52 protein-coding genes (2 of these 52 cut by a window edge) are annotated in these 56377 nt (G+C 70.1%); 25 read left to right on the forward strand and 27 right to left on the reverse strand.

Annotated elements, in window-relative coordinates; genetic code table 11:
- Positions 1 to 272, reverse strand: the 5' portion of a protein-coding gene (locus tag C6C15_RS17270) for a hypothetical protein (protein ID WP_234024185.1). 175 nt of this gene lie to the left of the window's left edge; the window shows 272 of its 447 coding nt (coding positions 1-272); it begins with the start codon at positions 270 to 272; its stop codon lies beyond the left edge, outside the window.
- A gap of 120 nt (positions 273 to 392) precedes the next feature.
- Here C6C15_RS17270 and C6C15_RS00280 point away from each other — a divergent pair, with 120 nt between their 5' ends.
- The 7 genes from C6C15_RS00280 to C6C15_RS00310 all read left to right on the forward strand — a co-directional run bounded on the left by C6C15_RS00280 (position 393) and on the right by C6C15_RS00310 (position 7916).
- On the forward strand, positions 393 to 3365 hold the full coding sequence (locus C6C15_RS00280) for a Na+/H+ antiporter subunit A (protein ID WP_105948975.1): 2973 nt from the start codon (positions 393 to 395) through the stop codon (positions 3363 to 3365).
- Positions 3365 to 3943, forward strand: coding sequence for a Na(+)/H(+) antiporter subunit C (locus tag C6C15_RS00285; RefSeq protein WP_060922026.1), 579 nt, complete (start codon positions 3365 to 3367; stop codon positions 3941 to 3943). Before C6C15_RS00280 ends, C6C15_RS00285 begins: the two co-directional genes overlap by 1 nt.
- A complete protein-coding gene (locus C6C15_RS00290; protein ID WP_060922025.1) occupies positions 3940 to 5493 on the forward strand; it encodes a Na+/H+ antiporter subunit D in 1554 nt (517 codons plus the stop codon). The genes C6C15_RS00285 and C6C15_RS00290 overlap by 4 nt, the downstream gene beginning before the upstream one ends.
- Positions 5490 to 6083 carry a Na+/H+ antiporter subunit E gene (locus tag C6C15_RS00295; RefSeq protein WP_060922024.1) on the forward strand — a complete coding sequence of 198 codons (594 nt, stop codon included), beginning with the start codon at positions 5490 to 5492 and terminating at the stop codon, positions 6081 to 6083. The genes C6C15_RS00290 and C6C15_RS00295 overlap by 4 nt, the downstream gene beginning before the upstream one ends.
- Positions 6080 to 6349 carry a monovalent cation/H+ antiporter complex subunit F gene (locus C6C15_RS00300; RefSeq protein WP_025105196.1) on the forward strand — a complete coding sequence of 90 codons (270 nt, stop codon included), beginning with the start codon at positions 6080 to 6082 and terminating at the stop codon, positions 6347 to 6349. The genes C6C15_RS00295 and C6C15_RS00300 overlap by 4 nt, the downstream gene beginning before the upstream one ends.
- Complete coding sequence (gene mnhG / locus C6C15_RS00305) at positions 6346 to 6735, forward strand: monovalent cation/H(+) antiporter subunit G (RefSeq protein WP_025105197.1); 390 nt, start codon at positions 6346 to 6348, stop codon at positions 6733 to 6735. The genes C6C15_RS00300 and mnhG overlap by 4 nt, the downstream gene beginning before the upstream one ends.
- Positions 6736 to 7391: 656 nt before the next feature.
- Positions 7392 to 7916, forward strand: a complete 525-nt coding sequence (locus C6C15_RS00310) for an endonuclease domain-containing protein (RefSeq protein WP_158698485.1) — start codon at positions 7392 to 7394, stop codon at positions 7914 to 7916.
- Between the two features lie 42 nt (positions 7917 to 7958).
- Here the strand turns inward: C6C15_RS00310 and C6C15_RS00315 are convergent, their stop codons facing one another.
- The 5 genes from C6C15_RS00315 to C6C15_RS00335 all read right to left on the reverse strand — a co-directional run bounded on the left by C6C15_RS00315 (position 7959) and on the right by C6C15_RS00335 (position 14766).
- A complete protein-coding gene (locus C6C15_RS00315; RefSeq protein ID WP_105948977.1) occupies positions 7959 to 8720 on the reverse strand; it encodes an alpha/beta fold hydrolase in 762 nt (253 codons plus the stop codon).
- Positions 8721 to 8755: 35 nt separating this feature from the next.
- On the reverse strand, positions 8756 to 11398 hold the full coding sequence (locus C6C15_RS00320) for a penicillin acylase family protein (RefSeq protein ID WP_105948978.1): 2643 nt from the start codon (positions 11396 to 11398) through the stop codon (positions 8756 to 8758).
- A gap of 133 nt (positions 11399 to 11531) precedes the next feature.
- Positions 11532 to 13367, reverse strand: coding sequence for a YhgE/Pip family protein (locus C6C15_RS00325; RefSeq protein WP_105948979.1), 1836 nt, complete (start codon positions 13365 to 13367; stop codon positions 11532 to 11534).
- Positions 13364 to 14143, reverse strand: a complete 780-nt coding sequence (locus C6C15_RS00330; RefSeq protein WP_186326351.1) for a hypothetical protein — start codon at positions 14141 to 14143, stop codon at positions 13364 to 13366. Before C6C15_RS00330 ends, C6C15_RS00325 begins: the two co-directional genes overlap by 4 nt.
- Positions 14140 to 14766 (reverse strand): TetR/AcrR family transcriptional regulator, encoded by a 627-nt coding sequence (locus tag C6C15_RS00335; protein WP_060922021.1) that lies wholly within the window; start codon positions 14764 to 14766, stop codon positions 14140 to 14142. The genes C6C15_RS00330 and C6C15_RS00335 overlap by 4 nt, the downstream gene beginning before the upstream one ends.
- Before the next feature lie 201 nt (positions 14767 to 14967).
- Between C6C15_RS00335 and C6C15_RS00340 the strand changes: the two genes are divergently transcribed.
- Positions 14968 to 15672, forward strand: a complete 705-nt coding sequence (locus C6C15_RS00340) for a GntR family transcriptional regulator (protein WP_158698486.1) — start codon at positions 14968 to 14970, stop codon at positions 15670 to 15672.
- 52 nt (positions 15673 to 15724) lie between these two features.
- On the opposite strand, the gene argG is transcribed toward C6C15_RS00340, so the two are convergent.
- Positions 15725 to 17170: an argininosuccinate synthase gene (gene argG, locus C6C15_RS00345; protein ID WP_105948981.1), complete on the reverse strand. Its 1446-nt coding sequence runs from the start codon at positions 17168 to 17170 to the stop codon at positions 15725 to 15727.
- Positions 17171 to 17285: 115 nt separating this feature from the next.
- Here argG and C6C15_RS00350 point away from each other — a divergent pair, with 115 nt between their 5' ends.
- Positions 17286 to 17993 (forward strand): ZIP family metal transporter, encoded by a 708-nt coding sequence (locus C6C15_RS00350; RefSeq protein ID WP_105948982.1) that lies wholly within the window; start codon positions 17286 to 17288, stop codon positions 17991 to 17993.
- A 22-nt stretch (positions 17994 to 18015) separates the two neighbouring features.
- Here C6C15_RS00350 and C6C15_RS00355 read toward each other — a convergent pair whose 3' ends face one another.
- The 10 genes from C6C15_RS00355 to C6C15_RS00400 form a co-directional block, all read right to left on the reverse strand.
- Positions 18016 to 18423, reverse strand: coding sequence for a pyridoxamine 5'-phosphate oxidase family protein (locus C6C15_RS00355; RefSeq protein ID WP_105948983.1), 408 nt, complete (start codon positions 18421 to 18423; stop codon positions 18016 to 18018).
- Positions 18424 to 18510: 87 nt separating this feature from the next.
- Positions 18511 to 19209, reverse strand: coding sequence for a phosphotransferase family protein (locus C6C15_RS00360; protein WP_060922017.1), 699 nt, complete (start codon positions 19207 to 19209; stop codon positions 18511 to 18513).
- Positions 19210 to 19236: 27 nt separating this feature from the next.
- Complete coding sequence (locus C6C15_RS00365) at positions 19237 to 20337, reverse strand: DUF4064 domain-containing protein (RefSeq protein ID WP_234024186.1); 1101 nt, start codon at positions 20335 to 20337, stop codon at positions 19237 to 19239.
- The gene (locus tag C6C15_RS16940) at positions 20334 to 21092 is read right to left on the reverse strand and encodes a hypothetical protein (protein WP_158698487.1); all 759 of its coding nucleotides are present in this window, start codon (positions 21090 to 21092) and stop codon (positions 20334 to 20336) included. The genes C6C15_RS00365 and C6C15_RS16940 overlap by 4 nt, the downstream gene beginning before the upstream one ends.
- A 126-nt stretch (positions 21093 to 21218) precedes the next feature.
- Positions 21219 to 24722: a PKD domain-containing protein gene (locus C6C15_RS00375; protein ID WP_234024187.1), complete on the reverse strand. Its 3504-nt coding sequence runs from the start codon at positions 24720 to 24722 to the stop codon at positions 21219 to 21221.
- A gap of 214 nt (positions 24723 to 24936) precedes the next feature.
- Positions 24937 to 25989: a vWA domain-containing protein gene (locus C6C15_RS00380; protein WP_105948985.1), complete on the reverse strand. Its 1053-nt coding sequence runs from the start codon at positions 25987 to 25989 to the stop codon at positions 24937 to 24939.
- The gene (locus C6C15_RS00385; protein WP_231919548.1) at positions 25986 to 26972 is read right to left on the reverse strand and encodes a VWA domain-containing protein; all 987 of its coding nucleotides are present in this window, start codon (positions 26970 to 26972) and stop codon (positions 25986 to 25988) included. The genes C6C15_RS00380 and C6C15_RS00385 overlap by 4 nt, the downstream gene beginning before the upstream one ends.
- Positions 26963 to 27451, reverse strand: coding sequence for a hypothetical protein (locus C6C15_RS00390; protein ID WP_083370963.1), 489 nt, complete (start codon positions 27449 to 27451; stop codon positions 26963 to 26965). The genes C6C15_RS00385 and C6C15_RS00390 overlap by 10 nt, the downstream gene beginning before the upstream one ends.
- Positions 27438 to 28325, reverse strand: coding sequence for a DUF58 domain-containing protein (locus C6C15_RS00395; RefSeq protein WP_105948986.1), 888 nt, complete (start codon positions 28323 to 28325; stop codon positions 27438 to 27440). The genes C6C15_RS00390 and C6C15_RS00395 overlap by 14 nt, the downstream gene beginning before the upstream one ends.
- Before the next feature lie 31 nt (positions 28326 to 28356).
- Positions 28357 to 29436 carry an AAA family ATPase gene (locus C6C15_RS00400; RefSeq protein WP_199787676.1) on the reverse strand — a complete coding sequence of 360 codons (1080 nt, stop codon included), beginning with the start codon at positions 29434 to 29436 and terminating at the stop codon, positions 28357 to 28359.
- Between the two features lie 319 nt (positions 29437 to 29755).
- On the opposite strand from C6C15_RS00400, the gene C6C15_RS00405 reads away from it, so the two are divergent.
- On the forward strand, positions 29756 to 30874 hold the full coding sequence (locus C6C15_RS00405; RefSeq protein WP_158698488.1) for a HesA/MoeB/ThiF family protein: 1119 nt from the start codon (positions 29756 to 29758) through the stop codon (positions 30872 to 30874).
- Positions 30871 to 32136, forward strand: a complete 1266-nt coding sequence (locus C6C15_RS00410) for an MFS transporter (protein WP_105948988.1) — start codon at positions 30871 to 30873, stop codon at positions 32134 to 32136. Before C6C15_RS00405 ends, C6C15_RS00410 begins: the two co-directional genes overlap by 4 nt.
- Here the strand turns inward: C6C15_RS00410 and C6C15_RS00415 are convergent.
- A complete protein-coding gene (locus C6C15_RS00415; protein ID WP_234024188.1) occupies positions 32063 to 33037 on the reverse strand; it encodes a DMT family transporter in 975 nt (324 codons plus the stop codon). The genes C6C15_RS00410 and C6C15_RS00415 overlap by 74 nt on opposite strands.
- 214 nt (positions 33038 to 33251) lie before the next feature.
- On the opposite strand from C6C15_RS00415, the gene C6C15_RS00420 reads away from it, so the two are divergent.
- On the forward strand, positions 33252 to 34613 hold the full coding sequence (locus C6C15_RS00420) for an NAD(P)-binding domain-containing protein (protein ID WP_105948990.1): 1362 nt from the start codon (positions 33252 to 33254) through the stop codon (positions 34611 to 34613).
- A 79-nt stretch (positions 34614 to 34692) separates the two neighbouring features.
- On the opposite strand, the gene C6C15_RS00425 is transcribed toward C6C15_RS00420, so the two are convergent.
- Positions 34693 to 35376 carry a Pr6Pr family membrane protein gene (locus C6C15_RS00425; RefSeq protein WP_105950721.1) on the reverse strand — a complete coding sequence of 228 codons (684 nt, stop codon included), beginning with the start codon at positions 35374 to 35376 and terminating at the stop codon, positions 34693 to 34695.
- A 188-nt stretch (positions 35377 to 35564) separates the two neighbouring features.
- Between C6C15_RS00425 and C6C15_RS00430 the strand changes: the two genes are divergently transcribed.
- From C6C15_RS00430 to C6C15_RS00480, 11 genes are all read left to right on the forward strand, one after another.
- Entirely contained in the window at positions 35565 to 36704 is a 1140-nt protein-coding gene (locus tag C6C15_RS00430) for a hypothetical protein (protein WP_105948991.1), read from the forward strand.
- Between the two features lie 481 nt (positions 36705 to 37185).
- Complete coding sequence (locus C6C15_RS00435; RefSeq protein WP_060922320.1) at positions 37186 to 38472, forward strand: adenylosuccinate synthase; 1287 nt, start codon at positions 37186 to 37188, stop codon at positions 38470 to 38472.
- 5 nt (positions 38473 to 38477) lie between these two features.
- Positions 38478 to 39581, forward strand: coding sequence for a lactonase family protein (locus C6C15_RS00440; RefSeq protein WP_105948992.1), 1104 nt, complete (start codon positions 38478 to 38480; stop codon positions 39579 to 39581).
- 69 nt (positions 39582 to 39650) lie between these two features.
- Complete coding sequence (locus C6C15_RS00445; RefSeq protein ID WP_105948993.1) at positions 39651 to 41039, forward strand: MFS transporter; 1389 nt, start codon at positions 39651 to 39653, stop codon at positions 41037 to 41039.
- A gap of 75 nt (positions 41040 to 41114) precedes the next feature.
- The gene (locus C6C15_RS00450; RefSeq protein WP_105948994.1) at positions 41115 to 41693 is read left to right on the forward strand and encodes a biotin transporter BioY; all 579 of its coding nucleotides are present in this window, start codon (positions 41115 to 41117) and stop codon (positions 41691 to 41693) included.
- Positions 41694 to 41872: 179 nt separating this feature from the next.
- Positions 41873 to 43309 carry a dihydrolipoyl dehydrogenase family protein gene (locus C6C15_RS00455; RefSeq protein WP_105948995.1) on the forward strand — a complete coding sequence of 479 codons (1437 nt, stop codon included), beginning with the start codon at positions 41873 to 41875 and terminating at the stop codon, positions 43307 to 43309.
- A 135-nt stretch (positions 43310 to 43444) separates the two neighbouring features.
- Positions 43445 to 43747: a DUF427 domain-containing protein gene (locus C6C15_RS00460; protein ID WP_060922325.1), complete on the forward strand. Its 303-nt coding sequence runs from the start codon at positions 43445 to 43447 to the stop codon at positions 43745 to 43747.
- Between the two features lie 52 nt (positions 43748 to 43799).
- Positions 43800 to 44660, forward strand: coding sequence for an ABC transporter ATP-binding protein (locus tag C6C15_RS00465; protein ID WP_105948996.1), 861 nt, complete (start codon positions 43800 to 43802; stop codon positions 44658 to 44660).
- The gene (locus C6C15_RS00470) at positions 44657 to 45340 is read left to right on the forward strand and encodes an ABC transporter permease (protein WP_025104210.1); all 684 of its coding nucleotides are present in this window, start codon (positions 44657 to 44659) and stop codon (positions 45338 to 45340) included. The genes C6C15_RS00465 and C6C15_RS00470 overlap by 4 nt, the downstream gene beginning before the upstream one ends.
- Positions 45337 to 46056, forward strand: a complete 720-nt coding sequence (locus C6C15_RS00475) for an ABC transporter permease (RefSeq protein WP_060922327.1) — start codon at positions 45337 to 45339, stop codon at positions 46054 to 46056. Before C6C15_RS00470 ends, C6C15_RS00475 begins: the two co-directional genes overlap by 4 nt.
- A gap of 34 nt (positions 46057 to 46090) precedes the next feature.
- Positions 46091 to 47011, forward strand: coding sequence for an ABC transporter substrate-binding protein (locus C6C15_RS00480; RefSeq protein WP_060922328.1), 921 nt, complete (start codon positions 46091 to 46093; stop codon positions 47009 to 47011).
- 165 nt (positions 47012 to 47176) lie between these two features.
- Here C6C15_RS00480 and C6C15_RS00485 read toward each other — a convergent pair whose 3' ends face one another.
- Positions 47177 to 48403 (reverse strand): AI-2E family transporter, encoded by a 1227-nt coding sequence (locus tag C6C15_RS00485; protein ID WP_105948997.1) that lies wholly within the window; start codon positions 48401 to 48403, stop codon positions 47177 to 47179.
- 62 nt (positions 48404 to 48465) lie between these two features.
- Here C6C15_RS00485 and C6C15_RS00490 point away from each other — a divergent pair, with 62 nt between their 5' ends.
- A complete protein-coding gene (locus C6C15_RS00490; RefSeq protein WP_025104206.1) occupies positions 48466 to 48765 on the forward strand; it encodes a chorismate mutase in 300 nt (99 codons plus the stop codon).
- 9 nt (positions 48766 to 48774) lie between these two features.
- Here C6C15_RS00490 and C6C15_RS00495 read toward each other — a convergent pair whose 3' ends face one another.
- The 4 genes from C6C15_RS00495 to C6C15_RS00510 form a co-directional block, all read right to left on the reverse strand.
- A complete protein-coding gene (locus C6C15_RS00495) occupies positions 48775 to 50481 on the reverse strand; it encodes a long-chain-fatty-acid--CoA ligase (RefSeq protein ID WP_060922332.1) in 1707 nt (568 codons plus the stop codon).
- Between the two features lie 67 nt (positions 50482 to 50548).
- Complete coding sequence (locus tag C6C15_RS00500; RefSeq protein ID WP_105948998.1) at positions 50549 to 51091, reverse strand: GNAT family N-acetyltransferase; 543 nt, start codon at positions 51089 to 51091, stop codon at positions 50549 to 50551.
- Positions 51091 to 51684 (reverse strand): short chain dehydrogenase, encoded by a 594-nt coding sequence (locus C6C15_RS00505; protein ID WP_083370964.1) that lies wholly within the window; start codon positions 51682 to 51684, stop codon positions 51091 to 51093. Before C6C15_RS00505 ends, C6C15_RS00500 begins: the two co-directional genes overlap by 1 nt.
- Before the next feature lie 104 nt (positions 51685 to 51788).
- Positions 51789 to 52886 (reverse strand): ROK family transcriptional regulator, encoded by a 1098-nt coding sequence (locus C6C15_RS00510; RefSeq protein WP_083370965.1) that lies wholly within the window; start codon positions 52884 to 52886, stop codon positions 51789 to 51791.
- A gap of 122 nt (positions 52887 to 53008) precedes the next feature.
- Here C6C15_RS00510 and C6C15_RS00515 point away from each other — a divergent pair, with 122 nt between their 5' ends.
- Positions 53009 to 54172: an ROK family protein gene (locus tag C6C15_RS00515; protein ID WP_060923386.1), complete on the forward strand. Its 1164-nt coding sequence runs from the start codon at positions 53009 to 53011 to the stop codon at positions 54170 to 54172.
- A 116-nt stretch (positions 54173 to 54288) separates the two neighbouring features.
- Here the strand turns inward: C6C15_RS00515 and C6C15_RS00520 are convergent, their stop codons facing one another.
- The 3 genes in view from C6C15_RS00520 to C6C15_RS00530 are tightly spaced (at most 31 nt apart) and all read right to left on the reverse strand, a layout consistent with a single transcriptional unit that may run on beyond the window.
- On the reverse strand, positions 54289 to 55215 hold the full coding sequence (locus tag C6C15_RS00520) for a carbohydrate ABC transporter permease (protein ID WP_082750161.1): 927 nt from the start codon (positions 55213 to 55215) through the stop codon (positions 54289 to 54291).
- 2 nt (positions 55216 to 55217) lie between these two features.
- Positions 55218 to 56189 carry a carbohydrate ABC transporter permease gene (locus tag C6C15_RS00525; protein ID WP_060923387.1) on the reverse strand — a complete coding sequence of 324 codons (972 nt, stop codon included), beginning with the start codon at positions 56187 to 56189 and terminating at the stop codon, positions 55218 to 55220.
- Positions 56190 to 56220: 31 nt separating this feature from the next.
- Positions 56221 to 56377: the 3' portion of an extracellular solute-binding protein gene (locus tag C6C15_RS00530; protein ID WP_234024189.1), read on the reverse strand. Its footprint extends 1094 nt past the window's final position; 157 of the gene's 1251 nt are visible here — the last part of the coding sequence; its start codon lies beyond the right edge, outside the window; the stop codon is at positions 56221 to 56223.

Raw genomic sequence — 56377 nt, forward strand, 5'->3', positions numbered from 1 at the left:
ATGGCCGCGAGCACGCCGTTCACGTCGAACGGCAGCACGGCGTCGAGGGCCGTGAACACCGCGATCTCGGGGAGGAAGAGCACGCTGGACAGCGCCCAGTCGCCCCCGCCCCCATCCAGGACCGATCGGCCGACGAGGGCCACGATCAGCGAGTCTCCGTCGTCGAACATCAGGACCGAGCGCGGCGAGGAGGCGAGGTGTCCGACGGCGACGAGCGCCAGCGCCAGCGCGGCCGCCCACCCCGCCAGTTCGCGTCCCCAGACCCGCCGCATGCGACCACTCTGACATGCGATCTCGGAGCTCGCGGGGCCGACAGGCGTCTCGGCCCGGTAAACTGGACCGACACCGCCCGCCTGAGCCGCACGGCCGACGAGCCCCGAGGAGCCGCGTATATGCTGATGCTCCTCGCAGTGTTCCTTCTCGGGTCGCTCTTGATGCCCGTTCTGGTGCGCTGGCTGGGAGCTCAGGCTTTCGCCGTCGCCGCCCTCGTCCCGGCTGCCGCATTCGTGCACGCGCTCGTGCTCACGCCGCAGGTGCTCGACGGCCCCGTGCCGTTCGTCTCGGTGCCGTGGATCCCGCAGCTCGGACTGAACCTGTCCATGAACATGGACGTCCTCGGGTGGGTTCTCACGCTCATCGTCACGGGCGTCGGCGCGCTCGTGCTCCTCTACTGCCGCTGGTACTTCCACGACGAGGCCGCCGGCATCGGGCAGTTCGCGGGCGTCCTCCTCGCGTTCGCGGGGGCGATGTACGGCCTCGTCCTCACCGACGACCTCGTGATGCTCGTGATGTTCTGGGAGGCCACGAGCATCCTCTCCTACCTCCTCATCGGTCACTACCGTCGCCGCGCCGCCAGCCGCCGTGCCGCGCTGCAGGCCCTCCTCGTGACCACCCTGGGCGGACTGGTGATGTTCGTCGGCGTCGTGCTGCTCGTCGTCGACTCCGGGACGTCGAGCATCCGGGAGATCCTCGCCATCGCGCCGACCGGCCCGATCGTCGATGCGGCGATCGTCATGCTCCTGATCGGCGCCATCAGCAAGTCGGCGCTGTTCCCCTTCCACTTCTGGCTTCCCGGCGCCATGGCGGCCCCGACCCCGGTCAGCGCCTACCTGCACGCCGCGGCCATGGTGAAGGCCGGCATCTACCTCATCGCCCGCTTCGCGCCCATCTTCGCCTTCAGCCCGACGTGGCGGCCGATCGTGCTCACGCTCGGCATCCTCACCATGCTGCTCGGTGGCATCCAGGCGCTGCGGGAGACCGACCTCAAGCGCGTGCTCGCGTTCGGCACCGTGAGCCAGCTCGGCTTCTTCGCGGTGGTCGTCGGCTACGGCACGCAGGCGGCGGCGCTCGCCGGCCTCGCGCTGGTGATCGGGCACGCGCTGTTCAAGTCGGCGCTCTTCCTCATCGTCGGCGTGATCGATCGGCAGCTCTCCACGCGTGACGTGACCGAGCTCTCCGGCGTCGGCCGCCAGGCACCGGTCATGGCCACGGCCGCGTTCATCGCCGTGGCGTCGATGGCCGGAGTGGCTCCGACCATCGGATTCGTGGCGAAGGAGTCGACGCTCACGGCGCTGCTGGACGATGCGCTGGGCGGGTCGGCGTGGGGCCTCGTCGCCCTGATCGGCGTCGCTCTCGGATCCATGCTCACTGCGGCATACGGCGTCCGCTTCCTCTGGGGGGCGTTCTGGACCAAGCGCGATGCCGAAGGAGGGCGGCAGCCGGGCACGGTCTGGCCCGACCCCCCGGTGGGTTTCCTCTCCGCGCCGATCATCCTCGCCGGAGTGACGCTCGCCGCCGGTATCGGCGCCCCCGCGCTCGACGTCGCCCTCCAGCCGTATGCGCTGACCGCGACGCCGGGACTCGACCACGAGGGGGCAGCCGTCGAGGGACCGGGGCACCTCGCGCTCTGGCACGGCCTCGAGCCCGCCCTCGGCATCTCGATCCTCTCAATCCTGCTCGGCATCGGGCTCTTCCTCCTCACGAGGCGGACCGGGTGGGACCGGCGCCCGCGACTGTTGCCGTTCACGGCGGCCGACGCCTACTACGTGGTGATGCGCGGCATCGACCGGCTGTCGGTGCTGAGCACGACGCTCACCCAGCGCGGTTCGCTGCCCGTGTACGTGGGGACGATCTTCGTCGTCTTCGTCGCCGCCGAGGTCACCGCGCTCGTGGCGAGCGACATCGACCGCTATCAGCTCTCGCTGTGGCACACGCCGGCCCAGCTCGCCGTCGCCCCGATCATGGCCGTGGCCGGCGTCGTGGCGGTGCGCGCCCGCAAGCGCTACACCGGCGTCGTGCTCGCCTCGGTCACCGGTCTCGGCATGGTGGTCCTCTTCGCCACCAGCGGCGCACCGGATCTCGCGCTCACCCAGATCCTCGTCGAGACGGTGACGATGGTGACCTTCGCGCTCGTCCTGCGCCGACTGCCGGCGCGCATGGGCGAGCACAACGCCTCCGTGAGCCGCATCCCGCGCGCTCTCCTCGGCATCGGCGTCGGCCTCACCATGGCGTTCGTGGCCGTCGTCGCGACCCAGTCCCGCGTGGCCGACCCGATCTCGGCGATCTTCCCGGAGATCGCGTACGAGATCGGCCACGGCAAGAACGTCGTGAACGTGGCACTCGTCGACCTCCGCGGCTGGGACACGATGGGCGAGCTCTCCGTGCTCGTGCTCGCCGCGACCGGTGTCGCCTCACTCGTGTTCGTCACGCACCGCGCCGATCTCCTCGCCGCCACGAAGACGCTGCCACGCTCGGTGCGGAAGTCCGCGCGCAGTCGGCCACTCGTGGAGACCACGGACGGCGTGCGCTTCCAGACCGCGGAGAACCGATCGGCGCCGCGCGCCTGGCTCGTCGGCGGCCAGAAGATGAAGCCGGAGAACCGGTCGATCCTGCTCGAGGTCATCGTCCGCATCCTGTTCCACACGATCATCGTCGTGTCGATCTTCCTGCTCTTCGCCGGGCACAACCTCCCCGGCGGCGGCTTCGCGGGCGGGCTCGTCGCCGGCATGGCGCTCGTCATGCGCTACATCGCGGGAGGGCGCTGGGAGCTGGGCGCCGCGGCGCCGACCGATGCCGGTCGCCTCCTCGGCACGGGCCTGATCCTCGCCGTGGGCACCGCGGTCGTGCCGCTGTTCTTCGGCCTCGCGCCGCTCACCAGCACCTTCTGGGAGTGGGAGATCCCCGGCATCGGGCACATGGAGTTCGTCACCTCGACGATCTTCGACATCGGCGTCTACCTCGTCGTGATCGGGCTCGTGCTCGACGTGCTGCGCAGCCTCGGTGCGGAGGTCGACCGGCAGGCGGCGCTCCGCCCCGGCGAGAGCACCGCCGTCGACTTCTCCTCGCGGACCGGGGGGAACGGCTGATGGACGTCTCGCTCGCCCTCATCGCGATCATGGCCGTGCTCTTCGCCTGCGGCGTGTACGCGATGCTGGAGCGCAGCCTCACCCGCGTCCTCATCGGCTTCCTCCTGCTCGGCAACGCCACGAACCTGCTGCTCCTGATCGTGATGGGCGTGCCGGGCAACGCGCCGTTCTTCGGTACCGAGGGCGATCTGAGCGACCCGCTGCCGCAGGCCCTGACGCTCACCGCCATCGTCATCACGTTCGCGGTCTCCGCGTTCCTGCTCGCGCTGATCTACCGGTCGTGGCAGCTCGGCCAGGCGGACACGGTCGAGGACGACGAGGCCGACATCGCGCTGCGCGCGCGCACCGACGAAGACGAAGACCTCATGGACGACGAGTCCGAGACGGACGACGACGACGCCACGACCGACTTCGTGGGCGTGCAGACCGCGCCGATCACCGTCCTGCACATGCGCGACAACCCGGCCATCCACGATGACGCGCCGTATGACGCGCCCTACGTGCCCGAGCCGGAGCCCGAACCCGACGGCGCTGCAGACCGGGACGACGACACGACAGACGGGGAGGGCAGGCCATGACCACGCTCGTCCCGCTCCTCGTCGCCCTGCCGCTCCTCGGTGCGGCGATCACCCTCGTCTTCGGTCGCAACGCGCGCCTGCAGGTGTTCGTCACCGTCGCCACGCTCGCGGTCGTGTCCGTCATCGCGGCCGTGCTGCTCGTCGTCGTCGACGCGGGCTCCCCTCTGGCGGTCTCCGTGGGCGGATGGCCGGTGCCGTTCGGCATCGTCCTCTACGTCGACCGTCTCGCCGCGCTCCTGGTGCTCGTCTCCAGCGTGGTGCTGCTCGCGGTCCTCCTCTTCTCGATCGGTCAGGGTGTGGCCGACGGGGCGGATGAGACCCCGATCTCGATCTTCAACCCCTCGTACCTGATCCTCGCCGCCGGCATCTTCAACGCGTTCATCGCCGGCGACCTGTTCAACCTGTACGTCGGGTTCGAGATCCTCCTCGTGGCCTCCTACGTGCTCATCACCCTGGGCAGCACCGAGTCCCGCATCCGCACCGGTGCCGTCTACATCGTCGTCTCGCTCGTGTCGTCGATCCTGTTCCTCGCGTCGATCGCGATGATCTACGGCGCCCTCGGCACGGTCAACATGGCCCAGATCGCCGAGCGGATGTCGGAGCTCCCGCAGGACACGCAGCTCGTCCTGCACCTCATGCTCGTGGTCGCCTTCGGGATCAAGGCCGCGATCTTCCCCGTGTCGTTCTGGCTGCCCGACTCCTATCCGACGGCCCCCGCGCCGGTCACCGCCGTGTTCGCCGGCCTGCTGACCAAGGTCGGCGTGTACGCGCTGATCCGGACGGAGACCCAGCTCTTCGCCTCGAACAGCATCGACACGCTGCTGCTCATCATCGCGCTGGCGACGATGATCGTCGGTGTCCTCGGCGCCGTCGCGCAGGCCGAGCTCAAGCGGATCCTGTCGTTCACGCTCGTCAGCCACGTCGGCTACATGATCTTCGGTCTCGCGATCGCGACCCCGGCGGCGATCGGCGCGACCGTGTACTACATCGTCCACCACATCGTCGTGCAGACCACCCTGTTCCTCGCGGTGGGGCTCATCGAACGCCGGGCCGGCAGCACCTCCATCCTCCGGGTCAAGGGCCTGCTGAAGATCGCCCCCGTCATCGCCCTGCTGTACTTCATCCCCGCGATCAACCTCGGTGGTCTGCCTCCGTTCTCCGGGTTCATCGGCAAGTTCGCCCTGTTCGAGGCCGCGGCCTCCGTGGGCACTCCGCTCATGATCGTGCTCATCTTCGGCGGCATCATCACGTCGCTGCTCACCCTCTACGCGCTCATGAGGGCCTGGAACCTCGCGTTCTGGCGTGAGGAGGAGGACTCGACCGAGACCGAGGGGCGCATCTCGTACCTCACCGGAGCCCCCGCTGCGGATGAGCAGCAGGAGCGCCGGCACATCCCGAGGATCATGACCGTGGCCACCGCCGGGATGGTCACCGTGACGGTGGCCCTGACGATCTTCGCCGGACCGCTGTACGCTCTGTGCGACCGTATCGGGGCGGGCCTGCTGCAGCCGGTCAACCTCGTCCAGCTGGAAGACGAGGTGGAGGGATGAGCCCCGAGACCAAGAGCGTCTGGCGGGACATCGGCATGCAGCTGCCGTTCCTCGCCTGGCTGATCGTGCTGTGGATGCTGCTGTGGGCCCAGTTCACCGTGCTCTCCTTCCTCACGGGGCTCGTGGTGGCGATCTTCGTGACGCGGGTGTTCCGCCTGCCCACGGTCGAGCTCTCCGGGCGCATCAACCTCTGGTACGGCGCGCTGTTCGTCGTGCAGTTCCTCTTCGCGATCCTCCGTGGCGCGCTCTCGGTGACCGTGCAGGTGTTCGACTTCCGCCGGCAGCCCGGCACCGCCATCATCGCGGTGCCGCTTCGCTATGCCGACGACCTCGTCATGACGCACGTCGCCGTGGTGTCGTCGCTCATCCCGGGCTCCCTGGTGGTCGAGGCCGATCGCGACCGCGGGATCCTCTACCTGCACGTGATCGGCGTGCGCAACCGGGAGGATGTCGAGAAGCAGCGGCAGGGCGTGCTCGGCTGGGAGAAGCGCATCGTCCGGGCGCTTGGCAATCCGACCCAGTACCGGGCGCTCAAGGCCGACGAGCGTGCCGGCCGCATCGACCCCGCGACGATCGGCGGTGCCCGATGAACACCCTGCTCCTCATCATCCTCGCCGTGTTCGGTGTGGCCGCGATCCTCGCCGTCATCCGCATCGTCCGCGGTCCGTCGATCCTCGACCGTGCCGTCGCCGCCGACGTGCTGCTGACCGAGGTCATGTGCGTGCTCGGCGCCGAGATGGCCATCAACGGCCACACCCGCAACATCCCCGTGCTCCTCATCATCGCGGCGGTCGGTGTGTTCGGATCGATCGCGGTCGCCCGGTTCGTCGCGAGAAGGGACAACACGACACCATGAACGTGTTCGGTCTGATGATCCCTGACGCCGTCGTCGACGTGGCGGTGCTCGTGCTCATCCTGCTCGGGGCGATCCTCTGCCTCTCCGCCTCCGTGGGGCTCCTGCATTTCCGCGACGTGCCCACGCGACTGCACGCCGCGACGAAGCCGCAGGTGCTCGGGCTGCTGCTGATCTGTGTCGCGATCGCCCTGTCGCAGCGGTCCGTCGGCGGTGTGCTGTTCGGCCTCGTGCTCGTCGCCCCCGTGGTGCTCATGCAGTTCGCGACCGCGCCTCTGTCCGCGCACATGGTCGGTCGCCAGGCCTACCGAAACGGCACGATCGAGCAGCGGGGTCTCGTCGTCGACGAGCTCGCCGAGTCGAAGCAGACCCCTCCCGCCGCCGGCTGACCGCCTCGCCGCCGACGTAGCCGGTTCCGCTCGCTGTCGGTTCACAACTCAGGAGATCTGCGGCGTCATCGGGCCGCGCGTTCGCTCAGGTCGGATGGGGGATGGATACTCCTGAATTGTGAACGCCGTGCGCGGCCCCCACTTCTCCTCCACCGCCTCGCGATCCGGAGCGGACACTCCACATCCGGCCTCACTCCCCGTCCCGCCGTGTCGCGCCGGGCATCCTCCGGGATGTGATCGCCCACTCCGGACCCGAGCGCGCAACAGAGGTCTTCGACTCCACGGTCTTCACTCGAGCGGATCTTCGCTCCGCGGGGCTGAGGGGGCGTGAGCTGACCGCCCTGGTGCGGAGCGGGCGGCTTCTGCGACTGCGTCGGGACCGATACGCCCGCCCGGATGTGGATCCTGTCGTCGCGGAGGCCGTGCGCATCGGAGGTCGCGTCACCTGCGTCTCCCTTCTTCAGCTGCTCGGGGTGTTCGTGCTCGCGGCCCACGGGGTGCACGTGCAGGTCGATCCCCATAGCTCGCGGTTGGGGCGTCGAGACGCGGACGCTCACAGGGTGCACTGGGCAGAGGACGGCGCAGCGAGTGCGCTGCACGTCACGTCCCTGGATACGGCCGTACGCCATGCCGTCCGATGCCAGTCGCCTCGGGCGTTGGTGGCCACCCTGGACAGCCTCCTCCATCAGCGCCTCATCACGATGGACGAACTGCGCGCGATCTTCGCTCGGCTGCCGCAGCGGTTCGGCGCAGTGCTCGCCCTGGCCGACGCGTCATCCGAGTCGGGGCCGGAGACGTTCGTGCGGCTCCTCCTCCGGTCGCTCGGTGCCTCATTCGAGACACAGGTCCACATCCCCGGCGTGGGGCGAGTCGACTTCGTCGTCGATGGATGGCTGATCGTCGAGTGCGACAGCCGCGCCTTTCACGAGGGATGGGCGAAGCAGCAGCGGGATCGTGCGCGGGACATGGCGGCCGCTCGTCTCGGCTATGTCACGATCCGGCCGCTCGCCGCTGACATCCTCTCCGACCCCGCAGGCACGCGAGAGGCGCTGCGGGAGGTTCTGGACGCGCTCGGCCCCCGGCTCGTCGGCGCTCGCCGTTCACAACTCAGGAGAAAGGGCAGCCGCAGCCTGCCTCAGCCGCCGAACCGCCCCAACGCGCCGCGATCTCCTGAGTTATGAACGGCCGACGGACCCGAGGGGCGCGGGCAGCGATTCGGAGGGTCAGGTGCGGGCGGCGAAGGCCTCGATGAGGCGGGCGGCGGGCTCGGAGTCGCTGATGAGGGTGCCGTGGCCGTGGTCGGGGATGACGGCCAGCTCCGCGCCGGGGATCGCATCCAGGATCACCTGGCACCAGCTCATCGGGGCCAGCGGGTCGTCCTCGCCGCGCAGCACCAGGACCGGGCAGGCGATGCGGACGAAGGCCTTCTCCGGCTTGTGGACGATGGTCGCCCGCATCTTGCGGATCAGGTGCGGGCCGCCGCGGAGGTACTCGCGGGCGCCGCGCCAGATCACGAGCGGCCGTTCGCCCACGAGGTCCTGGAGCAGGTATCGGGCCTGCGCGCCGACGTTCCTGGCCGCCTTGTCGACGGTGGGTCCCGCCAGCACGACGCCGGCGACGAGCTCGGGATGCCGGGCGGCGAGCTCCGCGGCGATCTGACTCCCCATCGAGTGCCCGATCACCACGACCGGATCCGCGTCGACGTGACGGAGGTACGCGGCCACGAGGTCGGCGTGCCGCTGCATGGTCAGCGTGCGCGTCGGCTCGGGGGCCTCACCGAAGCCCGGGAGGTCGAGCGCGATCACCCGCCCCTGCAGCCGCTGGGTGAGGTCGAGGTAGACGCTGCGGCCCATGCCGATGCCGTGCAACAGGAGGTAGGTGGGCGGTCCGTCGCCGAAGGTCTCGGCGATCAGGGTCGCTCCTGCGTGCTCGAACTCGAGGAGGGTGGCCGGCGTCCCCTTCGGGGCGAGGTAGCTGGTGGGCACCTGTCCACGCTAGCCGAGCACCCTCCACGCGCCTCTCAGCCGGCGGGGGTGAGCGTCAGGGTGTCGACCGTGGCCGCCTTCACGGCCTTCGGAGTGAACGCCCACGGCCGCTGCACTCCCGTGGACCAGTCCTTCGTCTGATCGACGTAGTGCTCGTGGAACGCGTGGCCGGAGGCACCCGTGAGGTGGATCCAGGTCGAGTCGTCGAAGTCCGCGAGGTCGACGACCATCCGCATGGACGGGACGGTGGTGGTGGCGTACGAGACGCCGAGCTGCCACCCGGTCGCATCGACCACGGAAGCCCCGCCCCCGACCGGATACGGGCCACGGTTGAACAGGGCCTCGATCGGCGCGATGCCGGACGACCCGAAGGTGTCGCTGGTGAGTGTCAGGGCGTGCAGGTCGCCCCAGTTCCATCGGGCGACATCCGTGCCCTGGATCCCGGACAGCTCGTCGTACGCCTCTTCAGCCGACAGCGCGAGCATCGCGTCTCGCCCCTCGACGTCGAGACGCGGGTTGCTCCACAGCGGGTCCTCGGGGTCATCGAGCATCGCTCCGACGACGGTGAACAGGCGGCCCTGGCCGTCGATGGGCAGGGGCTGCTCGCGCTCCGCGAAGATGTTCTGCACCAGGTTCGACCACAGCACGTTCGCGTACGCGGCTCCGGCCGAGGAGGCGCTGTTCTGCGCATCCCAGCCGCGGAGCAGCTCGACGGCCTGCTGCGGTCCCTCGCCCTCGACCTCGATGTCCCCCATCGCGGCGGCGAGCTGCTTGCCGATCCACATCTCGCCGTCCATCTGGATGTCGCGCATGTCCTGCGCAGTCAGCGGGCCGGCGGCGGCGCGTCGTTCGATGAGGTGGGCGATGCGGGCGGCGCGGTAGCCCTGGTCCCAGTCCCGGGAGAGGAAGTGCTCGTAGTCGTCGGTGACGATGGCGTTGTTGGCGGTGACGATGTACCCCGAGCTCGGGTTGTACGACACGGGCAGCTCCTCGAACGGGATGTAGCCGGTCCAGTCGTAGCTGCTGTCCCAGCCGGGCTGCGGCATCCAGCCGTCGCCGGCTCCGCGGATCGGGAGGCGGCCGGGGGTCTGGTAGCCGATGTTGCCGTCGACGTCGGCGTAGATGAGGTTCTGCGCCGGCACGTCGAACAGGGAGGCCGCGCGGCGGAAGTCCTCGAAGTCCTGGGCGGTCGACAGCGCGAAGATCGCCGTCGCGGTCGTGCCCGGGTCGAGCGCCGTCCACCGCAGGCTCACGGCGTACTCGGCGGCATCGGAGCCCGGGACGGCGGGGACGCTGCCCCCGGCGGTGAGCCCAGGCGTCGGATCGTCCGCGATCGCCGTGAAGTCGCCCGTGAGGCCGGAGATGATCGGTCCGTGCACGGTGGAGCGGATGGTGAGCTCGATGTCGTCCCCGCCGGCGACCTCGATGGTCTCGGTGCTCTCCTCCAGCGGCACGAGCTCGCCGTCCCGCCAGTAGGAGTCGCCCTCGATGCGCTCGACATACAGGTCGGTGACATCGGTGGTGAGGTTGGTGAAGCCCCACGCCACGCGCTGGTTGTGGCCGATGACGATGCCGGGCAGGCCGGAGAACGAGAAACCGCCCACGTCGAACGGGCAGTCCTCGTCCACCGTCGAGCACTTGAGCTGCACCTGGTACCAGACCGACGGGAGCGAGGCGCCGAGGTGCGGGTCGTTGGCGAGCAGCGGCATGCCGGATTCGGTGAGGTCGCCGGAGACCACCCAGGAGTTGGAGCCGATGCCCTCGCCGACATCGCCCACGAGCACGCTCGCCGCTTCGATGACGGAGGAGGTCTCCTTCCACTCCACCGTGGTGAGCGCCTGCTGCGCCTCGCCGTCGCCCTCGGACACCGTGAACGCCGCGGGCTCGGCGCCGGTCTCCAGCGGCGGGACGGTGGAGATGGTGGGCACGATCACCGGGTTCCGGTCGAAGGGGTAGTCCGGGTAAAGCGTGCCGAGGAGTCCGTCCACGTCGGCGTCCGGGTCGTCGGCAAGCTGACCCGCGAGCAGTGCGCGCTCGGTCTCGTCCTCGACGTTGGTGCGGAGATCCCAGGCCATCGCCTTCAGCCACGCCACCGAGTCCGCCGGCTCCCACGGCTCCGGCTCGTAGTCGGGGTTCTGCAGCCCGAGGACGGCGTACTCGAGCGACAGCTCCGCGCCCGAACGGGAGGACAGGTAGGCGTTGACGCCGTCCGCGTAGGCCTCGTAGTAGCCGCGGGTGACGTCGTCCATCGCCTCCACCTCGGCCTCGGCGGTGGTGCGCCAGCCCAGCGTGCGCAGGAATGCGTCGGTACCGGCCTGGGAGGCGCCGAACAGCTCGGCGACCCGGCCGGAGGTGACGTGTCGGCGGAAGTCCATCTCGAAGAACCGGTCCTGCGCGTGCACGAAACCTTCGGCGAAGAAGAGGTCGTCCGAGGAGTCGGCGGTGATCGTGGGCACGCCGCTGGCGTCGCGCTGCACGGTGACGTCCGCCTTCAGCCCTGCGAGCGCGGTCGACCCGGAGGTCTGCGGGAAGGAGCGCTGGATGGTCCAGGTCACGAAGAACGCGCCTGCGACGGCCACCACCACCAGCGCGGCGATCACGACGAACGCGATGCGTCCGATGCGGGCGGCCAGAGAAGGACGCGGGGAAACAGCGGACGCCGTCGAATCGGTCATCATCGTCGAGAACTCTTTCGGGTAGCCAGGTGGGACTCAGTCCCACCGAGCCCCAGTACGCGTTTCACGGGTACGCGCTCTCGCATCATAGCCGCCCCGCGCTCGCCGCGGGACGGTCCGCGGCGAGCGGGAGGGCTCAGCCGATGAGGCTGGGCTGCAGATCGCGGAGCGTCCGGCGATGCGTCATGCGGGTCACCCCGATCATCGCCAGCAGCAGCGCCCCGACGAGCCAGGCGCCGAGCACCGCCAGGTCCCAGCCCGCGCGGGCGTAGTCGCCGCCGTACATGAGTTGTCGCATGGCGTCGACGACGTAGCCGAGGGGCAGCACATGGTGCAGCGCGGCCAGTGGGGCGGGCAGCGTCTGCCAGGGGAACGTGCCGCCGGCTGTGACGAGCTGCAGCACCATGAGCACGAGGCCGAGGAACTGCCCCACGGAGCCGAGCCAGACGTTGAGGGCGAGGATGATCGCGGCGAACGTGGCCGAGGCGAACATCATCACTCCGAGCGTGCCGAGCGGATGGTCGAACGTGAAACCGAGCGTCAGCGCCAGGATGCCCATCAACCCGAGCATCTGCACGGCACCGAGCATCGCCGGGGTCAGCCAGCCCGCCAGCGTGATCCGGATCGGGGAGTGCAGCGCCGTGACGGCGCGACGGGAGATCGGCTTCACGATGAGGAACAGCGCGTAGATGCCGATCCACGCGGAGAGGGCGGCGAAGAAGGGGGCGAGGCCCGCGCCGTAGTCCTCGGCGGAGGCGACTTTGTCGCTGGACACCTTCACCGGGTCCGCGATCGTGTCGGCTTGCAGGGAGCGCAGGTCGGGGGTGGAGGCGGGGATCGCCTGCACGCCGTCGGCGAGCCCGTCCCGCAGCTCCGCGGTCCCGGAGGACAGCGTCTGCAGGCCGTCGCGCAGTTGGGCCGCGCCCGAGTTCGCCGCGGCCGCTCCCGTCGCGAGGGTGCCGGCGCCGCCGGCGAGCTCGCTCGCCCCCGATGCCACGGACGCAGACCCGGCGGCGAGCTGGTCGACCTTCCCGACGGCGTCCTGCACCTGGGCGTTGCCCTCCTCGATCCGGGCGCCGAGAGGGTCCAGGCGGGCGAGCACCGCATCGATCTCCTCGGGCGCGAGTCCCTGCTCGGTGAGGACGTCGGTGATGTCCGCGCGCACCTGCGGCAGCGCATTCGTCGCCTCCTGCACCGCGGCTCCGGCCCGATCGGCGACGTCGGCGAGTTGGCGGTTGCCCGCGCTCACCTGCTGGGCACCGTCGGCGAGCGTCTTGGCCCCGGAGGCGAGTTGTGCCGAGCCGTCGGCGAGCTTCGCGGTGCCCTCGGCGAGCGTCGTGCTCCCGGAGGCGGCGCTGCGTGCGCCGTCGACGAGCTGTGTGGCGCCGTCGGTCGCGGAGATCAGGTTGTCGCGCACGTCGCTGAGGCCCGTCAGCAGTCGCTCCGCGGCCTCGCTGCCGACCATCTCGGCGACGGAGCTGCGGATCTTCTCGACGGCCTGCGATCCCATCGACGAGGCGAGGTAGTTGTTCGCGTCGTTGGTCTCCAGCTCGATTCGGGCTTGATGCGGATCGTCGCCTGAGGCGGAGGTGAGGGCGGCGGAGAAGTCCGAGGGGATCGTCACGGTGAAATCGACCTCGCCGTGGCGCAGCGCATCGGCGGCCTCGTCCTCGGTCATGCGCTGCCAGTCGAAGGCGTTCCCCTCGATGAGGTTCTCCGCCACGTCCTCGCCGTAGTTGACGTTCTCATCGGTCGCCGGTTCCGTGCCGGTCGTCGGGGCGGGAGCGCCCTCGTCGTCGACCACCAGGGCCACGGGGACCTCGGAGAATTTCGCGTACGGATCCTGGTTCGCCCAGAGGTAGAGGCCGCCGTAGAGGATCGGCACGCAGATGAGGGCCACGAGGGCGAGGATGCCCATCCGGCTCGCGGTCAGGCGGCGGAGCTCGGCGGCGATCATGGCGGGAACCTTCATCGCGCTTCTCCTTCCTCGTCGGTCGTGGGTTCGTCGTCGGTCGTGGGGTCGTCGGTGGGGGATTCCTCGTCGGCCGTGGGGTCGGTCGGCGCGGGTTCGCTCTCCTCCGGCGCGTCCGCCGCGGGTTCCGGACGCTCGAGCACCAGAGGCTCGATCGGTCCGGACGCGTTGATCGCATCGAACTCGTGCATGCGCTCGAGGGCGACGGCGGCGGAACCGCCGACGATCACGAGCATCGCGTACCCGCGGTCCGCGAACTCGGCCGCGATGCGCCACCATCCGTCCGGGCTGCCGCCGTGACGATCCGGGGCGACGAGCACGATGCCCTCGACGCCCTCGCGGAGCACGGCGAGCTCGCACAGGATGCGCACGCGGGCGGCCGGGTCGACCGAGCCGATGGGGACGGAGGCGAGCTCCTGGTATCCGACCCGCCCGAGCCAGCGGCGAGCGTGGAGCGGGGTCGCGCCACGTCCGGCGAACATCAGCTCCTCGCCGACCACCCCGGCGAGGGTGATGTCCGGGTGCGGATCGCTGACGTCCGGCGCGTCCACGAGGGCGACGCGGCGGCGCAGCTCCTTCGGACTCGCCGCCGCATCGATCGTGACGCGGCCCGTGTCCGGACGCATCCGCCCGCTCGCGATGAGGCCGAGCACGGTCGGCCGCTGCTCGGTCTCCGCGAGCGCGTAGCGGACGGCGCCGGAGTGGAACTCGAGACTCATGGACGGAAGCGCCTGGCCGGCGCGGCCCTTGCTGACGCCGTTCAGCGTGATCCTCATGCGCGGACCTCCTCGTGGTCGGCGGCGATGTCCGGATGGGCGCTCAGCAGTTCGTCCGCCTCGCGCCAGGAGAGTCCGGCGATGCTGAGCACGGCCCGGACCGCGAGGTCCTCGGCGCCGCTGCTCTGCACGTCGGTGCGGGAGACGACGGTGCGCGCCATCTCCTCGATCAGCCGGGCGAGCGTGGGACCGGCGAGGTCCGTCCGGAAGCTGCCGTCCTGCTGCCCCCTTCGCACGAGGGCGGCGACACTCCGGCGCAGCGGCGCCAGGGCGGCGGCGGTGTGCTCCACGTGCGCCTCGTCGAGGGCGAGCGCGGCGGCGACCTGGATGTGCGCCGCCTCCTCCCAGAGCCGGGCGGCCAGCCGGGCCAGGGCGAGGCGGGCGTCCGGCTCGTCGATGGAGGCCGCGATGGCGTTGAAGCGCTGGGCGCCGGTGGAGACGAGTTCCCGGATCAGGGCGTCCCGATCCTCGAAGTGCCCGTAGAGGGTGCGGCGGGACAGGCCCGCGGCCCTGGCTATCGCGTCGAGGGAGGCGTGCGGGTCGGTGGCGAGGGCGCTGCGGGCCGCGGAGAGGATGCCGGCGCGGTTCTCCGCGGCGTCGCGACGAAGGGCGCGAGTGGTCATCCGTCCATGGTAATAACATGCACAGAGCTGTGCAAGATAATTCAGCAACCTCGCAGTGTGCTGCTCCCGCGGTCGGCCGTCGAGTCTCCTCCGGGGTGCACCGTGGTATGTTACGCGTCGCGCTTCGGCGCATTCTCAGAGGAGAGACCGGTCCGGACCGGGACTCCGGCGGGATCGGTCCTGGAACGGCGGGGGGACGCCATGATCGAGAAGAAGAACGACGTGGATGCCGGGAGCGGGGCACCGGCGGGGGATCGGCACGGTGGTCTGCAGGGCAGGCTGACCGATGGGATCGTCTCGGGCGCGCTCGCTCCGGGGACACGGGTGGACGAGCGCGGGCTCGCGGCCGCCTTCGGTGCCGGGCCGGCAGAGGTCCTCCGGGCCCTGGACGGCCTCGCCGCCGCCGGCCTCATCGCGGTGCGCCGCGACGGCACACGGTGGGTGACCGCGCTCGATGGCGACCGGGCGCGCGATGTGGTGGCTCTGTTCGGCGACGTCTGGATCGGCTCGGTCCGGCGCACGATGGCGCTGCTCCGCACCGACGACCTCGCGTATCTCGACGAGCTCGTCGACGATGTGGCGCTGGCGGTGCGGTGGCGGGACGGCTCGGCCTTCGGCGGCGGCCTGCGCGCTCTCGCCGTCGCTTTCGCCCGGATCGAGGGCAACACGGAGCGGGCTGAGCTCGTCGGGAGTCTCGGGACGCTTCTCGAGTGCGTCGCCCGTCGTGCCGGGAGCGTCTTCGACTGGTCGGATGTGCGTACGTCGGTCGCCCGGATCGCCGTGGTGCTCGCCGAACGCGACGCCACGGCGATGCGCACCGCCCTCATGGACCTGTTCGACGATGTGCTGCCGGGAAACGTGGACCGTGCGGCGACGCCGGCGCTTCCGCTCGCCGCGGCGTCCTGATCGCCGGACGCGGGCCGGGCGCCCCGGTGACCGCGGCGCCCGTCCCGTGTGCTCAGTCGGTGCCGGAGTCGAAGGCCGCGCGCTCGGAAGCGGTGTCGACGGCGTCCGCGAGGTTCTCGTCGGCCTCCGAGATCGAGCCGTGCACGGACTCGGTGATCTCGGCGGACTCGCCGGCGGTGACCCGGCCGACGAGCTCGCCCGTCGCGCCGCCGACGAGGCCGAGGCCCGCGTACTGCTCCAGGCGCGCACGGGAGTCGGCGATGTCGAGGTTGCGCATCGTGAGCTGGCCGATCCGGTCCACGGGGCCGAAGGCGGCGTCGCCGACGCGCTCCATCGACAGCTTCTCCGGCCCGTAGGACAGGTTCGGGGAGACCGTGTCGAGGATCGTCCAGTCGTCGCCGCGGCGCAGGCGGATCGTCACGGTGCCCGAGATCGTCGAGCCGACCCAGCGCTGGATGGACTCGCGGAGCATGAGCGACTGCGGCTCGAGCCAGCGGCCCTCGTACATAAGGCGGCCGAGGCGGCGACCCTGCTCGTGGTACGTCGCGAGGGTGTCCTCGTTGAGGATGCCGTTGACGAGGCGCTCGTACGCGATGAAGAGCAGCGCCATGGCCGGGGCCTCGTAGATACCGCGCGACTTCGCCTCGATGATGCGGTTCTCGATCTGGTCGCTCATGCCGAGGCCGTGGCGCCCGCCGATCGCGTTCGCCTCCTGCACCAGGGCCACCGGGTCGCTGAACTCGACGCCGTTGATCGCGACCGGACGGCCGCCCTCGAACGTCACCGAGACGTCCTCGGTCTCGATGGCGACGGACGGATCCCAGAACTTCACGCCCATGATCGGGTCGACGGTCTCCAGCGAGACGTCGAGGTGCTCGAGCGTCTTCGCCTCGTGGGTCGCGCCCCAGATGTTCGCGTCCGTCGAGTAGGCCTTCTCGGCCGAGTCGCGGTAGGGGAAGCCGTGTGCGACGAGCCACTCGCTCATCTCCTGCCGACCGCCGAGCTCGGTGACGAAGTCCGCGTCGAGCCAGGGCTTGTAGATGCGCAGGCGGGGGTTGGCGAGCAGACCGTAGCGGTAGAACCGCTCGATGTCGTTGCCCTTGTAGGTCGAGCCGTCGCCCCAGATGTCGACGCCGTCCTCGCGCATCGCGCGCACGAGCAGCGTGCCGGTGACCGCGCGGCCCAGGGGCGTGGTGTTGAAGTAGGTCTTGCCGCCGGAGCGGATGTGGAAGGCGCCGCAGGAGAGTGCGACGAAGCCCTCCTCGACCAGCGCCGTCTTGCAGTCGATGAGGCGCGAGGCCTCGGCGCCGTACGCCAGCGCGCGCCCGGGGATCGAGGCGATGTCGTCCTCGTCGTACTGCCCCAGGTCGCCGGTGTAGGTGAAGGGCACAGCGCCCTTGTCGCGCATCCAGGCGACGGCGACGGAGGTGTCGAGTCCTCCGGAGAAGGCGATGCCGACGCGCTCGCCGACGGGCAGGGACTGGAGGACCTTGGACATGGCTCCCAGTCTATCGGCGCGCGACCCACCCCCTTTCGTGTGTTCCGGCCCTTTTCGCACGCACGCAGGGGGGTGGCTCGCGCGAAAAGGGGTGGGTCGACGGGAAGATGGGCGCATGGGTGGAGCGATTCTGTGGGGAGCCGTCGCGGCGGCGCCGCTGTTCGTCGGTGCGGTGCTCGCGATGATGCGCACCTGGCCGCCGCGGTGGCTGGGCATCGTCCTGGGCTTCGGCGCCGGAGCCCTGATGGCCTCGATCGCCTTCGAGCTCTGGGAGGAGGGGCTCGACCGCGGCGGTCCCATCCCCCTCGTCACCGGCGTCGCCCTCGGAGCCCTCAGCTACTACATCGCCGCCCGCATCCTCGACGCCAGGGCCGCCAGGAAGAAGGGCGAAGCTGGGGGAGGTCAGCTCGCGGTGGGGGCCCTCCTCGACGGGATCCCGGAGCAGCTCGTCCTCGGCATCGGTCTCGCCTCGGGGGAGCCGGTGAGCATCGCGCTCGTCGTCGCCATCCTCGTCTCGAACCTCCCGGAGTCCATCGGCTCCGCCGCCGACCTGCTCGACGGCGGCATGCGACGGAGCAGGGTCCTGCTCCTGTGGGCCGGGGTCGCCGTGGTGTGCGCGCTCGCCACCGTCGCCGGATTCGCACTGGCCAGCGTGACCGGCGAGGTCTTCCGCTCCGGGGCGAGCGGTTTCGCCGCGGGTGCCCTGCTCGTCATGCTGGTGGACTCGATGGTCCCGGAAGCGCAGTCGAAGGCGAAGGAATCCACGGGGCTGGCGACCGTCCTCGGATTCGCGCTCGCCGCGGGTCTCGCCTTCGCGTCCTGAGCGGAACGCCCGGACGGGCGGCTCAGACGCCGCCGGTGCGGGCGTCGCGACGGACGCTGCGGCCGGTGATGCGCTCGATACGGAACGACAGCGGGAGGTCCCGGTCGTCGCCGGCCCAGGGGTGCACCCGCGCAGCCGCCCCGGCAGCGTCCTCCTCGGGCACCCGCGACAGGACACCCTGCATCAGCACGCTCCACCCCAGGCCGCCGATCGGATCGTGGTAGTCGACCTCGAACGAGACCTCGGCCGACTCGCGGGAGAGCGTCGCCAGGTGGCCGTGCGGTGACGTGCGCAGGAGCAGCTCGTGCCCCGAGACGACGAAGTTCACCGGATGGATCTGCACCAGGCCCTCGTCGACGAATCCGATGCGGCCCACCGTGGTGGTCGCCAGCAACTCGTAGGACTGCTGCTCGTCGAGTTCGTGGATCATGCGGACACTCCCTCCCCCTGTGCCGCCAGTGTAGCCACGGCGCCGCAGATCATCGAGGGCGCCCGACCGGAATCACCCGGTGAGGTGTCAGGACGACCATGCCTCCAGCTCGGCGGTGAGCGCAGCGAGGTACGCGGGAGGGCCGGCTTCCGCGAACCACAGCCACAGCTCCGCAGCGATCACCGGGTACCACGCGCGGACACGGTCGGGATCGGCGCCGTAGCCATCGATGAGCGCCCGCTCGGACCGCGGGTCCTTCCTGGCGGCTCCCCACGCGGCTCGGGCGAGCTCCCGCAGCGGGTCGCCGCAGTGCGCCGCCTCCCAGTCGACGACCCCGGAGACACGTCCGTGCTGCGCGAGCAGGTTGCCGTCGGTCCAGTCGCCGTGGCAGAAGACGACCCCGGACGACGGCGGGATGCGCAGCGGGAGGCGAGGCCCGCCGGCGGCGCGGTACCGCTCGATGATCGTCGCATCGTCGGGTGCGGGAAGGAGGTCGTCCGGAGCGGCGAGCCGATGCAGGGCACGGAGCAGGGGCGCTGATGCCCCGAGGCCCGCGAGCCGGGCCTCGGCGTCGGCGTCGTCGAGGCGGGCGCCGGGGAGCTCCGTCATGAGGATCGCGCCCGGCCGCTCCTCGACCACCTCGGGTACCGGGAGTCCGGAGCCGACGAGACCGCGGAGGGCCCGAAGCTCGTTCTGGTGCCGTGCCGGATCGGCGAGGCGCTTCTCGACCAGCCGTCGTCCGCCGCGCTCGACGAGCCGCACCGCGCCGACCGCTCCCTGCCTCATCCCGTCATCCTCGCACCGGGCGGGTGATCACTCGAAGCCGGGGTAGTCCTGCAGCCGCTTCTCGAACTCCGCGCGGTCGGCCTCGCTCAACACCTTGCCGGCGATGACCACGAGCTGGAGCCCCTCGACCGGCTCGCCCGTGCGTGCGCTCTGTGCCTCCCGCGACGCGCGGAAGCCGCCGTCGGCATCGTTCGACAGATCGTAGATGTTCGCGTAGAAGCGCAAGGGATCGGGGTAGTTCTCCGTGTAGTACTCCCATGTCGTCTGCGTGCGCGGGTCGTCGCTGCCGTAGAGCTTGGCGATCATGGACGGGTCGATGCCGGAGTTCGCGGGGTCGTTGAACGAGTACAGGTTCCACAGGCCGTGCGCCGCCACCACCTCGTCGATCGCGGCCATCACCTCGAGCTTGCGCGCGTAGCCCTGCACGGGCTGCTCGGTCGCCCAGGCCGCGGACGTGTACTCGGACAGCATCGACTCCCCGCCGTAGCCGTTGCGCTCCGGCCGGATGTCCTCGTCACCCACCTGAACCCACGTGAACCCGAAGTCGGCGGAGAGCCGCTCCCGGATGTCCGTGAAGAGAGCGTCGGCCTCGGCGCGCACCTCCTCCATGGACTGCTGGGTGAGCGCTTCCTGCGGGGCCGTGCCCTTGATGCCCGGGTATGCCTCCGCGTGCCGCTGTTCCGCGGTCTTCACGCCTTCGTAGTTGCCGGATGCCGAGGTGCGCAGCGCGCTGAGCGCCCCGATGGTCGCGACGTTGAACAAGATGGTGAGAACGAGGGCGACGATGCCCAGGCGGCGCCCGCCGGTGGTGACGAGTGCGGCGACGATCACGCCGAGCACCACGAGCTGCAGTGTGATCATCGTCACGCCGTACAGCAGGTCGGTGCCGCCGACCACGAGCGTGCCGAACAGGATCAGGACGAAGAGGATCGCGGCCACCAGGGCGATCCAGCCGAGGGCGTTCGCCGCTGGTTTCTTCTCCTGGGGCGGCAGCGGGGAGAGGACGGGCCGCGTGGGACCGATCTGCTGCTGCCGCCGGGCGCCGCGATAGCCCCCGGGCGGCGGGACGGGTGGGGCGCCCTCGGTGCCGCCGACATACCGGGCGCGCTGTCGCTCGTGATCGCTCACCACGGCTTGTCCGCTCCGGTGCCGCCGGGTTCGTCGCCCTGCTGCTGATCGCGTTCCTGCGTCCCCTGCTCGAGCTTGTCCTGGAGATCCTGCAGCTTGTCCTCGGACGGCTGCGGCTCCTCCTGCTGTTCCTGCTCCTCCTGGGGCTGCTGTTGTTGCTCCTGCTCCTGCTCCTGCTGCTTCTGCTTGAGGCGGTCCTCGGTGCTGTCGAGGGTGTCCGCCATGTCGCGCTCGGGATCGGGGGACTGCTGCTGCGCCTCCTCGCTGTGGCACTCCTCCGGGGTCTCGACGGTGACAGTCAGCGCCTCGCCGTAGAGAGCTGTCGCGGCGGCGCCGTCTCCCTCGGCCCTGGCGGCATCGCCCATCCGCTCGATGACGAGGGCGAGGTTGATCCGGACCGGGCACACCTCGAGCCCGGTCGCGAGGTCGAGTGAGCGCTCCAGCTCCGCGCGGGCGGCAGGGAGCTCCTCGGCGCCGGCCATCGCGGTGCCGATGTTGTACGGCGCCTTGTACGGCTCGAACCAGTTCAGGACGTCCTGTCCGCGCGCCGAGGCCTCGGAGCCGGCGAAGTCGTCGACGACGTACGCGGTGATGGCCTGGTGGGCGAACGCGTACATGCTCAGCAGCTTGCCCACGAAGAGCAGGGCGGCGAGGGTGAGCGGGATCGTCCCGATCGCGACCCAGCGGCGGATGAGGCGTCGACGGCGGTTCGAGCGGAGGAGGGCTGCGGCGGCGTCGTCCTGCGCAAGCGTCACGACCCACCTCCTCCCCTGTCGTCGGCGTCTGAACATCCTATCCGCGACGGTCCGCCCGGACCGGCGTGTGCGACGAACGCCGGCCCCGATCGAGGCCGGCGTTCGTGACGGGGAGTGCCTGTCCGGCTACTCCGCCGCCTTGACGCGGAACGTGTCGAAGGACACGCCGAGGGGCGCAGTCGCGCTCGCCGAGCGGCTGCCGCTGAGACCCACGCCACCCGCCGGAAGCGGGGTGGCGTCGGTCGCCCGCAGCTGCCAGTCGGCGGGCTCCGCGGCATCGCTCGTCCAGAGCTTCGCGACGAGGGAGGTCTTGTCCGCCCCCGTCACGGCCGCCTTGAGTGTGTAGGTGGTGCCCGGGGTGACCGTGACGCCGTTCAGGGTCCGGGTCGCGAGGACGGTGCCGTCTCTGTGCGCCACGAGCCAGACCGTGCCGTCCGGGCGGAGCCACGCGCGCACGAGGTACCGGCCGGCGGACGAGTCGCGGGCGATGACCCCGATGTAGGAGCCTCCCGTGCTCGACGGCTGATCGACGCGGAACGTCGTCTCCAGCGCCGGGTTCAGCACCGACGGTGCGTTCAGCGTCGCGTGGCGGGTGTCTCCCGCGGCCAGCTTCAGCTGCCCTGAGCCTTCGGCGACGCTGGCCGCGGCTGCGGACCCGCCGGCGATCTTCCATGCTCCGCCCGTGAGGGCTTCTCCCCAGCCGGGACCGGCCGTGCGGTCGAACTCGTCGCTCGCGAGCGGCGCGGGTTCCGCCACCACGGCTTCCCGCGTGGTCGTGGCAGAGCCGCCGATGTCGGCCGTCACCGTGAGGGTGACCGTGCGCGTCCCGGCCGCCGCGTACGTGTGCGTCGCCGATGCTCCCTCACCGGTCGTGCCATCACCCCAGTCCCAGCGGTAGCTGCGGATGGTGCCGTCGGCGTCCGTCGAGGCAGACGCGTCGGCTGACACCGTCAGCCCCGAGGCCGAGAGCGTGAACGAAGCCGTGGGCAGCGCGTTGGCGCCCTGCACGACGACACGCTTCGCGACCGAGCCCACGAGATTCTGGCTGTCGGTGACCGTGAGCTTGACCACGTACGTGCCGGGCTTCGCGTAGGCGTGCGACGGCGTCTTGCCCGTACCCGTCGTACCGTCCCCGAAGTCCCAGCGGTAGTCCGAGATCGTGGTGTTCCCCGGCGGCACGGAGGTGCTCGCGTCGAAGGCGACATCGAGCCCGGTGACGGCTGTGGTGAAGGCGGCGACCGGAGCTGTCGAGCCCTTGCCGACCAGGTAGTGCGTCTTGACCTGGGCGGCGCTCAGTCCGTACGGGTACACGGCGAACTCGTCGACGTTGCCGGTGAGGGAGACCGACTTCGGGGTGTTCGGCCAGTTGGCGAGCTTGCCGCTGCCGATCTTCCAGAAGCCCTCGTAGTCCTGGCCCTTGGTCACTCCGGTGATCTGATCGTTGAGTTGCCCGTCGACGAACAGCTTCATGCCTTCCGGGCTCACCGAGGCCACGACGTGGTGCCACTGGTTGTCGTTGTATGCCGACTTCGTCGTGATGACCTTCGTGCCGTCGCTGTACACCCCGAAGTTCAGGCGCCCGTCGTTCGACATGTACACGTTGCGATCGTGGTTCCTCGAGAAGCCCGCGGCCGAGCTCTCGAAATCGAACAGCAGACCGCCGCTGGTCGTCGACGTCTGGAACCACATCTCGGCCGAGTACGCCCCGGGCGTCGGCATCTTGGTGGTGGTGTCGACGCGCCCCGTCTCGGTGCCGTCGAGGGCCGTGGCACCCGCCACTCCCTTCGGCACGCCCGACGTCGACGGCTTCGCCCCCGCGCGGAAGATGGGGTTGTTCGTGCCGGCCACGTCCTGACCGACGGTTCCCAGCGGGTAGTAGAGCTGCGGTGCGTCGGCGAGCACGGCGTCGGAGTACGGAGGGGTCGAACCGGCCACCGTGACGGTCGCCGTCTTGCTCGTGACCGTGTTGCCGTCGCCGTCCGTGGCTGTGAACGTATACCTCTGCTGCGAGCCGGCCGGAGCCGTCGTGTCTTCGAAGGTGATGGCGGGCAGGTTCCACCAGGTGGAGTCCGCTTTCGTGGTGAACACCGGCGCGGTCGAGCCGGCGCGGCGCAGTTCATAGGTGAGCGTGAGGTCGTCCCGGTCCCAGTTGGACGGGATCGAGACCTTCACGTGGCCGGGTACGAGCGAGGTCGCGGTCGGCTCCCACTTGTCTCCGGAGAGGCGGGGTCCGTCCTTCGGGCCGCCGGGAGGAGTCGTCGAGAATCGCACGAGTCCTTCGAACTGCCCGTTGTTGACCGAGCGGAACTCGCCGCCGATGGAGATCATGTTCCCGGTGCCGGTGATGGAGAGGCCGGCCTGACCCAGACCGGTCGTCACGCCGACCGCCCAGTCCGGAGACCACGCGTACGGCGACGGCGCCGGCGTGCCGCCCCAGTCCTTGCGGCCCGGTGCCGCGGGCTGGGGAGCAAGCGTCCCCCTGGCGTCGGCGGTGTAGGCCTCGGAGTAGCGGTGGATGCGAGGAGCCTGCTCCGGGTGGAGCCCGAGGGTCACGCAGGTGTGGGTGTGGCTGGTGGTGTAGACGACCTTGCCGGTGGAGTAGACGCCGTAGTGGTCGCCGATGCAGTCCGCGATCCAGCGCACCTTGCCGGTGCCGGCCTCGGCGGCGAAGGTGCCCTCGAGGCTGCCCGTCGCGGCGTCGGCGAAGCCCCAGCCGGTGCCGTACACGCCGGTCGCGTCGGTGGCGAGACCGAAGGTTCCGGCCTTGCCGGCGTAGATGCCCGATCCGGCGCCGTTCTTGACCGTCTTGGCCAGTTCCCACTCGGTGTTCAGGGCTCCGGTGGTCTTGTCGACGGAGGCGCTGCCGCGCATCTCGGTGTTGCCGTTGACCTGGGAGAAGCGTCCGCCCACGATGGTGTCCGCGCCCGCAGGGTCCATGACCATGGCATCGACCTGGAGGTCGGTCTGTGGAGCCCAGGGACGGAGCGCGCCGTTGGTGGTGTCGAAGGCGGCCAGGTTCTTCCGCGGCGTGCCGTTGGCCTGGGTGAAGAGGCCGCCGGCGTAGACGGTCGTCCCCGACGTCGCCAGCGCGTAGACGCCGGATCCGCCGATGGAAGGCACGAAGCCCGGGACGAGCTCACCGGTCTTCGCGTCGATCGCCGCGATGTTCCAGCGGTCCTTGCCGTTGACCTTGTTGAACGAGCCGCCGATGTAGATGCGGGAGCCGTCGGGCGAGGCGGCGACGGCCTTGATCACGCCGTTCACCTGTGGGGCGAACGGCAGCAGCGCACCGGTGTCGATGTTGTAGGCGAGCACGTTCGAGCGTGCCGTCAGTGCGGTCCCGGGAGGGGCCTTCGGCTCGCGGGCGTTGTCGAATTTGCCGACCGCGTACACGATGGACCCGATCGCCGTCTGGGCCCAGACATACCCGTTGTCGATCTGCACGGTCGGGATCGGATCGGATGTGACGACGTTCTCGTCCCGCTGCAGCAGCGGAGGCATCCCGCCCGGATCGTCGGCCGCCGCGGCGGCTCCGCCGCCGAGGGCTACCAGCCCCGCGGCGACCATCACCCCCGCGATCACTCCGGCCACGCCCGTGCGCGCGCTCTTCCAGACAGCACTGTTCCCCATGTGTGTTCCCCAGTCATTCGATGGCCGACCCCACGTCGGCACGTCATCGTCGGACGACCGACCGCGAGAGCTCCCCCAGAGATGCTCGGACCGCGGCGGTTCGTTCCGACGAACCCCCGTCGAAGGCGCAGAAGCCTCCGACGGGTAACACAATACCATCGCCGGGAGCGGAGTACACGCCGTACCCGCAGGGATCCTGGGGTCTCGCGTGCTGTCAGGGGGCGTCGAGCGGAGCGGGCCGCCCCGCGCGAGGCGCGCGAAGACCTCGGAGTCGGGCGACCAGGATCGTCGCGCGGGTGAGTTCCACCCCCAGCGCGGCGAGGACCACGAGTGCCGCGACCCAGTACAGCTCGATCACGTTCCCCACCTCGCCGGCGTCGGCGTAGGCGGTGGTGCTCGACGGTGCGGCGGGGAGCGACGGGGCGACATCCGCCTCCCGGTGTTCGTACCCGACGCCGAGCTGCCCGGCGATCGTCTCGAGGTTTCCCTCGTCGATGACGGAGAGTGCATCCGCACCCTGGTACTGGATGTACTCGGAGCCGTTCTGGTCGAGCCCGCCCGTCGTGACGCGCATGGGACCGCCCTCCGTCGTGCCGTACCCGAAGACGGCACCCGCGTCGGTGTAGCGCGCGCTGTCGGCGAAGGACTCCGGGGCGGACCCCGTGGTCTGCTCGCCGTCGCCGAAGTAGAAGACCATGCGCGAACGGTCCGGCGACGACTCCGCCGCGGCGGCGAGGGTCTCGCTCAGCAGCGGAGCGGCCACGCCGATCGAGCTGCCGCGCGACTGGCTCGTGACCTCGGGGCGCAGCACGTCGAGTGAGCCGAGCAGGGCGGTGGTGTCGGTGGTCAGCGGGATCCGCAGCTCGGCGGCCGCATCCGAGGTGAGGAGGGCGAAGCGGGCTCCGGGGTACTCCTCCACGAGCGCGCGCACGTCGGCGCGCACACCGTCGAGCCGGGGAGCGCCGTCGTCCCAGTCCTCGGCCACGATGCTCGCGGTGGTGTCGACGACGAGCACGATGTCGGTGTCGGTCGCCAGGGTCTGCGTGGAGCCGCCGGGGAGCCCCGGCCGCAGCAGCATCACGGCGCAGGCGAGCACCATCACGAGGCGCAGCGCCCAGAGGGACCGATGCACGGCGAGAGCGCGTCGGTCGGTCACGACCTCGCCCCCGGCACGCGGCGCACGCACGAGCATCCAGACGGCCACGCCGGCGACACCGGCGCACAGCAGCAGGATGAGGAACATGGGGAGCACGGGTTGGAAGATCACAGGCGCACCCTCCAGACCAGCACGACGAAGCCGAGCGCGAGGACCGACAGGACGGCGATCCACAGGTTCGGAGTGTCCGTCCAGACCACCTGCGCCTCGCCGCGCAGTGCCGTGGCCTCCTGCTTCTGCACCTCGTCGATGATGTCCCCGACCGTGGTCGTGTCGCGGAGCCCGTAGGCGGCGCCCCCGGTGGCCTCGGCGGCGGCGGCCAGCTCGGCGCTGACGGCGGCGTCCTTGCCCTCGACCGGGTTGATCGCGAACACCCGGACATCCTTCGAGGCCGCATACGCCGCGGCCTCATCGAGCGTCACGATCGAGGCGCCGTTGATCTCGTTGTCCGTCGCGAAGATCACGGACCGGGACCGGTCGTCGTCCGGGTGATCGAAGCCCATGGTGCAGGCCGCGAGTCCGTCGCCGATGAGGGAGGCGCCGTCGCCGTTGAGCGTGCCCAGCCAGTGCTCCGGGATCTCATCCACGTAGTCGAAGCTCGACATCATGCTCGCGAGGTGCTCGCGGATGAAGTCGTAGTCGTCGGTGAGGGGGAAGATCTGTACGGGAGAGCTGTTGAAGATCGTCAGGCCGATGCGCTCGCCCTCGAAGCCGTCGAGCAGCTCGTCGAACACGGAGAGCACCTCGACGTCGACCTCCGACATCGAACCCGACACGTCCAGGCACAGCATGATGTCGCGGCTCGTGTCGACGGGTTGGACGGTCTGGGCGGACATCGGACGCGCGGCCACGACGCCGGCGACCAGCGCGGCCCCCGCACCGAGGGCGAGCAGACCCGTCAGGGCGACGGCGCGACGGGATAGCGCCTGGCGGAAGGACGGCAGCGCTCGCAGCCGCTCCGCCCTGGCCACGCGAGCGGTGTCCGCGGCGCGCCGGTCCCGGTGGCGGCGCAGGCCGACCGCGAGACCGATCGCCACCGCGGCGACGACGACCGCCGCGGCGAGGACCAGCATCCAGACGTTCGCTAGTGCCACGCGCGTACCACCGTCCTGGCGGCTTCGGCGCCGGCGGCCGGATCGATGGCGGGCCCCTGCCGGAAGATGCTCGGATAGTAGTGGCGGCCCATCGCGTCGATGAGCGCAGGGTGCACGCCGCGGGAGACGAGGTCGTCGAGGGTGAGCACCGGTGCTTCCAGGCCGCTGTACTCGTTGACGAACGTGCGCACGACGCGGCTCAGCTCCAGGTTCGCCTGCCGCGCGGAGAGGTGGCGGTCACGGTAGTCGTGCTCGACGCGATCGATGCGGTCGAGGTACTCCGAGCGCAGAGCGGACAGCACGTCGAGCGTGGACGGCTGACCGGCATCCGCGGCCGCTCCGGAGGCGGCGGTGCGGGGGCGAGTGAGCCGGAACAGCAGCCACGCGCCGACGATCAGCAGGGCGAGGATGCCGAGCGCGAGCAGCATCCATCCCCACCCGTACTGCGCGGGCGGGTAGAGCTCGTCAGAACCGGGCATCGGACCTCCGGTTCAACAGGTGCAGCAGCTGCGGAACGGCGTCGTCCTGACCGTCGAGCGCGCCGTGACTGATCTCCATCCGCGTGAGCAGGTCGGCGAGCCGGGCGGCGTCGGCAGCCCGCTGCGCACCGAGCTCGTTCACGATCGCCCGGTCGCCCTGGATGAAATCGGGGACCTCCCAGAGGCTGTCGACGTCGGCGCGCAGCCGGGCGGAACGGTGGTCGAGCACCGGTTCGGCGTCGCGCAGGGTGAGCCAGAGCACGTCGTGCTGCACCCGCAGGCGGCGAAGCAGGCGCTCGGTCTCGGTAGTGACCGGGGCCTCGTCAGTGAGCACGACCACGATCATGCGCCGTGCGATCGTCCGCGTGACGAAGGACAGCAGGGCGTCGCGATCGCTGGGGGCCGCCGCGTCGTCGACCGCGCGGTCGATCGTCCGCAGCGCGTGTTCGAGGGCGCCCTCGCTGCGCCCCGGTGCCAGGCGACGGACGCGGGAGGCGTCGCCGTAGACGACCGTGAAGTCGTCGCCGTGCCGGAGCGTCAGCACGCCGAGGGCTCCGGTCGCCAGGATCGCCAGGTCCTTCTTCGAGCGCTCGTCCGCGGCGAGAGCGGTCATAGAGCGTCCCGTGTCGACGACGAACATCACCGTGTGCATGCGCGTGGCCCGTGACCGCTTGACCAACGGGGTGCCGAGGCGGGCGGTCGCGCGCCAGTCGATGTCGCGCACCTGGTCGCCGTACTCGTACTTGCGCAGGTCCTCGAAGTCGAGGCTCCGCCCGTGCAGCAACGACGCGTAGGCGCCGTCGAGCGCGTGCAGCGACTTGCGGTTCGAGTGGATGAAGAGCTTGCTCTTCACCTGCGTGATGAGGCTGGGCATCTGGCGCGGGATCCCTGAACGTGTCGACGGGTCAGGGGGTGGGCACGGCGGCGAAGATCTGGTTGATGATCTCCTCGCTGCGGATGCCCTCGGCGTCAGCCTCGAACGTCAGCAGCACGCGGTGCCGCAGCACGAGGTGTCGCAGGGCGCGGATGTCCTCGGGAAGGACGTGGGTCCGGCCGCTGAGGAGGGCGAGGGCGCGCGAGGCCTGGAGGAAGGCGATGCTGGCCCGCGGGCTCGCGCCGTACTTGATGAAGCGGGCGCGCTCGTCCCCGATGTACGGCGCGGGATTCCGGGTCACGTACGCGATCGACACGATGTAGTTGCGGATCGCGGGGTCGACGTAGATGCGGCTCGCGACGTCCTGCAGCAGGTGCACGTCGTCCAGCGTGACGGCGCTGTGCACGTGCCGGTCGGGGTCGAGCACGCCCGAGTCGATGCGGCTGAGGATCTCGAACTCCTCCGCCGGGCTCGGGTACTCCACGATCTCCTTGAGGAGGAACCGGTCCATCTGCGCTTCGGGCAGCTCGTACGTGCCCTCCTGCTCGATGGGGTTCTGCGTCGCGATCACGAGGAACGGCTTCGGCAGCGGGTGGATCTCGCCGCCGATGGTGGTCTGGTGCTCCTGCATCGCCTCGAGCATGGCGCTCTGGGTCTTGGCGCTGGAGCGGTTGATCTCGTCGAGCAGCACGAAGTTCGCGTGCACGGGGCCGAGCACCGTCCGGAAGCTGCCCGTCGCGGCGTCGTAGATCTGGTTGCCCGTGATGTCGCTCGGCAGGAGGTCGGGCGTGCACTGGATGCGCTTGAACTTCGCCTTCACGGTGTCCGCGAGCGTGCTGGCGGCAGTGGTCTTGGCGAGGCCAGGCACGCTCTCGAGGAGGATGTGACCGCCGGCGATGAGCGCCACGAGCAGGCTGGTGCGCAGGCGCTCCTGGCCCACCATCTTCGCGGAGTACGCGTCGGAGATCGTCTGCAGCACGGAACCGGCGCGCGCCATCTCGGCGTCGGTCGGAGCGGCGGCGGGGGCCGCTGCGGCGATCGGCGCGGCGGACGCGGGCGGTGGCGGGGGTGCGGAGATCGTCGGCGGGGTCGGCGCGTCGGCGTCGGTCATCGGTCTTCGTCTCCCTCGGTCACACGCGGGCCCGCACGGCGCGCCCCTCCGCCGACCAGCGTAATCGCAACCTGCGCGGAGGTCGCCGCTAAGCGGCCGGATGAGTCTGCTCCAACGCCTCCATTGACATGCAACGTTTTACCCGCTGATACTTGGCTTGTTAGATACCGACCCGACTATGCGAGAGGAGGAGCTATGTCGTTCACAGTTCGGGCAACCAAGGAACGTGACATCAGCTGGGGTGTTCTCTGAGAACGCGCACGCCACCCCGTATCGCTCGGCCTCCTCGGTCGAGCGATACGGGGCCGGAAGGAACTTCATGCGACCGCAGATCAAAAGAGCGCTACCCATCTATTGGCTCGCTGACGATGTCGTCCGCATCGGCGCGCAGCAGGGGATTACGAAGGAGCTCACCGACCCGCAGGGCCAATTGCGCGTCCTGTTACCGCTGCTCGACGGCAGGCGTGAGTACGGCGAGGTCCTTCGAGAGGCGTGCCAAGCCCTCGGCGACCTGTCTGAAGACGACGTGCGCGAGGGGATCCAGTATCTCGACGCAAGCGGCCTCATCGAGGACGCGTGCTCTTACGACAGCCTGCCCGTTCGGCTGGAGGCCAATCAGACGTTCTTTGCGGCCGCCGCCGAGAATACGCAGGCAGCGGCGAATCGTGCCCAGCACGTTCTCCGCGAGTCTCATGTCGTTCTGCTCGGGCTCGGAGGGGGCGGAAGCGCAAGCCTCCCGCAGCTTCTGGCGTGCGGCCTCCGTAAGCTCACCATCCTCGACTACGACGTCGTAGATGAGAGCAACCTCAACCGGCAGACTCTGTTCCGGACGAGTGATATCGGGCGGAAGAAGACCGACGTAAGCGCAGAGTATTGTCGAGCGTTCGCGCCGGACGTCGATGTCGAGGTGTTCGATCTGAAGGTCGCCTCGGTGGACGACATCATTCGGGTCGCGCGGGGAGCCGACGTCATCATCTGCGCCATCGATGAGCCTCGGTTCATTGCCCAACGCCGTGCGAACGCCGCGGCGGTGCGGCTCGGAATCCCCGTCGTCATCATGCTCACTCAGCACACCAGCGGCCGCTTCTTCTCGGTGGTTCCGCGAGAGTCCGGCTGCCTCGATTGCTTGCACATCTTCGACGAACTCAACACGGATGGCTTCCTGCGTCAGTTCCATGCACTGATGTCGCCGGCGAGAGACGCGGCGACCGCGGCGATTGCGCCGCACATTCAGAGGCTCACGTCCTTCGGCGTGGACGAGGCGATGCGCCTGATCACCGGATACGCGGCCCCTTTGGGTCTCGGCCGACAGGTCGAGGTGAACTACATCTCAGGAGCGCTCCGCATCATCATGAACTGGGATCGACACCCGGGCTGCCCGACGTGCGGATCGGGCGACTCCCAGTTCGACTACATCTTCGATGCCGACCCGCTGTGAATCCGCCTCGGCTGGGTCTCTGGCGCGTCCGCGACTATCGGGCGTGGTTCGCCGGTGACACGCTCACCCAAGTCGGCCTGAGCATCGGGGCCTTCGCCTTCACTCTTCTCGGCTACTACGTCACATCCGACGCCTTTCTCGCAGGGCTGATCGGCACTGTCTCGGCCGTCGCGCGGGCGGTGTCGACCCTTCCTGGCGGCGTTCTCGCCGACAGGTTCGACGCCCGAAGGCTGATGATCTGGTCGGGCGCGTCCGCGTTCGCGATCTACGCAGGGCTGTCGGCGATGTACGTCACGGGCACGCTGACGACAGCTGCGCTCATCGTGATCGCGGCAGGAGAGGGGCTCGTCGTGGGGCTCTTCTTCACGGTCACGGACGTCGCGCTCCCGCGCATCGTCGGGAAGCGATTCCTGGCCGAGGCATCCGCAGCCAACCAGTCTCGCGACGCAGCCATCCGGCTTGCGGCGGCACCGGTATCGGGGCTGCTTTTCGGTGTGCACCCTTCGTTGCCGCTGATCGTCTCGGCGGTCGCTCGGCTCGGAGAAGTCGGATCCGCCCTCGCGATACGCAAGGACCTCAGCCCCGAGGGCCTCGGTGACGAAGCGGGGGTGCGATCGCTCGCCGCAGGTCGTCGTTGGCTGGCGGTGTGGCGTCAACCGCGAACACTCATCGGTCTGATCGTGCTGGTCAACTTCTGCCTGGGTGCCTGTGGAATGACCATCGTGCTCAGCCAGCAACAGACAGGCACCCCCGCGTGGCAGATCGGAACCATCCAGACCATGCAGGGCGCAGGCGTGCTCGCAGGTGGAGCCGTCGCGGGATGGATACTCCGCCGATACAGCGGGCGCGCGATCGTGCGCCTATCGATCTGCATGATCACTCTGGCGTTCACCGCTCTTCTCGTTACTCAGAGCGTTCCCGCTGTGGCGGTCATCGGCTTCGTCGCCTCGATGCCGTTGATACCTCTCAACGCCGTGCAGGGGTCGTACCTCGCGTTGATCATCCCCGACCAGATCCGCGGTCGCGTGCTGTCGCTTTCGTCCTTGCTCGGAGCGCTCGCCGGCGGTGCCGCGCCTCTGCTGGCCGGAGCGCTTCTGGAGTACGCCGGTTACTACCTTGCGGTCGGGGTGCCTCTCGCCATCCTCGCGGGCACGGCGGTGGCCGCCGCGCTCTCCAGGGCGGTCGGAGCTATTCCCCGGAGGAGCGAGTTCGACCAGGTCGAACCGCTTCCCCTGTCCGCGGGTGCCATCGCAGACGCGTGATGAGCACGCCGAGCAGGCACAGCGCGCCGCCCACGAACATGAGCGGGGTGGGCACCTCCTCGAGGATCAGCCAGGACAGCAGGATCGCGAGGGCCGGGACCACGTACGTCGTCGCTGAGGTCTTCCCCGCGGTGCTGCGCTGCAGCACGTACGCCCAGGTGGTGAAGGCGATGGCGGTGGGGAAGATCCCGAGGTAGACCACCCACAGCGTCGCGTCGAGCGGCGCCGTCTGCACGTCGGCGATCAACGCGCCGAGCCAGGGAAGCAGGGCGATCGTGCCGGCGGCCGCCCCGAGCCAGGTCAGCGTGGTGGCGTCGGCCCCCGAGGTGAGCAGGTGTTTCTGCAGCAGGGTGCACCCCGCGTACATGACCGCGGCGAGAAGGGCCAGCAGGAGGCCCGTGAGGTCGGGGCCGGTGCTGCTGGTGGAGTTCATGCCGATGAGGACCACCCCGAGGAAGGCGATGGGGGCGCCGATCACCAGGGGGCGGGGGAATCCCTCCCGGAGGAAGAGACCGCTGAAGACGACGACCATGAGTGGCGCCAGGTTCACGACCATCGCGGCGGTTCCGGCGTCGAGGGTGCGTTCGGCGCTGTTGAGGGCCAGGTTGTAGATGCAGAACCATCCGACTCCCCACACGGCGATCAGCAGCCAGTGGCGGCGCTCCGGGAGCCGGATGCCGTGCCGCAGCGCGATGATCGTCAGCACGAGGGTGCCCACGGCCATGCGCAGCAGCGCCAAGGCCCCGGGGTCGTAGTGCGGCCCCGCGCCACGGATCCCGATGAAGGCCGAGGCCCAGAGCACCACCGTCACCGCGGCCGCGAGCAGGACCAGGGCGCCGCGCGATCGCGCCGGCGAGCCCTGCGGGTCGAGCCGCTCCGATGCCCTGATGTCCTGTCGCACCGTCCGATCCTGGCACCGGCCGCCGACATCGGCGATGCGCGGAAGCGACAGCCGTCGTCGCATTCCCGCCAGCGTCGCCGCGGGGCACTGCTAACGTCGAAGAGCAGCCACTGTCCGGGCGGGTCGAGCGTTCCGCTCCCACCGGGGAAGAACTGTCCTCCTCTCCCGGATACGGCTGCGCCCGATACATGACGGAAGAGTTTGAGGACGATACGTGACGAACAGTGAACGAGTAGCGATCATCGGCGCCGGCCCCTCGGGGATGGCGCAGCTGCGGGCCTTCGAGTCCGCGGCCCGTGCGGGGGCGGAGATCCCCGAACTGGTCTGCTTCGAGAAGCAGGCCGACTGGGGCGGCCAGTGGAACTACACCTGGCGCACCGGGCTGGACGAGCACGGCGAGCCCGTGCACTCCAGCATGTACCGCAACCTGTGGTCGAACGGCCCGAAGGAGGCCCTGGAGTTCGCCGACTACACCTTCGACGAGCACTTCGGACGGCCGATCTCGTCGTACCCGCCGCGTCCGGTGCTGTGGGACTACATCGCCGGGCGTCTCGCGAAGACGCAGGTGCGCGACCTCATCCGTTTCGAGACCGCGGTGCGCTGGGTGGAGTTCGACGAGGAGCGTGAGATGTTCCGCCTCACCAGCGAGCATCTGCCCACCGGACGCACGACCACGGAGGAGTTCGACCGGGTCGTCGTGGCCAGCGGTCACTTCTCCTTCCCGAACGTGCCGCACTTCGACGGCATCGAGACCTTCCCCGGATCCGTCGCCCACGCGCACGACTTCCGGGGCGCGGAGGCCCTCGCCGGGCGGGACGTGCTCGTGATCGGGTCGAGCTACTCGGCGGAGGACATCGGCAGCCAGGCGTTCAAGATGGGCGCCCGCTCGGTCACCGCGAGCTACCGGACCGCGCCGATGGGATACGACTGGCCGGAGGGCTTCGAGGAGCGTCCGTGCGTCGAGCGCTTCGAGGGCCGTACCGTGCACTTCGCCGACGGCACCTCGAAGGAGGTCGACGCGGTCATCCTCTGCACCGGCTACCTGCACAAGTACCCGTTCCTGCCCGCGGAGCTCGCCCTGTCCTCGCCGAACAACGTCTACCCCGACGGGCTGTACCGGGGGGTGCTCTGGCAGGGCAACCCGCGCCTCGCCTACCTCGGCGCGCAGGACCAGTGGTTCACGTTCAACATGTTCGACGCGCAGGCGTGGTTCGTGCGCGACGTCATCCTCGGCCGGATCGCCCTGCCCGACGAGGGCGAGCGTGCCGCGTCCATCGTCGCGTGGCGGAAGCGGTTCGCCGAGATCGACTCGGCGGCGACGGAGATCCGCTTCCAGGCCGACTACATCCGCGACCTGCTGGAGTGCACCGACTATCCGGCGTTCGACCTCGATCGCGTCGTGGAGATCTTCCTCGCCTGGAAGCACGACAAGAAGGCCGACATCATGGGCTACCGCGACCGCGTGTACCCCTCGGTCATGACCGGGACGCTCGCCGCCGCACACCACACCCCGTGGCTGGACGAGCTCGACGACTCCCTCGAGCGCTATCTCGAGGCCGACGCGCTCCTCGTCTGATCGCCGACCCACCCCCTTCCGGCCGTCCCACCCCTTTTCGTACGTTCGCAAGGGGGTGGGGCGCACGGGAAGGGGTGGGTCACCGCCGGGCCCGACGCCGCCCGATCCCCACGACGAGCGCGGCGGTGGCGAGGATGATCGCGGCGATGAGGAGCACCCAGAGCGCGACGCCGCCGTAGCCGCCGTTCAGCGCGGGATCGAGGAAGGGGTACGGGTACCACCACGGGTTCCCGGTCGCGGGTGCGGTCACGAGGTTCGCGCGGAGCAGTGTGTAGATCACCCACACGATCGGGAAGATCGCGGCGACCCCCACGGTGCCCCAGCCGAGTGCACGACGACGCGGCGCGAACAGCACGTCGGCGAGCAGGACGAGCGGGACGACGACGTGCAGCACCTCGTTCGACCAGGCGACCGTCGCCCCCTGCGGCAGCGCGATCCCGCGGAGCAGCGTGTTGTAGACGACGCCCGTGACGATCATGTAGGTGCTCGCGCACACGAGCAGCGTCGCCAGCCACGTCGGTTCGACTCTCGCGTCGCGGTGCGTCAGCCCCCAGACCCCGCCGACGGCCAGCACCACCGCTGCCAGCACGTTGGAGAGGATCGTGAAGAAGCTGAAGAAGTTCGCGAACACCGTGGGCAGGTGCGCGCCCCACGCGGTGTCTGCGGCGAGGGCGATCTCCAGGGTGCGCACGAGCTGCGCGACGATCGCCGCCACCGCGAGCGCCGCCGCCCCGAGTCGGATGTAAGGCCACCACCGCGTCATCGCCACCTCCGTCGCCACTGTAGCGGGATCGAAACCGTGCCTCCGCCCCGGGTGTGGGATCGAAACCGTGCCTCCGGCGACCCCGGGAGGAGCGTATTCCGTCCCGTATCGCGCTTCCCCGGCGGACTAGCTTCGGCAATGATGGTCGAGATGGCGTCACGAAGGCCACGGACCCGCCGGAGGTAGTCATGTCGTACGACATCGAAGTGTATGGAAAGCTCCGGCTCGCACCGTCCGAGGTGCAGACCGGGACGAGTTCAGTCACAGCGAGCGAGATCGCTGGCGAGGGGCTCGTTCAGGCCTTCACTCATGATTCAGGGGAGTACTGCTTCATCGCCGACGGGCCCCACGACGTCGGCGGCGAAGACATGGACAGTGTTCCCACCGGTCTCCCCGACAACGTGCGCTTCCGGTACAGAGTCGTCGTCGAAGGTTCTGCGCAGCCGCATATCGGACATGCGCTGCGTTTCGCGGATGAGCTTGCCGGGGTGGTGGGAGGGGTCGTGCACGACCCACAGGTCGTCGTGGAGGAGACGTCCGACCCTCGATACGTGTCACGGAGGACCGGGCCCAGCCGCGAGAAGTTCCTGCACGTCGAGTGGTTCCGGCGCTTCGACGAGGAAAGCCCTTCGTTTGCCCAGATGTATCTCGAGTCAGCGAAGGAGCATCTTCCGGCCGCACTGGCCACCGTGTTCGGGTTCAGCGAGCCACTACGAGGAAAGCTCGCAGCGGAGGGGGCGGAAGGGGTCGACCGCATCTACCGAGAGGATGGTGACCGCAGCAGACTGGTCCTCCGAGGGCGGAAGCCGCTCATCTCGGGATTTGTCAGTGGGTGGTCCGATCAGTCCATCGCTGAACAGCAGCGCGTCCGGCTCGTCTTCGACGCGGCTGCGCTCTCCAAGCCTCGGTTCGTCAGTGCCTTCGAGAGCTTCTTCATCGAGTTGGCACGGCGTTCGAGCAGCTTCTTCTCGTACGCCGAGGTCACGCAGTCCCGCTTCTCACCGACGATGGCGCTGCCGCAATGGGGTGAGTGGCCGGGGCTGCCGCAGAGCCCTCCGTGGCTGAGCTGGTTCTCCACGGAGTACGCCGACCTCGTCCGCCCGCATCTGACCGCGGGTGCGCATCGCGAGCTGAGCGGCGGCATGGTCTATCGCTCGAACATGCCCGCGACGAGCGTCAGCGCTTCATGGACGGAGCCGGGGGCCTGGGTCCCCTCCGAGTTCGTTCCTGTTCAGGCGGATCCTGACAACCACCGCAAATCGACGGCTCGCGCGAGCGAGATGCCCGTCGCGCTCCTGTCATCGGACTACTTCGTCAAGGTCCGGTGAACGCGAGTTTTCGCACGATAGCGTCGGTGGGGCCGCTCGGAGGGCAAGCTTCCTGGCCAGTGCGAGGGGAAAAGACGGGTGTCATACGATCTTGACGTTTTCGGGAGCGTGAGAGTGAGCCCTCGTGAGTTGGCGAAGATCGCCGCACTACATGGCCGCCACCCGATCTCGTGGGCTCGGTCCGCACCACACCAGGCGGTCCCCGTGGGATCGCACAGGCGAAGGTCGTGCCGGAATCGCTACGAGTCCCTTCCTCGTGAGCGGAAGTGCTGGTCCTCGGTGAGCCTTCGTCGACGAACGCGCGCCACCGCCTGATACGGGATCGAAACCGCGCCCCCAGGGCCTCGGGCCGGTGTGTATTCCGTCCCGTATCGCGCTTCCGAGGGCTGTCGGAGGCCTGCCGATAGGATGGGAGAGCCCGATCGGGCCAGCTCATCCGCCGGTGGAATCCCGGCGAGAGGCATCATCCAGGGGGTTACCCATGCCAGGAATCGTTATCGTCGGCGTGCAGTGGGGCGACGAAGGAAAGGGCAAGGCCACCGATCTGCTCGGTGAGCGCACCGACTGGGTGGTGAAGTTCAACGGCGGCAACAACGCCGGGCACACCGTCGTCGTGGGCGATGAGAAGTACGCCCTGCACCTGCTGCCCTCCGGCATCCTGTCGCCGGGCGTGAACCCGGTCATCGGCAACGGCGTGGTCATCGACCTCGAGGTGCTCTTCTCCGAGCTGGAGGCCCTGTCCGCCCGCGGCATCGACGTCTCGCGGCTCAAGGTCAGCGCCAATGCGCACATCATCACCCAGTACCACCGCACGCTCGACAAGGTCACCGAGCGTTTCCTCGGCAAGCGCAACATCGGCACGACCGGCCGCGGCATCGGTCCGGCCTACGCCGACAAGATCAACCGCGTCGGCATCCGCGTGCAGGACCTCTTCGACGAGAACATCCTGCGCCAGAAGGTCGAGGGCGCCCTCGATCAGAAGAACCACCTCCTGGTGAAGGTCTTCAACCGCCGCGCCGTCACCTGCGACGAGATCGTCGACGACCTGCTCTCCTACGCCGAGCGTCTGCGTCCGATGGTCGCCGACACCGGCTACCTCATCGACCAGGCCCTGAGCCGCGGCGAGGTCGTCGTGTTCGAGGGTGGTCAGGCGACGATGCTCGACATCGACCACGGCACCTACCCGTTCGTCACCTCGTCCTCGGCCACGGCCGGCGGCGCCTCGACCGGCTCCGGGGTCGGCCCCGGCGCCCTCGACCGCATCGTGGGCATCGTCAAGGCCTACACGACCCGCGTCGGCTCCGGTCCGTTTCCGACCGAGCTGTTCGACGAGCAGGGCGACTGGCTGCGCAAGCAGGGCTTCGAGTTCGGCACCACCACCGGGCGTCCCCGCCGCGTGGGCTGGTACGACGCCCCCATCACCCGGTACGCCACGCGCATCAACGGCATCACCGACCTCGTGCTCACGAAGCTCGACATCCTCACGGGCCTGGAGAAGATCCCCGTGTGCGTCGCCTACGACGTGGACGGGGAGCGGTTCGACGAGGTGCCGGTGAACCAGACCGACTTCCACCACGCGAAGCCGATCCTGGAGTACTTCCCCGGGTGGAGCGAGGACATCTCGACCGCGCGCACCTTCGAGGACCTTCCGCAGACGGCGCAGGACTACGTGCTCGCGCTGGAGGAGATGAGCAACACCCGCATCTCGGTGATCGGCGTCGGTCCGGAGCGCGATCAGGTGATCGTGCGCCACGACCTGCTCGACTGACCGGCATGACGCGGTTCTGGCTCGGGGGCTACGGCCCGGCGATGGAGGGCTCCGCCGAGGGGATCGGCGTGCTGGCAGGCGACGAGGGTCGGGAGGCCACGACGCTCGCCTACCGCGGGCCCGTGACGCAGACGCCGTCGCCGTCGTGGCTGGCGGCGCATCCGTCCCTCGACGTCGTGTACGCGGCGCTGGAGGGCGATGCCGCCGTGCAGGCGTTCGCGCGCACCGGGGAGCTGGCGCTGACGCCGCTCGGCGATCCGGTGGCGACGGGGGACGGCGTCTGTCATCTCGCGGTGTCGCCGAACGGCCAGACGCTCGTCGCCAGTTGCTACGGCGACGGGCGGGTCGTCCGGTTCGCACTCGCCGCCGATGGTCGTCTCGTGCCGGCCAAGGAGGATGCCGCCGCGGCCCTGCGCGCCGCCCTGTTCGGCGACGGCGATCCGGATGCGGCACCGGCGACTCCCGCCGGGGACGGCGTCGCGGCGGTCGACCCGTACGGCGACGCGGGCCGCGCGTCGCACGCGCACGCCGCAGCCTTCCTGCCGGACGGGCGCGTGGCGACGACCGACCTCGGCTTCGATCTCGTCCGGTTCTGGCGCCTGCAGGGCACCGGGCTCGTCCTCGATCAGGAGGTCGTGCTTCCGCGCGGCACCGGTCCGCGCCACATGGTCGTGCATCCGAGTGGTCACCTGCATGTCGTGACCGAGTACTCCTGCGAGGTCTTCACACTTGCGGCGGCCGCCGACGGCACCTGGGGCGTCGTCTCCTCGGCTCCGGCGAGCCCCATCGCGCAGATCGGCGTGGACTTCCCCGCCGAGCTCGCCCGCTCGAAGGACGGCCAGTTCCTCTACACCGCCCTCCGCGGCAGCAACACCATCGCGGCGCTGCGAGTGCGCGGCAGCGGTGAGGCCCTGGAACCGGTCGCGCTCGCCGACTCCGGAGTCGACTGGCCGCGACACCACCTCGTCTACCAGGGCAAGCTCCTCGTCGCCGGTCAGCGCTCCGACACCGTCATGCTGCTCGACCTCGACGACCGCACCGGGGTCCCGCTCGGAATCCGGCACGAGGCGCAGGCTCCCGCGCCGACGAGCATCCTCCCGCTCCGCTGACGCCGGGCCGGTCGTACTCTTCTTTAGAGGCTTGACCTCAACCATTCTTGAGGTTCTAGCGTCGTCCTCATGACGACCGAGACCGGGCGCACCGCGCCGTCCACGCCCGCTCCGCCCCGCATCCTCGGCAGCGAGTACGTCTGGATCACGATCGGCGCGTGCGCCCTCGTGTTCCTCGGCGCCTTCGAATCGCTGGCGGTCACCACCGTGATGCCGGCGGTCAGCTCCGATCTCGACGGCGAGCGGCTGTACGCGCTGGCCTTCGCCGGACCGCTGGCGACGAGCGTGATCGGCATGGTGGTCGCCGGCAACTGGTCCGATCGGCGGGGTCCCGTGGTGCCGCTGTACGCCTCCGTCGCCCTGTTCACCGTGGGGCTGCTCGTCGCGGGGCTCGCGTCGACCATGGAGGTGCTCGTCGCGGGACGCTTCGCGCAGGGGCTCGGCAACGGCGGACTCATGGTGGCTCTCTACGTCGTGGTCGCCCGGGTGTACCCGACGTCCCTGCATCCGGCGATCTTCGCGGGGTTCGCCGCCGCGTGGGTCGTCCCCTCCCTGATCGGTCCGACGATCGCGGGTGCGGTCACGGAGGTGTGGAGCTGGCACTGGGTCTTCCTCGGGGTCGTGGTGCTCGTCGTGCTCGCGCTGCTGATGGTCGTCCCGGCCCTCCGCGGGCTCGCGCGCAGCGGAGACCCCACCACGCCGTGGGCTTTCGGGCGGCTGGGGTGGTCGGTGCTCGCCGCCTCCGCTGTGCTCGCCCTCGACCTCGTGGGCGAGGTCCCGGTCGCCGGGCCCTTCCTGTCGGCGGCCGCGGTGGTGATCGCGATCGCGGCGGTGCGCCCGCTCCTTCCGCGGGGCGCGCTCGTCGCCCGCCGGGGCCTGCCGTCGGTGATCCTCGTCCGTGGTCTCGGGGCGGCGGCGTTCTTCGGGGCGCAGATCTACCTGCCGTACCTGCTCACTGATCGGTACCTACTGTCGCCGACCCTCGCCGGGCTCGCGCTGACCGGGGGTGCGCTGGCCTGGTCGGCGGCGGCGACCGTCCAGGGGCGAATGGGCGAGCGCCTGTCGAGCGTGACCGCGGTGCGGGCGGGGACGATCCTCGTGGTCGTCGGGATCGCCCTGATCCTGGTGATCACGGTCACGCAGGCCGCCCCGCTGCTCGCCGCCCTCGCCTGGGTCGTCGCGGGTGCGGGCATGGGGTTGATGAGCCCGCGATCCAGTGCGCTCGTCCTCGCGATGTCCTCCCCGGCGGAACAGGGCTTCAACAGCGGAGCCATGACCGTGGCCGACTCCTTCGGGAGCGCGCTCGCCCTCGCCGTCACGGGCTCGCTCTTCGTCACGCTCGGGGCCGTAGCCGGCGTGGATGCGTTCGCGGGAGTCTTCGCGCTCGCCGCGGTGATCGGTGCGGCGGCGGCCGTCCTCGCCCCGCGGACAAGGAGCACGGAGCCCGCTGCGGAGTGATTTGCGCGGGCTGTGCGGGCACCTCTACCCTGGTGAACGGTGTTCAGGTGAACACCGTTCAGGAAGGAACACCCGATGGCATCCACCCCCCGCGACACCTCCGCGACCCTCGGCCGCGTCGCCGTCTTCGCCGCGCTCATCATCGTGCTCGGCACGGTCGTCGTCCCGCTGCCCGGCGGGGTGCCCATCACCGGACAGACGCTCGCCGTCATGCTCGCCGGTCTCGTCCTCGGCCCGCGGGTCGCACCGTGGTCGGTCGCCCTCGTCCTCCTGCTCGCGGCGGTCGGACTCCCGGTGCTCGCGGGTGGGCGCGGAGGTCTCGGGGTCTTCGTCGGCCCCACGGCGGGGTACCTGCTCGGCTGGATCGTGGGCGTCGTCGTCATCGGACTGCTGATGCGCACCGGTCGCCCGACCTGGTGGCGTACCGCGCTCGCGGCCTTCGTCGGCGGTGTGCTCGTCGTCTACGCCTTCGGCATCCCCGTCCAGGCTCTCGTCACCGGCGTCCCCTTCGACCTCACGGCCCTCTCGACCTTGGCCTTCCTGCCCGGCGATCTCATCAAGGTGACCGCAGCCACCCTCATCGTCATGGCCCTCCGTCGCGCCTATCCCCGGGCCTTCGCGGACCCCCGCACCGTCCCCTCCGTCGTCGCCTGACCCTAGGGCCGCCCCTGCTCGTCCCGTCGACTCCCCGTCGTGCACCCGGAAGGTCGGAAAGCGGATCCGACACCGCGAAGGACGGGCATATCGGCGGACGGGAACAACTCACCCGTGACTCGACGTTCCTCATGAGCGAGACTGGGCCACGGGCCGCCGCGGCCACGAGAGGGGCGAGCATGACTGCTGCCGACAAGACCGACGAATACGACCTCATCGTGCTGGGCGGTGGTCCGGTCGGGGAGAACGTGGCGGACCGTGCCGTGCAGGGCGGTCTCACCGCGATCATCGTGGAGAGCGAGCTCGTCGGCGGGGAGTGCTCCTACTGGGCGTGCATGCCGTCGAAGGCGCTGCTCCGCTCGGCCCAGGCGCTCCGTGCCGCGCAGCACGTCGCGGGCGCCGCGCAGGCCGTGACCGGGGCCCTCGATGTGCGCGCCGTGTTCGAGCGCCGCGACTCCTTCACGAGCAACTGGTCCGACGACGGGCAGGTGAAGTGGCTGGAGTCCGCTCACATCGACCTCGCCCGGGGTCACGGCCGGCTGACCGGGGAGCGCGAGGTCACGGTGACCGACCAGGACGGCGGCACCCGGGTGCTGCGCGCGCGTCACGCCGTCGCCATCAGCACCGGTTCGGATGCGGTCATCCCGCCGATCGAGGGCCTGCGGGAGGCCTCGCCCTGGACGAGCCGCGAGGCGACCAGCGCCGAGGAGCTGCCCGACAGTCTCGCGGTCATCGGTGGCGGTGTGGTCGCGGTCGAGATGGCCACCGCGTACGCCGCGCTCGGCTCGTCGGTGACGCTGCTCGCGCGCAGCGGGCTGCTGGGCGGGATGGAGCCCTTCGCCGGAGAGCGCGTGGCCGACGGCCTGCGTGAGCTCGGCGTCGACGTCCGCACCGACACCGGCACGACGGCGGTGCACCGCGACGGGGACCGGGTGACCATCACCCTCGACAACGGGGAGACGGTGACCGCGGCGGAGGTGCTCGTCGCGACCGGGCGCTCTCCGCGCAGCGCCGACATCGGGCTCGACGTGGCTGGCCTTGAGCCGGGCCGCTGGATCGAGACCGACGACACCCTCCGTGTCCCCGGGCACGACTGGCTCTACGCCGTGGGCGACGTCAACGGCCGCGTGCTGCTGACCCACCAGGGCAAGTACCAGGCGCGTGCCGCGGGTGACGTCATCGTCGCGCGGGCGAAGGGCGAGAGTGTGGATGACGCACCCTGGGGGCGTCACGCCGCCACGGCCGACCACGCCGCGGTGCCCCAGGTCACCTTCTCGATCCCGGAGGTCGGGTCCGTCGGCCTCACCGAGGCGGCAGCGAAGGACGCCGGCACTGCCGTCCGGGTCGTCGACTACGACCTCGGGTGGGTGGCGGGCGCGAGCCTGTACGAGGATGGCTTCGCCGGGCAGGCGCGCCTGGTCGTCGACACCGACCGCGACGTCGTCGTCGGTGCGACGTTCGTCGGCCCCGAGGTCGCCGAGCTCGTGCAGGCCGCGACCATCGCGATCGTCGGCGAGGTCCCGATCGCCCGACTCTGGCACGCCGTGCCCTCCTACCCCACGATCAGCGAGATCTGGTTGCGCCTGCTGGAGGGCTACGGCCGCGACTCGGCCTGATCCGGGCAATCCGATTCCGGTCGCGTGACGAACAGGACGCGCATTGTGTCCCAGATTGACGACCCCGCGCGCAACCCGGTGCCGGATGTCGCACCCGTCTTATACGCTCGAACCCACATCCGAGGAGGCAGGACCATGAAGGCTGTACTCGCAGGAAACGTCATCGCCGAGGCCGACCAGGACGACCTCATCCGCATCGAGGGGAACTGGTACTTCCCGCCGGCATCCGTCGCGCCGGACGCCCTCGTCGAGAGCCCCACCCCGTACACGTGTCCGTGGAAGGGCGAGTGCCAGTACTACTCCGTCCAGGTCGACGGGGAGCTGCACAAGGATCTCGCGTGGTCGTATCCGCATCCGTATCCGTCGGCGTTCGACCGGGTCGGCAAGGACTTCTCCGGCTACGTCGCCTTCGCCCCGGGCGTCGAGGTCTCGGCCTAGTCCCGCACGACGCACGACCGCACGTCCGCACGACCGTCGGAGAGACACCCTCATGATCGAGTTCCGCAACGTCACGAAGCGCTTCCCCGACGGGACGCTCGCCGTCGACGACTTCAGCCTCGTGCTGCCCTCCCGCAAGACCACCGTGTTCGTCGGATCGTCCGGCTGCGGGAAGACCACCCTGCTCCGGATGATCAACCGCATGGTGGAGCCGACGTCGGGGGAGGTCGAGATCGACGGGGAGAGCGTGCTGTCGGGCGACCCGGTCGCCCTGCGCCGGCGCATCGGCTATGTGATGCAGAACTCCGGGCTCATGCCGCACTTCACCGTCATCGACAACGTGGCCACCGTGCTGCGGCTGAACGGGGTGAAGCGTAGGCAGGCGCATGAGCGTGCTCGCGAGCTGCTCACGACCGTCGGCCTCGACCAGGCGCTCGCCGAGCGGTATCCGAGTCAGTTGTCGGGTGGTCAGCAGCAGCGCGTCGGGGTGGCCCGCGGACTCGCCGCCGACCCGAACATCCTCCTCATGGACGAGCCGTTCGGTGCGGTCGACCCCATCGTGCGCGCCGACCTCCAGCAGGAGACCCTGCGGCTGCAGCACGAGCTCGACAAGACGGTCGTGTTCGTCACGCACGACATCGACGAGGCCTTCCTCCTCGGCGACCAGGTCGTCATCCTCGACAAGGGCGCCCGGATCGTGCAGGTGGGCAGCCCGAGCGAGATCATCGAGAACCCGGCCGACGACTTCGTCTCGTCCTTCATCGGAGCCGACCGCGGCCGCCGTGCGCTGCACCTCAAGCAGACTCCGCGGGGAACCGTCGTCGTCGACTCCGAGGGGCGCACGCAGGGAGCGATCGTCGACGCGCCGGAGGGCGCGGTCGACGGAGCCGACACGGTGAGGGCGGCCCCGTGAACTGGGTCGGCGACAACCTCGGGCTGATCCTCGAGCTCACCGCGGTGCACCTGCAGCAGAGCGCGATCGCGATCGTGCTCGGTTTCGTGCTGGCGCTCCCGCTGGGGTGGGTGGCCTGGCGCTATCAGCTCGTGAAGGGTCCGGTCATCGTCCTCACCGGGCTGCTCTACACGATCCCCTCCCTCGCCCTCCTCATCCTGCTGCCGTCGGTGGCGGGCTACCCGGCGCGCAGCCCGGCCAACCTCGTCATCGGCCTGACGATCTACGCGATCGCGATCCTCGTCCGCGCGGTATCCGACGGCCTGGACTCGGTCGACCCCGCGATCCGGCAGTCGGCGGTCGCGATGGGCTACGGCGGGTTCCGCCGCTTCTGGACGGTCGACTTCCCGCTCGCCGGGCCGGTCATCCTCGCGGGCCTCCGAGTGGCGGCGGTGAGCACCATCTCGCTCGCGACGGTCGGCATCCTCGTCGGCGTCACGAACCTCGGCTACCTGTTCACGAACGGCCTCCAGCGCCGCATCCTCGCCGAGGTCTTCACCGGCATCGTCGCCGTCGTCGTCATCGCCCTGGTCATCGATCTCCTGCTGGTCCTCCTCGGGCGGGCCCTCATGCCGTGGACGCGGGCGGCGGCCACCCCTGCCGCTGCGCGGCGGACGATCACGCTGAGGACGGCCGCATGAACGTGTTCACCGAGGCCTTCGCCTGGCTGTTCTCACCCGACCGCTGGGTCGGGACGTACTCCCTCCCCGTCCTGTTCGGCCAGCATGTCTTCTACACGGTCATCTCCGTGCTGATCGCCGCGGTGATCGCCGTACCGCTCGGCTGGCTCATCGGGCACACCGGGAAAGGGCGGGAGATCGCGGTCGCCGTCTCCGGAGCGGCCCGCGCCATCCCGTCCTTCGGCCTCATGGTGCTGCTGGTGCTCCTGCTCGGGGTGCTGCGCACGCCCCTCGCGGCGATCATCACCTTCGTCGTCCTGGCGATCCCGTCCCTGCTGGCCGGCGCCTACACGGGCCTGGAGGCGGTCGACCGCCGAACCATCGACGCCGCGCGGGCGATGGGGATGACCGGCTGGCAGGTGTTCTGGAAGGTCGAGGTGCCGCTCGGCATGCCGCTGCTGGTCGGCGGCCTCCGCTCGGCGCTGCTGCAGGTCATCGCCACGGTGACGATCGCGGCCTACGTGAACCTCGGCGGCCTCGGCTGGCCGATCATCCAGGGCATCCCGCTCCGCCGCTTCGACCAGGTGCTCGGCGGCGCGATCCTCGTGGCGGTGCTCGCGCTCCTCGTCGACCTCCTGCTCGCGCTCGCCCAGCACGCCGCGGTGCCCCGCGGTGTGCGCACCCGTCCGCAACGACGCCGCGCTCGGGCGACCGCCCCCGCGGCCGCACCCGCCTGAACCACAGCATCGTCCCCCAGAGAAGAGGAAGTCCATGTTCACCGCACGAAAGTCCCGCCTCGCCCTTGCCGGCGGCGTCGCGCTCGCCGCCGCCCTCGCCCTCTCCGGCTGCGCCAACAGCAACCCGCTGGACGCGCCCACCGACGACGCCGGCGACGGTGGTGGCAGCGACACCATCGTCATCGGCTCGCAGGCCTACTACTCGAACGAGATCATCGCCGAGATCTACGCGCAGGCGCTCGAGGCCGCCGACTTCGACGTCGACCGCCAGTTCAGCATCGGCCAGCGCGACGCCTACATGCCGGACGTCGAGTCCGGGGCGATCGACCTGTTCCCCGAGTACACGGGCAACCTGCTCGAGTACCTGGACAAGGATGCGACCGCCACCAGCCCGGACGACGTCTACGCGGCCCTGAAGGACGCGCTCCCGGACGGCCTCACCGCGCTGGACTACGCCGAGGCCTCCGACCAGGACACCTACACGGTGCTCAAGAGCTTCGCCGAGGAGAACGACCTCACCTCGATCGCCGACCTCGCAGACGTCACCACCCCGGTCACGATCGGCGCGGCTCCCGAGTTCGAGCAGCGTCCGTACGGTCCCGCGGCGGCCAAGGAGGTCTACGGCGTCGACCTGGCGTTCTCCGCTACCGGTCCCACGACGCTGGAGTCGCTGCTCGCCGGCGAGATCCAGGTCGCGGACATCTACTCGGCCGATCCGGCATTCCAGACCGAGGACATCGTGGCGCTGGAAGACCCGGAGAACATCATCCTGGCCTCGAACGTCGTCCCGATCGCTTCCAGCGACGTGGCCGACGAGATCGCCGACGTCATCAACGGCATCAGCGCCAAGCTGACCGCCGAGGAGCTCGTCGCCCTCAACGTGCAGAGCACGGTCGACCAGAAGTCGGCGGAGGACATCGCGAAGCAGTGGCTGACGGACAACGACCTCGTCTGAATCGTCTCCCCGCGAAGCGCCCGGCCCTCAGGGGGCGGGCGCTTCGTCGTCCTCGACCGCCGGCGTGCACAGCTTCGGAGATCGCGCCCGACACGCCGCGGAGGACCCCGGGCTGACGGTGTGTCGCCCCGGATCTCGGAAGTTGTGCCCTGGGCGGGGGTGGGATCAGGTGCGGGAGTCCTGCTTCGGCACGACCACCTGCTTGACGATGATGAGGATCGAGGCGGTGACGGGCACGGCCACGAGGGCGCCGAGCAGCCCGAGGAGCGTGCCGCCGGCGAGGGCGCCGATGACGACGAGCGAGCCCGGCACGGCCACCGCCTTGTTCATGACCCGGGGGGTGAGCACGTACGCCTCGATCTGCATGTAGACGAGGTAGATGGCGGCGAAGACCAGCGCGGCGATCGGGTTCGTGAACAGCGCGAGGATGGTGCCGATCATCCAGAACAGCACCGAGCCGACGAGCGGGATGAGCGTGACGCAGAAGGCGATCGCGGCCATGAGCGGCGGGAACGGCAAGCCCAGCACGGTGTAGAGGATGAGGGCGAGAGTCGCGTTGCAGAACGCCAGGACGACCATCCCCATCACATAGCCGCCCACGGAGTCGGTGATCTGCTGGGAGATGTCGCCGGCGCGGCCGCGGTCGCGGGCCGGGACCAGGCGCAGCAGCCCCTGGCGCATGGCCGGCAGGGTCGCGAGGAAGTACAGCGTCAGCACGAGCACCACGATCGCGCCCGAGATACCGCTCGCGATGGACGCGCCGACCTGGAGCGCCCCGCCGCCGATCGTCGCGAGATTGCTGAAGTCCGAGAGGAAATCCTCCACTTCCGACACGAGGTCCTGGAACTGGTCGCCGAACTGGTCGTCGAGGGTGGCGTAGAGGTCGGACTTCGTGAAGTCCTGGATCATGCCGGGAACCGACTTCACGAACCCGGCGATCTGATCCACGACGATGGGCACGATCATCCAGAGGACGAGGGCGACGACGACGATGAGGGCGAGGATGGTCACGACGACGGAGAGCGCACGGGAGATGCCGCGACGCTCGAGGAAGCGGACGGCCGGGTCGAGACCGAGCGCGGCGAACAGGGCGAGAGCGATGTAGATGAGGACGGTGGAGAGGCTGTAGAGCGCGCTGCCGATCACGATCGCCCCGAGACCGCCGAGGGTCACGAGGAACCCGAAGACGAACGGCCGATCGATCCGCGTCCAGAATGAGCGACTGGGCGTGGTCGGCTCGATCACCACGGGGACGGACGGCTTCGCGGCGGCGTCTGGCGCCTTCACCGCGGCACCGACCAGCGCGGCGTCGACGGGGGCGGGGACGGAGTCCGGGGCGGGACCGCCCTGGCCGTCATGCGGAGCGGAGGCCGGCGACTGGTCGTTGCTCATGAGCACACGATAGCGGTGCCCCTCGTCGGAGGCCGGGTGATCCGCGGCTCTAGAGTAGGGGCATGACTGCCGCTGAGGATCCGAAGGCCGAACTGCTCCGGCTGCGTGCGAGCATCGACAACATCGACGCGGCCCTGATCTTCCTGCTCGCGGAGCGGTTCCGCGCCACACAGCAGGTGGGACACCTCAAGGCCGAGCACGCGATGCCGCCGTCCGACCCGAACCGCGAGGAGCAGCAGGTCGCTCGGCTCCGCGCGCTCGCGGAGGACGCCCACCTCGACCCGGAGTTCGCGGAGAAGTGGTTCAACTTCGTCGTGGCCGAGGTCATCCGCCACCACACCGAGGCCGCCGAGGGGCGCTGAGCCCGCGCGTCATGCCCCGCGCTCGGCGAGCAGCCGGTCGCGCACCTCGCGCCGCAGCACCTTGCCGATGAGCGACCGGGGGAGGTCGTCGACGGCGGTGATCCGGCGCGGCACCTTGTAGGCGGTCAGGTGGGTGCGGCAGAAGTCACGGAGCGCGTCCATGTCCGCCGCCGCGCCCTCGCGGAGCACCACTGCGGCGGCGACCTCCTCGCCGCCGCTCGCCCGAGGGAGCCCCACGACGGCGGCCGCGACGACGTCGGGGTGGGCCTCCAGCGCGCTCTCCACCTCGCTGGGCGCGACGTTGAAGCCGCCGGTGATGATGAGCTCCTTGCGGCGGTCGACAATGGTGACGAACCCGTCGGGCGAGACCTCGGCGATGTCGCCGGTGCGGAGCCAGCCGTTCGGCAACAGGGTCTCGGCCGTCTCGCCGGGGCGCCCCCAGTACCCCTGGAAGACCTGCGGTCCGCGCAGCAGCAGTTCGCCGGGCTCACCCGTGGGTACGTCGACATCGGGGTCGTCGGGGTCGACGACACGGATCTCCGTGCTCGGGAACGGGACGCCGACGGTACCGGGGCGCCGCGTCGGACCCATCGGGTTTCCGAGCGCGACGGGGGAGGCCTCGGTCATCCCGTACCCCTCGACCAGCAGTCCCCCGGTGGCCTCCTCCCAGCGTCGCACCGTCGCCACGGGGAGGCTCATGGCCCCGGAGATCGCGAACCGCACCGTGGAGAGGTCCACCGTTCCGCGTCCGGCCGCGCGGGCCAGCTGATCGTAGATGGGCGGCACCGCGGGGAGGAAGGTCGGCGGGCTCGTGCGGGCGGCGTCCGTGACCAGGCTCACATCGAAGGCCGGGAACAGCACCACCTTCGCCCCGATGCTCAACGCGAACGTGAGGCACAGGGTGAGTCCGTAGGCGTGGAAGAGCGGCAGCACGGCGTAGAACGTCTCCTCGCCGTTGCGGAGTCCGGGCACCCAGGCCCGCCCCTGCATCGCGTTGGCCCGCAGGTTCGCATGGGTGAGGATGGCGCCCTTGGGGAGCCCGGTCGTCCCGCTCGTGTACTGCAGGACGGCGGTGTCGCCCAGCGACGGCCCGGGGGTGCGGCGGGGGAGCCGCCGGTGCGACACGAGCTTCTTCCACGGCGTCAGGTGGCGCGCGCGTGGCGTGCTGGTCAGCTTCGCCCGCGATGCCCGGGCCTTCGGGACGGGGAGTCGCAGCAGGAGGCGCTTCGACAGGGGCATCGCCGCCGTGAGGTCGACGCTCACGATGTGGCCGACCCGGAGATCGTCGGGGAACCCCGCGACGGTATCGGCGACCTTGTCCCACACGATCGCGACGCGGGCCCCGTGGTCCTCGAACTGATGCCGCAGCTCGCGCGCGGTGTAGAGCGGGTTGTGCTCGACGACGATCGCGCCGAGACGCAGGACCGCGTAGAACGCGACGACGTGCTGCGGGCAGTTCGGCAGCACCAGCGCCACCCGGTCGCCCTTCGTGACCCCGAGGTGGCGGAGTCCCTCCGCGGCGCGGTCGATCTGCTCGCCGAGCTCCCGATAGCTCGTGACGGCGCCGAAGAACTCGAGGGCGGGGCGACGCGAGTACCGCCGGATGCCGGCGGCAAGCATCTGCGGCAGGGTCTGCGTCGGCTCGTCGATGTCGGCCGGCACGCCCTCGGCATAGGAGCGGAGCCAGGGACGGGAAGACAGCGGCGCGTCGGTCATGCCCTCATCCTCCGACATGGACCTGTGCTCCGCCTCCCCCTTGCGCTCACCACCGCTCGGCGTGCAGTCACCCGTCCGCGAGTATGCCCATGACGATCGCGTCCACCCATTCGCCGTCCCAGCGCAGCGCCTCCCGGCGCCGGCCCTCGACCATGAACCCGGCCTTCTCGTAGGCGCGCTGCGCCCGCGGGTTGAACGCGTACACCTCGAGCTCCACGCGGTGCAGTCCTACGGTGTCGAAGGCGTGACGGATGACCGCGCGCGTCGCCTCCGTCCCGTATCCGGCGCCGAACCATCGCGGGCCGGCGAGAGCAATGCGGAAACCGGCCGAGCCATTGTCCTCGTCCAGGTCGCTGAGGACCACCTCGCCGATGTGCGCGCCGTCTTCGCGACGGAGGATCGCCCAATCCGCCCGGTCGTCCCGGTCGTCGAGCGACCGGAGCCAGGTCTCGACGCCCTCGCGGGTGAAGCGCGCGTGGGTGCCGGTCAACCGCAGCACCTCGGGCTCCTGCAGCGCCGCCCAGGTGCCGTCGAGATGCTCGGGTCCGAGCGGCACGAGGTCCAGTCGCTCGGTGGACAGAGCGGGGACGGGAGTGAGGGAGAGCGCCATCAGACGGTGAGCACCCGCCCCGTGACGATGCCCTCGACCGCGCGCACGTACGCCTGGCCGACCTCGTCGTCGGTGACCGGGCGGTGCCCGGGGAAGGTCGAGAAGTACCCGGGGGAGTTCGCCAGCACGTCGGGCGAGACCGCGTTGATGCGGATGCCCCGCGGGGCCTCGGCTGCCGCCGTGATCACGAACGACTCCAGGGCGCCGTTGGCCATCGCCGCCGCCGCTCCCGACGCGATCGGCTCTCGCGCGAGCACGCCGCTGGTGAGGGTGAGGGAGCCGCCGTCGGTCACGTGGTCGAGGGCGATCCGCACGACGTCGAGCTGCGCGAGGGTCTTCCCGGTGAAGGCGGACAGATAGTCGTCGCGGTCGAGATCGGTTAGCGGCTTGAAGGGCACGGAGCCCACGGCGACCACGACGGCGTCGACCGGGCCGACCCGCTCGAAGAGGCTGCGGATGGAGGCGGGGTCGGTCACGTCCACGCTCTGCTCGCCGGAGCGGGACGCCCGCACGACCTCGTGTCCGCGAACGTCGAGGGTGGCGGCGACGACCCCGCCGATGCTGCCGGTCGCGCCGATCACGAGTGCCTTCATGCGGATTCCTCTCCCAGGACGGACCGAGGCGACGGGTCGCCGCCCCGCGGGATCGAGTCTTCCATCCCTTCCGGGCGGGAGAGGACGGATGACGGGCGCGTCCGTCAGCGCGGGCTGAACTCGGCGGCCACCACGCGGGTCGCCGCGCCCAGCAGGACGGCGTCGTCGAGCGCGCTCGGCACCACGGCCGGTCCGAGCGAGGGGTGCGAGGCGGCACGGACCGCGGCGGCCGTCGCGTCCACGAACTCCGGGGAGACGATCCCGTCCGGACCGCTGAGGACGATCGTGGGCAGGTCGACGGCGGCGGCGATGACCGAGAGCGACGTGCCGAGCCGGGCGCCGGCGGCGGTGAGCACCGTCGCGTGGTCTGCGCCCGGGGTCTCCAGGCGCCGGGCGATCGCGGGAGCCGCGGCCCACGCATGGACGCAGCCGTCGCGGCCGCACAGGCACAGCTCGCCGGGGTCGCCACCCGCACCGACGTGCGCGAGCTCACGGGCGCCGATGGATCGTTCGACCGGGGCGCCGTCGTCGCCGACGACGCGGATCGCGGTGCCGATGCGGGTCCCGAGGCGGACGAGGAGGAAGTCGGTGCCGACGGCACCGAACCGCTGCTCGGCGTCGGCCACGAGATCAGCGTCGTCGAAGAGGTGCACGGGGGCGTCGAGGATCTCCGCGAGTCGCGGTCCGAGACCGAGCAGCGCGGAGGAGCCGGTGGGCACACCGATGCCGATCCCGAGCGCGGGCCCGTCGGTGAGGCTGCGCAGTTCCGCGACGAGACCGGCGACGGCTTCCGCGGCGTCGGGGGTACGCGGCCGATGGAGGCGATGCGAGAGGCGGCCGTCGGGCGAGGCCAGCGCCCCGATGACCTCACCGGGCACGGAGAGGTCGAGCGCGATGACCTGCACGGCCCGCTGGTCGAACTCGAGCATCACGGCGGGCTTTCCCGGCCGGGACTCCTGACTGGGTCCGCTCTCCCGGATCACGCCGTCGGCGAGCAGATCGCGCACGACGTCGGAGACGGTGGGGCGGGCGAGGCCGGTGAGCCGGGAGAGATCCGCGCGGCTGAGAGCCGACTGCTCCATGAGCGTGCGCAGGACGAGGGCGCGGTTGCGTTCCCGGATGCCGCGGGCGTGGCCGTTGGACGACGCCTGCGCGGCTCGTGCCCGATCGGCGGGGCGCTCTAGGATCTGGGGGTAGCGCATGATGCTCCTCCCGATCGACGCTCGGGCTGACTAAGTTCAATGAATAAACTAACGGACCGAGCGTACGGAGCGGTACGCGCGCTGTCAATCGACGGACCTCGGCCCCGAGAAGGAACTCGCAGATGTTCACCCACGACGACGCGCTGGACACCCAGGCGGCGGTTCGGCGAGCGAACCTGCGGCGGGCGCTCCAACTCGTCTTCCAGGCGTCCGGTTCGCAGACGCGCGCAGGGATCGCGCGGGCGACCGGCCTGACAGCGGCGACCGCGTCGTCCCTCGTCGCGGAACTCATCGAGCACCGGCTCATCGCGGAGGGCGAGCAGGCGGTGAGCACGGGGGGCAAACGCGCGACCACGCTCAGCATCGACGCGGAGCATCATCTGATCCTCGTGCTCGTCGTGCAGCCGACCAGTGCGTACCTGGCGCTCGTCGCCCTCGACGGCTCCGAGGTCGCCCGCCGCAGCATCGCGTACACCGTGCAGACGCGCGACCGGGTCCTGGACGAGACCGTCGCGGAGGTCGTGGCGACCTCCGGGGAACGGCTGCTCGCGGTCGGTGTGCAGGTCCCGGGGACGACGGACGGCCGCACGGTGCTGGAGAGCGTGCAGCTGGAGTGGCACGAGGTCCCGCTCGCGGACCGCTTCGAGAGCATCACCGGCGTCCCGGTCCTCCTCGTCAACGACGTCGACGCCGAGGCCATCGCGGAGGCCGGGCTGGACGCCGCGCCCTCGGGCTACCGGCTGTTCATCCACAGCGGAGGCGGCATCGGCGCCGCCGTCACCCTCGACGGGGAGCTCGCGCCGGGACCGCGCGACCGCGCGGGGGAGATCGGGCACGTGCAGGTCGTCTTCGGCGATGCCGCGCGTCCCTGTCGTTGCGGCCGTCGCGGCTGCCTGGAGTCGGCGGCTGCGATGGGACCGATGCTGGGGGAGGAGTTCTCGGACGCGCTGGACGTGCCGGCCGTCCGCGCTCTCGTCTCCCGTGCGGATCAGGCACTGATCGACGATGGGGCCCGCGCGTTGGCCCGCGCCATCAAGCTCATCGGGGCGCTGCTCGATCCCATCGAGGTCGTCATCGGCGGTCCTGCGACGGAGCTCGGCCCCCGGTTCCTGGAGCGGGTCCGCGCCGAGAGCGGCTATCCCGCCCGCGGCACCGCGGACGTCCCCATCCGATATGCCGATCCGCGTGTCACCCCGTCCGCGGGTACCGCGCAGGCCGCCCTCACCGCCGTCCTCGGCGTGCGGTGGAGTCCCGACCAGCTCCGCGCCGGCGGCCCCCGCCCCTGACCTCGCCGTCCCCGACGTTCCGGCTGCACGACCCGGATACGGGTGCACGACCGGACCCGTCCGGAACACCTGCACGCATGCCGCGGTCGTGCAGGTGTTCCGGACGCGTTACTGGGTTACTTCACGCTGCCGGCGGTGAGGCCGCCCACCAGGCGCTTCTCGATGAGCATGAAGAGGATGATGACCGGCAGGATCGCCACGATCGAGACGCCGAACACGTACTGCCAGCTCGTCTCGTACTGACCGACGAACTTCGTGAGGGCGACCGACAGCGGCTGGTTCTTGTCCGTCGACAGGATCACCAGCGAAGCGGCGAACTCGTTCCAGCAGGCCACGAACGTGAACACGATCGCGGTGACGATGCCCGGCCAGACGAGCGGGAGGTTGATCCGGAACAGGACCGTGAGGCGTCCGGCGCCGTCGATCTGCGCCGCCTCGTCGACCTCCTTCGGGATGCCGGCGAAGAACGAGTGCATGATCCACACGGCGAACGACAGGTTGAAGGCCGCGTTGATGAAGATCATGGCGGTCCAGGTGTCGCCGAGGCCGAGGACGGTGAACTGCCGGAACAGACCCGACGTGAGCACCGCCGGCTGCAGCATCTGCGTCACGATCACGAGGAACAGGAACACCATGCGGCCGGGGAAGCGGAACCGGGCCGTGTAGTACGCCGCGGGGAGCGACACGAGCAGCACCAGGAGCGTCGCGAACACGGAGATGACGATGGTCGAGACGAGGTTGTACGGCAGCGGCGTCTCAGGTGTCGACCACATCGTGAGGTAGTTCTCCCAGTGCCACTCCACCGGGAGGTAGGTCGGGTCGACCGAGCGGATCTGCGCCTTCGTCTTCACCGATCCGAAGAACATGATGAGGTACGGCAGCACGAAGATCGCGAGCACGAGGAACCCGGCGGCGGTGCGCAGGATCACGCGGGGCAGCGACACCTGATCCGCGGTGTAGCGGCGCCGGCGGCCGGGGATGGGCGGGGTGCGTCGTCCGCGGGAGTCGGCGGTGGTCACGAGGGCGGTCTCGGTCACGGTCATGATCAGACCTCCTTCATGGGCTTGACGATCTTGACGTAGGCCGCGACGATCGCGATCACGATGAGGAAGGCCACGACCGACAGGGCGCTCGCGACGTCGACCTTCTTCTGCAGCTCGATGTACTTGAAGATGAGCGTCATGATCGTGTCGGCGCCGTAGCCCGGGATCGACCCGGTCATCACCTTGAGGATCGGCAGCGAGTTGAAGACGTTGATGATGTTGATGAGGATCGCCACGGCGAGGGCGCTGCGCAGCTGCGGCAGGACGATCGACCAGTAGGTGCGGGCGGCCCCGGCGCCGTCCATCTTCGCGGCCTCGATCGCGTCGGCGGGGACCGCCTGGAGCCCGGCGAGGATCGTGTAGGTCGTGAAGGGCAGCGACACGAACACCGCGATGACGATCGACCACGCGAACGCCGTCGTCGGGTTCTTCGTCCAGCCGTAGCCCACCGCGTCGTCGGAGAGCCCGATGTCGTAGAGGAACTTGTTGAAGACCCCGAAGTACGGCTCGAGGCTGTAGTAGAAGACCATCGTGGTCATCACCACGGACGCGGCCCACGGCACGATGACCGCCATCCGCACGAGCTGGCGCCCCGGGAACGCCTTGTTGAGGATCTGCGCGAGGCCGAGCGAGATCACGACCGTGAACAGCACCACCGACACGACCCAGACGATCGTGCGGACGAAGATCGGCCAGAACTCCGGGAACGTGAAGACGGTCACGAAGTTGTCGAAGCCGACCGAGCCCTTGTCCAGGCCCGAGAGCGAGATGTCGCGGGTGGAGTTGAAGAACATGACACCGGCGGGGAACAGCACCACGCCGATGATGAGCACCAGCGCGGGGGCGATCCACGGCAGCGCTTGGAGGAGGTCCCGGCCGCCCGGGCGACCGCGCACGGCCGTCCCGGCGTCCGGGGTGCGGGGGCGGCCGGTGGCCGCCCCCGCGAGGTTCGAGGATTCTGTCGTCTGGCTCATGGGGGATTCCCGAACCTCTCCGTTCCGCGGGTCAGCCCGCGTCCACCTGGTCCTGGATCTGCTTCAGCACATCGGCCGCCGGCTGATCCTGGATCTGTCCGAACAGCGACTTGAAGGCGCCGTCCGCTGCCGACCACTTCGGGTTGGTCGACGGGTAGAACTGCGCGTCGGGCAGCACGTCGAGGAAC

Origin of the sequence: Microbacterium sp. str. 'China', assembly GCF_002993305.1 — a bacterium.
Lineage (GTDB): Bacteria > Actinomycetota > Actinomycetes > Actinomycetales > Microbacteriaceae > Microbacterium > Microbacterium paraoxydans.

What these genes read in the sequence shown, in the direction of transcription:
- C6C15_RS00280 (WP_105948975.1), top strand. Translation starts at nt 393, where the DNA reads ATGCTGATGCTCCTCGCAGTGTTCCTTCTCGGGTCGCTCTTGATGCCC.
- C6C15_RS00285 (WP_060922026.1), top strand. Translation starts at nt 3,365, where the DNA reads ATGGACGTCTCGCTCGCCCTCATCGCGATCATGGCCGTGCTCTTCGCC.
- C6C15_RS00290 (WP_060922025.1), top strand. Translation starts at nt 3,940, where the DNA reads ATGACCACGCTCGTCCCGCTCCTCGTCGCCCTGCCGCTCCTCGGTGCG.
- C6C15_RS00295 (WP_060922024.1), top strand. Translation starts at nt 5,490, where the DNA reads ATGAGCCCCGAGACCAAGAGCGTCTGGCGGGACATCGGCATGCAGCTG.
- C6C15_RS00300 (WP_025105196.1), top strand. Translation starts at nt 6,080, where the DNA reads ATGAACACCCTGCTCCTCATCATCCTCGCCGTGTTCGGTGTGGCCGCG.
- mnhG (WP_025105197.1), top strand. Translation starts at nt 6,346, where the DNA reads ATGAACGTGTTCGGTCTGATGATCCCTGACGCCGTCGTCGACGTGGCG.
- C6C15_RS00320 (WP_105948978.1), bottom strand. Translation starts at nt 11,398, where the DNA reads ATGATGACCGATTCGACGGCGTCCGCTGTTTCCCCGCGTCCTTCTCTG.
- C6C15_RS00325 (WP_105948979.1), bottom strand. Translation starts at nt 13,367, where the DNA reads ATGAAGGTTCCCGCCATGATCGCCGCCGAGCTCCGCCGCCTGACCGCG.
- C6C15_RS00330 (WP_186326351.1), bottom strand. Translation starts at nt 14,143, where the DNA reads ATGAGGATCACGCTGAACGGCGTCAGCAAGGGCCGCGCCGGCCAGGCG.
- C6C15_RS00335 (WP_060922021.1), bottom strand. Translation starts at nt 14,766, where the DNA reads ATGACCACTCGCGCCCTTCGTCGCGACGCCGCGGAGAACCGCGCCGGC.
- C6C15_RS00340 (WP_158698486.1), top strand. Translation starts at nt 14,968, where the DNA reads ATGATCGAGAAGAAGAACGACGTGGATGCCGGGAGCGGGGCACCGGCG.
- argG (WP_105948981.1), bottom strand. Translation starts at nt 17,170, where the DNA reads ATGTCCAAGGTCCTCCAGTCCCTGCCCGTCGGCGAGCGCGTCGGCATC.
- C6C15_RS00350 (WP_105948982.1), top strand. Translation starts at nt 17,286, where the DNA reads ATGGGTGGAGCGATTCTGTGGGGAGCCGTCGCGGCGGCGCCGCTGTTC.
- C6C15_RS00355 (WP_105948983.1), bottom strand. Translation starts at nt 18,423, where the DNA reads ATGATCCACGAACTCGACGAGCAGCAGTCCTACGAGTTGCTGGCGACC.
- C6C15_RS00360 (WP_060922017.1), bottom strand. Translation starts at nt 19,209, where the DNA reads ATGAGGCAGGGAGCGGTCGGCGCGGTGCGGCTCGTCGAGCGCGGCGGA.
- C6C15_RS00375 (WP_234024187.1), bottom strand. Translation starts at nt 24,722, where the DNA reads ATGGGGAACAGTGCTGTCTGGAAGAGCGCGCGCACGGGCGTGGCCGGA.
- C6C15_RS00390 (WP_083370963.1), bottom strand. Translation starts at nt 27,451, where the DNA reads ATGCCCGGTTCTGACGAGCTCTACCCGCCCGCGCAGTACGGGTGGGGA.
- C6C15_RS00395 (WP_105948986.1), bottom strand. Translation starts at nt 28,325, where the DNA reads ATGCCCAGCCTCATCACGCAGGTGAAGAGCAAGCTCTTCATCCACTCG.
- C6C15_RS00400 (WP_199787676.1), bottom strand. Translation starts at nt 29,436, where the DNA reads ATGACCGACGCCGACGCGCCGACCCCGCCGACGATCTCCGCACCCCCG.
- C6C15_RS00405 (WP_158698488.1), top strand. Translation starts at nt 29,756, where the DNA reads ATGCGACCGCAGATCAAAAGAGCGCTACCCATCTATTGGCTCGCTGAC.
- C6C15_RS00425 (WP_105950721.1), bottom strand. Translation starts at nt 35,376, where the DNA reads ATGACGCGGTGGTGGCCTTACATCCGACTCGGGGCGGCGGCGCTCGCG.
- C6C15_RS00430 (WP_105948991.1), top strand. Translation starts at nt 35,565, where the DNA reads ATGTCGTACGACATCGAAGTGTATGGAAAGCTCCGGCTCGCACCGTCC.
- C6C15_RS00435 (WP_060922320.1), top strand. Translation starts at nt 37,186, where the DNA reads ATGCCAGGAATCGTTATCGTCGGCGTGCAGTGGGGCGACGAAGGAAAG.
- C6C15_RS00440 (WP_105948992.1), top strand. Translation starts at nt 38,478, where the DNA reads ATGACGCGGTTCTGGCTCGGGGGCTACGGCCCGGCGATGGAGGGCTCC.
- C6C15_RS00445 (WP_105948993.1), top strand. Translation starts at nt 39,651, where the DNA reads ATGACGACCGAGACCGGGCGCACCGCGCCGTCCACGCCCGCTCCGCCC.
- C6C15_RS00450 (WP_105948994.1), top strand. Translation starts at nt 41,115, where the DNA reads ATGGCATCCACCCCCCGCGACACCTCCGCGACCCTCGGCCGCGTCGCC.
- C6C15_RS00455 (WP_105948995.1), top strand. Translation starts at nt 41,873, where the DNA reads ATGACTGCTGCCGACAAGACCGACGAATACGACCTCATCGTGCTGGGC.
- C6C15_RS00460 (WP_060922325.1), top strand. Translation starts at nt 43,445, where the DNA reads ATGAAGGCTGTACTCGCAGGAAACGTCATCGCCGAGGCCGACCAGGAC.
- C6C15_RS00465 (WP_105948996.1), top strand. Translation starts at nt 43,800, where the DNA reads ATGATCGAGTTCCGCAACGTCACGAAGCGCTTCCCCGACGGGACGCTC.
- C6C15_RS00475 (WP_060922327.1), top strand. Translation starts at nt 45,337, where the DNA reads ATGAACGTGTTCACCGAGGCCTTCGCCTGGCTGTTCTCACCCGACCGC.
- C6C15_RS00480 (WP_060922328.1), top strand. Translation starts at nt 46,091, where the DNA reads ATGTTCACCGCACGAAAGTCCCGCCTCGCCCTTGCCGGCGGCGTCGCG.
- C6C15_RS00485 (WP_105948997.1), bottom strand. Translation starts at nt 48,403, where the DNA reads ATGAGCAACGACCAGTCGCCGGCCTCCGCTCCGCATGACGGCCAGGGC.
- C6C15_RS00490 (WP_025104206.1), top strand. Translation starts at nt 48,466, where the DNA reads ATGACTGCCGCTGAGGATCCGAAGGCCGAACTGCTCCGGCTGCGTGCG.
- C6C15_RS00495 (WP_060922332.1), bottom strand. Translation starts at nt 50,481, where the DNA reads ATGACCGACGCGCCGCTGTCTTCCCGTCCCTGGCTCCGCTCCTATGCC.
- C6C15_RS00500 (WP_105948998.1), bottom strand. Translation starts at nt 51,091, where the DNA reads ATGGCGCTCTCCCTCACTCCCGTCCCCGCTCTGTCCACCGAGCGACTG.
- C6C15_RS00505 (WP_083370964.1), bottom strand. Translation starts at nt 51,684, where the DNA reads ATGAAGGCACTCGTGATCGGCGCGACCGGCAGCATCGGCGGGGTCGTC.
- C6C15_RS00510 (WP_083370965.1), bottom strand. Translation starts at nt 52,886, where the DNA reads ATGCGCTACCCCCAGATCCTAGAGCGCCCCGCCGATCGGGCACGAGCC.
- C6C15_RS00515 (WP_060923386.1), top strand. Translation starts at nt 53,009, where the DNA reads ATGTTCACCCACGACGACGCGCTGGACACCCAGGCGGCGGTTCGGCGA.
- C6C15_RS00520 (WP_082750161.1), bottom strand. Translation starts at nt 55,215, where the DNA reads ATGACCGTGACCGAGACCGCCCTCGTGACCACCGCCGACTCCCGCGGA.
- C6C15_RS00525 (WP_060923387.1), bottom strand. Translation starts at nt 56,189, where the DNA reads ATGAGCCAGACGACAGAATCCTCGAACCTCGCGGGGGCGGCCACCGGC.